Raw genomic sequence first — 56,670 nt, 5'->3', positions numbered from 1 at the left:
TTGCGCCGGTTCTTCTTGGTGATGTAGTTCCGCTCCTTGCACTCCACGCAGGCCAGCGTGATCTTCGGGCGGACGTCTGTGGCAGCCACGTGAGTGCTCCTTGGACGGATGGACGGATGAACGCATAAAAGAGTAGCCGACCGGAGGACCGACCCCACAATCGGCTACTGTGTGTAGCGGTGACCGGACTTGAACCGGTGACACAGCGATTATGAGCCGCTTGCTCTACCGACTGAGCTACACCGCTGCGATACCGGATCCCCTCACCCGGAGGTGAGGATCTCCGACATCAGAGCCCCAATACGGAATCGAACCGTAGACCTTCTCCTTACCATGGAGACGCTCTACCGACTGAGCTATTGGGGCGAGCGATGAAGACATTACACGGTCGGTCGCCGATCGCCCAAATCCGTTTCCCCCTCCCCTCACGGCCTCCACCCCGCCCGTCCCGTACGCCACTCGTGGCCACACCGGTACGACTATTGCGCTCCTCCTCGAAGCGCGCTCGGTGCGCCCCTAGGCTCGAGCCACGCCGCGTGATCTTGCCCTCGTCGCGCCGCCCGAGCCCCACCGCCCCACCCAGGAGCGCGATGCCCGACAGCCAGCCGCAGCCACCCGACGGTGCCACCGCGCTGCTGCTCTGCGGCGCCCGGCTCACGGACGGCCGCACCGTCGACGTACGGCTCAGCGGCGGCCGCATCGAGGCCGTCGGCACCGCGGGCAGCCTCACCCCGCACTCCGCACGAGTGGACCTGACCGGCTACCTGCTGCTCCCCGCCCCCGCCGAGCCGCACGCCCACGGCGACACCGCGCTCACCGCCGACTCCCCCGGGCCCGTCTCGTACGACACCGAGGACGTCCAGCGGCGTACTACCGAGGCCGCGCTCTTGCAGCTCGGACACGGCGCGACTGCGCTGCGCTCGCACGTACGGATCGGGGATGTGCAGGGGCTCGGCCCGCTGGAAGCGGTCCTGCAGGCGCGGCGCTCGCTGCGCGGGCTCGCAGATCTGTCGGCCGTGGCCGTGCCCCGGCTGCTGACGGGCGTCGCTGGGGCGGACGGCCTGGCGATGCTGCGGGACGCGGTGAAGATGGGCGCGGGGGTGGTGGGCGGATGCCCGGACGTCGACCCGGATCCGACCGGGTACGCGGAGGCGGTGCTGGAGGTCGCGGCCGAGCACGGCTGCCCGGTCGATCTGCACACCCACGCTGACGACCCGGCGCGGCTCGCACGGCTGGCGGCGATGGCGGGCGGGCTGCGGTCCGGGGTGGTGGTCGGGCCGTGCGCGGGGCTCGCCCGACTGCCGCGCGAGGTGGCCTCAAGGGCCGCGGACCAGCTGGCGGCGGCCGGCGTGACGGTGGTCTGCGTGCCGCAGGGCGGCTGTGCGGCGGTGGAATTCCGGGGCAACGCGCCGGTGCGTCTGCTGCGCGCGGCCGGGGTGCGGGTCGCGGCGGGCAGCGGGGCCCTGCGGGACGTATCGAATCCGGTGGGGCGCGGCGATCCGCTGGAAGCCGCGTATCTGCTGGCCTCGCAGGGCGGGATGCGGGCGAAGGACGCGTACGGGTCGGTGGCCGGGGCGGCGCGGGAGGCGATGGGGCTGCCCGAGGTACGGGTGGAGGCCGGTTTCCCCGCGGAGCTGCTGGCGGTGCGCGGCGAGCGGATCTCGGGGGTGCTGTCGCTCGCGTACAGCCGGATCGTGATCCATCGCGGGCGGGTGGTGGCGCGGACGAGCGCGGTGCGCGAATACTGCGACTCGGCGGTCGCGGTGGCGCTGGAACTGCCGCGGCAGGGGCGCCCGGATCCAGGGCCTTGAGGTTGGCTTTGAGCCCGGGCCTTGAGGTTGGGCCTTGAGTAGGGAACGCGTCAGTCCCTGAGCGGGCTCTCCGCTTCGGACGTACCGTCGTAGACATGCGCATCGTCATCGCTGGAGGACACGGTCAGATCGCGCGCCGTCTCGAGCGGCTGCTTTCGGCGAGCGGGCACGAGGTCGTAGGCATCATCCGCAAATCCGAACAGGCCGCCGACCTGCTCGAAGCCGGAGCCGAACCGGTCGTACTCGACCTGGAGTCGGCCTCGGTCGAGGAGGTCGCCACGGTGCTGGAGGGCGCCGGTGCGGCGGTCTTCGCAGCGGGCGCGGGCCCCGGCAGTGGCGTCGCCCGCAAGGAGACAGTGGACCGCGGCGCCGCAATGCTCTTCGCGGACGCGGCGGAACGGGCAGGCGTACGGCGGTTCATCGTGGTGTCGTCGATGGGCGCCGACGCACAGCACCCCGGCGACGGGGAGTTCGACGCGTATCTGCGGGCGAAGGGCGCCGCGGACGACTACGTACGGTCCAAGTCGAGCCTCGACTGGACGATTCTGCGGCCGGGTAGGCTGACGGACGACGCGGGCACTGGTCTCGTACAACTGAGCGTTTCGACCGGTCCCGGGACGGTGCCGCGCGACGATGTGGCGGCGGTGATCGCTGAGTTGGTGGAGACGCCCGCCACGGCCGGGCTCACGCTGGAACTGATCAGCGGGTCGGTGCCGGTGACCGTCGCGGTGAGGGACGTCGCCGGAAACTGACCGGTTGCGGGCGGGTGGCTGCCTGTATGTCGAGGCGGAGAGAGGCGGCCGAACGGCCCGGCGGCTGCGGGCGGTGCTCCAGCTCGAGGCGGCGGGCTGCGGTGCGGGGGTCTTCAATCCGCGACGCGGGGGCTTCCCGGCCGGTGACCCGGCGGCCGGACCGCTGGCGCCGGGCCATCGGCGCCGCCCCATACGCAGATGGCCCCTGATCCGCGTTTCCGCAGGTCAGGGGCCATCTGTATCACGTGGCGGCGCCAGGATTCGAACCTGGGTAGGCTAAGCCGACGGATTTACAGTCCGTTCCCATTGGCCACTCGGGCACACCGCCATGGGATGTCACCGCGAGAGTGTCCGCTGTGGGGCGGTGCTCCGTGGCAACGACGTAAACGATACCTGATGCCCAGGGGTGGTCCGCCACCGGATTGATCAGCCCTCGGGGCCAGTGCGGTGGCTAGGCTTGCGGGAGCGGTCGGGGGACTTCCGGCCGCGCCTCCACGCACCCGATACAAGGAGCCACAGGACATGGCCGACTCCAGTTTCGACATCGTCTCGAAGGTCGAGCGGCAGGAGGTCGACAACGCCCTCAACCAGGCCGCGAAGGAGATCTCTCAGCGCTACGACTTCAAGAACGTCGGGGCTTCGATCGCCTGGTCCGGCGAGAAGATCCTTATGCAGGCGAACTCCGAGGAGCGGGTCGCCGCCATCCTCGACGTGTTCCAGTCCAAGCTGGTCAAGCGCGGGATCTCCCTGAAGGCGCTGGACGCGGGCGAGCCGCAACTGTCCGGCAAGGAGTACAAGATCTTCGCCGCGATCGAGGAGGGCATCTCCCAGGAGAACGCCAAGAAGGTCGCGAAGATCATCCGCGACGAGGGCCCGAAGGGCGTAAAGGCGCAGGTCCAGGGCGATGAGCTGCGGGTCAGCTCGAAGAGCCGGGACGATCTGCAGGCCGTGCAGGCGCTGCTGAAGGGGCAGGACTTCGACTTCGCGCTGCAGTTCGTGAACTACCGCTGATCAACTGGTCTGACCTGCACGGACGTTGCAAGGCAGCTGAGCAGGGCGCCATGGGGGCACATCGCCGAGGCGTAGAAGTACCGCAGGTCGTGCGGGCTCGCACCGTACGGCGCCTGCACGCGGGCCGGCTCGCTGCCCTCGGCCTTGCCGGTCTCGCGGTACCGGTTGGGGAAGATCAGCCGCGCTGCGCGGTTTCCGGGGGGCGTTCCGGTTCCCGATCTTCACTGCGGGTGCGGGGAACGGTTCAAGGTGCGCTGCGAGTGCGTCCACTGCCGCTTTGGTGAGCGGCACCGTGCGGGAGGGTGGGTCCTGGGCTCGCCGAGGTAGGGCGGGCCCTCGAAGCGGCCCAGTGGAAGCCCGAGCAGCCAACCGCCTCGCAGACAAGACTGCCCCGTGTTCTCGCCCCAGCCGTGACCACACCTCGGCGGGGGCGAGGTGCGCCTATGACGTGAGCTGCTGCCCCCGGCCCGCTCAGTCCTGGATGATTCGGAATCTCAGATTGGCGCAGGCGTCTGGGCCGTTCCCGTACTTGTCCGGGATCACGGGGTACTGCTCCCATCGTGTCTCGCCTGGGGACAACGTCCACTCGTACGATCCGATCGAGTCCCGGACACTGCTGTCGTGCTCTTCCAACTGGAAGGACTGCACCCTCTGCGTCTCGTTGCGGAGTCTCAGGGCGGCAACCCGGCGCACACCATCACTGAACAACGCCGTCTGATCGCACGCCATGACAAGGGCGGTCACGTTCGGGGCCGGCGGTTCCTCGTCCCCCTTGACTGCGTCAACCGCTGCCGCGCCTAGGGTAAGTGCCAAGGTGAACACCGCGCACCACCCGATGCCTTGGAGGAACGCAGGTAGATCGCAGAACCTGCGCCAGAGCCTTCGAGTGCGCGAAATCCCAGCCACGGCGAGGGATATTACTGATCGGCAGCTCCCACTACGAGCCAGGGCACAGCGAGGGCACACGACCCTAGTAGGGCTTTGTTAGGTACCCGGACTGGTTTTGTTGTGGGTGTCGTGTGATGTCCTGTCAGGTGTGACACCAGAGGAAATGGTTGAGGTCCGTCCCCGGCTGGAGGCGTTCGCTGCGGAGATGCTCGGTTCGCTGAAGCGGCGGGACCAGCGCGCCAAGGGTGAGTTGTATGTGCGGGAGCTGATGCTGGACGGCAAGCGCAAGTCGATGCAGCCGATGGCTGAGCGCCTGGGCCCTGCGCCGGCCTGACCCTCTACGCGGTCCTCCGCGAGTTACAGAGGATCCTGGCCACCTGGAACGGCGCCTGCTCGATATGCGGCCAACCCGCCCCCACACCCCGACCGCACACCAGGACCCAACAAAGCTTTACTAGAAGATCACGGAAAACGGCGACAACTACCGAAGGTAGTTGTCGCCGGTCTCCTTTACGCAGTCAGTGCAGGTCAGGCAATCATGGGGAAGTTCGTAAACTACCGCAGACTTCGGCGGGCGCTCTGGGCGGACCGGGGCCGGAAGCGGCACGGTCGCCCCGCCCCCGCCCCGTGTCGGCGGGCCGTCGACACGACGTCCGATTCCCGCCAGCTTCGAGGGAGCGAAGGTCGCAGACTCGTATGCGTACGGCGCAGGAAGCCCGGCGCAGTAAATACCGCACGGGAAGTACGGCGCGAGACACGCCGCGAGGAAAGGAACGAGCCATGACGATCTACACGACCATCGACAGCCCGCTGGGCGAACTGCTGCTGGTCGGCGAGGAGTCCACCACCGCGAAGGGCGGCACGGCGCTTGCCTCGCTGTCGCTGCCGGGCCAGAAGGGCGCGGCCGTCGTCCGGGACGGCTGGCGGCGCGCCCCGGCAGCCTTCGAGGAGATCGGCAATCAGCTGACCTGGTACTTCGACAGCCGGCTGACGCACTTCGAGATCGAGTACGTCGGCGGCGGGACCGAGTTTCAGCGGCGGGTGTGGCAGGCGCTGGAGGAGATTCCGTACGGGGCGACCGCGGCGTATGGAGAGATTGCCGAGCGGGTCGGCACTTCGGCCGTGGGAGTACGGGCCGTGGGCACTGCGATCGGGCGCAATCCGCTGCTCGTCGTCCGGCCCTGCCACCGGGTGATCGGGGCGGACGGCGCCCTTCGGGGATACGCGGGCGGCCTGGAGCGCAAGGAGCGGCTCCTCGGGCTCGAGGGCGCGCTGGCGTCGTGAGCGGCGAGGCATTGTTCCCGAGGGAGCGGGCGGTGGTCGCCCCGGGGGCGGTGCATGTGCCCGGGTGGCTGCCGGTCGAGCGACAGCGGGAACTGGTCGAAGCCTGCCGCGGCTGGGCGCGGGGTCCCGTGCCGATCCGCCACACCGTACTGCCGGGCGGTGGCGTGATGTCCGTACAGACGGTGTGCGTGGGCTGGCACTGGCAGCCGTACCGGTACAGCCGCACCGCAGACGATGTGAACGGCGCCCGGGTCACCGAATTCCCCGACTGGCTGGTGGAGTTGGGGCGTGCAGCGCTGGTCGTGGCGTATGAGGTGGGCGGCACGGGCGGGACAGAGGGGATAGCGGTCGGGGCCGGGACCGATCAGGGGTACACCCCCGACACCGCGGTGATCAACTTCTACGACGGCGCGGCGCGGATGGGGATGCACCAGGACAAGGAGGAGCGGTCCGGTGCGCCAGTGGTGTCGCTGAGCATCGGCGACACCTGTGTCTTCCGGTTCGGGAACACCGAGACGCGGGGGCGGCCGTACACCGATGTGGAGCTGGCGTCCGGGGACCTGTTCGTCTTCTCAGGCCCCTCGCGCTTCGCCTACCACGGGGTTCCGAAGGTGTACCCGGGCACGGCCGACCCGGCGACGGGGATGAGCAGCGGGCGGCTGAACATCACCCTGCGGGAGACCGGGCTGTCAGGCTGAGAGGGCCGGCTCGCTGAGCGGGGCCGGCGCGGGACAGTCCGGCGGGCTGAGCAGTCCGGCAGGGTTGGGCGCTAGCGCGAACGCGAGTGGCCGAACAGGATCCGGTAGACGATCAGCAACACGAGCGAGCCGCCGATGGCCGCTGCCCAGGTGGCCCCGTCGTAGAACTCGTTGGTGATCGGCCGGTCCAGGTAGCGTGCCGATATCCAGCCGCCGATGAACGCGCCGGCGACACCTATGAGTGTCGTGCCGATCAGGCCGCCCGGGTCGCGGCCCGGGAGCAGAATCTTGGCTATGGCCCCGGCGAGCAGCCCGAGAATGATCCAGCTGATGATGCCCATACCGTGAACCTGCCTTTCGTACGGTGTTGAACTGAAGGACGACGGTGGGACGGGGCGCGGTTGCGGAGATCAGTAGGCTGCGGCGCATGACACAGGAACTGCGGCGGTCCCTGGGACTGTTCGACGCCGTTGTGATCGGGCTCGGGTCGATGGTCGGGGCCGGCATCTTCGTGGCACTGGGCCCGGCGGCCCGGGCCGCCGGATCGGGGCTGCTGCTGGGACTGGCACTGGCCGCGGTGGTCGCGTACTGCAACGCCATGTCGTCGGCGTGGCTCGCCGCCCGCTATCCGGCGTCCGGCGGGACCTATGTGTACGGGCGGGAGCGGCTGGGCGAGTTCTGGGGGTATCTGGCGGGCTGGGCGTTCGTCGTGGGGAAGACCGCGTCATGCGCGGCGATGGCGCTGACGGTGGGGGCGTACGCGTGGCCGGAGCAGGCGCATGCGGTGGCGGTCGCCGCGGTAATGGCGCTGACTGCCGTGAACTACGGGGGCGTTCAGAAGTCGGCGTGGCTGACGCGGGCGATCGTGGCGGTCGTGCTGGCGGTACTCGCTGCGGTCGTGGTGGTCTCCCTCGGGGCGGCCTCGGCGGACTTCGGGCGGCTGGATGTCGGCGCGGACGCCACCGTGGACGGGGTGCTCCAGGCGGCGGGGCTGTTGTTCTTCGCGTTCGCGGGGTACGCGCGGATCGCCACGCTTGGCGAGGAGGTGCGGGATCCGGCACGTACGATCCCGCGCGCCGTCCCGCTGGCGCTGGGCATCGCGCTGGTGGTCTATGCGTGTGTCGCGGTCTCGGTCCTTTCTGTGCTGGGAGCCGGGGAGTTGGGCAAGGCGGCGGCTCCGCTCGCCGATGCCGTACGGGCGGCGGACGCGCAGTGGCTGGCGCCTGTGGTGCGGGTGGGCGCCGCCGTGGCAGCGCTCGGGTCGTTGCTCGCGCTGATTCTCGGGGTCTCCAGGACGACGCTGGCGATGGCCCGGGACGGCCATCTACCGGGTGCACTCGCCGCCGTGCATCCTCGTTTTCAGGTGCCTCACCGCGCGGAGCTGGCTGTGGGGGCGGTCGTCGCAGTGGTGGCCGCGACGGCGGATGTGCGCGGGGCGATCGGCTTCTCGTCGTTCGGAGTGCTGGTGTACTACGCAATTGCCAACGTCTCGGCGTGGACGTTGAGTTCCGATCCGGATCGGGATACGCCCGTTAGGGTGGCGCAGTCTCGAGCGTTGACGGTCCGGGTCACGGCGGGCTGCGGGCTGGTGGGTTGTCTCGTGCTGGCTTTCGCGCTGCCGGCGCTGTCGGTGGCCGCGGGTGCGGCCGTGCTGGCCGTGGGAGTGGTGGTGTACGCGGTACGGCGGCGACGCTAGGGCAACCGCAGATTCGGGATTTGCAGCCTCATATTCGGAACGTCTGGGACGTCCTGGCGTCCGCGTTCGGCTCGTGCAGCAGCACTGTGCCCTTCTCGCTGCGGCAGTCGACGCGCCGCGCAGCCCAAGTCGGAGATGGGCGTCGTTCACGTCGTACTCGATCGGTGCGTACCGTGGCAGCCGCACTACCCGGGGGGGCCTACCGCGAGGCGAAGGGCTGGTCCGTGGGGACGATCTCCTTGCCGAAGGGCAGCAGCGAGACCGGGATCAGCTTGAAGTTGGCGATGGCCAGCGGGATGCCGATGATCGTGACGCACAGGGCGATGCCGGTGACGATGTGGCCGAGCGCCAGCCACCAGCCGGCGAGGATCAGCCACAGTACATTGCCGACGCAGGACGGCGCGCCCGCGTCGCGGCGGTCGACCACTGTGTAACCGAAGGGCCAGAGGGCGTAGACGCCGATGCGGAACGCGGCCAGGCCGAACGGGATGCCGATGATCGTGATGCAGAGCAGCAGTCCCGCGAAGATATAGCCGAGGAACATCCAGAAGCCGCACAGGATGAGCCATATGACATTCAGGACTGTCTTCATGGGCGGCGACCTGCCATCTGCTCGAGTCGGGCGATGCGTTCCGCCATGGGCGGGTGTGTCGAGAACAGCTTGGAGATGCCCTGGCCTGGCCGGAAAGGATTCGCGATCATCATATGGCTCGCGGTCTCCAGGCGCGGCTCGGGCGGCAGTGGCAACTGCTTCGTACCGGCGTCGAGCTTGCGCAGGGCGCTGGCGAGGGCCAGCGGGTCGCCGGTGAGCTGGGCGCCCGATGCGTCGGCGTCGTACTCCCGCGAGCGGCTGACGGCGAGCTGGATCACGGAGGCGGCCAGCGGGCCGAGAATCATGATCAGCAACATGCCGAGGAGACCGGGGCCCTCGTCGTCGTCGGAGCGGCCTATGGGGATCAGCCAGGCGAAGTTCACCAGGAACATCACGACGGAGGCGAGGGCGCCGGCGACCGACGCGATCAGGATGTCGCGGTTGTAGACATGGCTCAGCTCGTGGCCAAGGACGCCGCGAAGCTCACGCTCGTCGAGGATCTGCAGGATCCCTTTGGTGCAGCACACTGCGGCGTTCCGCGGGTTGCGGCCGGTGGCGAAGGCATTGGGGGCCTGGGTCGGCGAGATGTAGAGGCGGGGCATGGGCTGACGGGCGGCGGTGGAGAGCTCACGGACGATGCGGTAGAGCGCGGGGGCCTCGAATTCGCTGACCGGGCGGGCGCGCATGGCCCGCAGCGCCAGCTTGTCGCTGTTCCAGTAGGCGTACGCATTGGTGCCGAGTGCGACGAAGAGCGCAACGAGCAGGCCCGTACGACCGAAGAAGCTGCCGATGACGAGGATGAGTGCGGACAGTCCCCCGAGGAGTACGGCGGTCTTCAGCCTGTTGTGCCGGCGGTGCACGGTACGCCCTCCAAGTGGTGCGGCAGGGGAACCCTTTGCGTGGTTGTCTCCACTCTCCAGTGGACCCTTCTGTACTGGTCAACGCCAGGCGAAGGTCGCTAGTTCCCTTGTGCCGTCGGCCTTGGAGTGGGCCGTTCGGGTGGTGCTCAGAACAAGGTGCCCGCCGCGACGCGTAGCACCAACTGGGGGTAGCCGGAGAGAACAACGCCGACAGCGGCGGTCAGGACGATGACCACGGTGACCGGAGTGGGGGCGGCGCCCTTTCTGACCGGCTGGGCCTCATCGGCGCCCTCCTCGGCGCCCGCCGGGGCGCGGAAGAGGATCGCCGTCCACTGCAGGTAGTAGTACAGGGCGATCACAACATTGACGCCCATGATGACCGCCAGCCAGCCCAGACCCGCGTCGACGGCCGAGGAGAAGACGGTCACCTTGGCGAACAGGCCGATGATGCCGGGCGGCAGACCGGCCAGGCAGAGGAGGAAGAAGCCCATTGTGAGGGCGGTGAGCGGCCGGGTGGCGTAGAGACCGCGGTAGTCGGAGATCCGGTTGAGCGGCTGCGTACGGGCGACGAGCGCCGCCACCGCGAAGGCACCCAGGTTCACGACCGTGTACATGAGGGCGTACGCGACGGTGGCGCCGATCTGGTCGTCGCTGGAGTACGCGGCGGCCGCGATCGGCACCAAGAGGTAGCCGGCCTGCGCCACGGAGGACCACGCAAGGAGGCGTACCGCGCTCCACGCGCGCGTGGACGACTGGCGCAGCGCGGCGACATTGCCCGCGGTCATGGTGAGACCGGCGAGAACGGCGATCGCCGGGCCCCAGACGTTCGCGTATCCGGGGAAGGCGATGACGGTCACCAGGATGAGGCCGGAGAAACCGACCGCCTTTCCGACGACGGAGAGGTACGCGGCGATGGGCAGCGGCGCGCCCACATAGGTGTCGGGGACCCAGAAATGGAAGGGGACCGCAGCCGTCTTGAATGCGAAGCCGACGAGGGTCAGCGCCACGCCGGCCTTGGCAAGGGTGTCCAGCTGGCCAGGCACTTTGTCGAGTTCGGCGGCGATCTGGGTGAGGTGCAGGGTGCCCGTCGTGGCGTACACGAAGCTCACGCCGAGCAGCATCACGGCGGTCGCGGCGACCGAGGAGAGGAAGAACTTCAGGGCTGCTTCGCTGGAGAGCCGGTCGCCACGCCTGAGGCCGACGAGCGCGAACGCGGGCAGCGATGCGACTTCGAGGGCGACGACGAGGGTGGCCAGGTCGCGCGAGGCGGGCAGCAGGGCCGCGCCTGCCGCTGAGGAGAGCAGCAGGAACCAGAATTCTCCCGCCGGGAGCTTCTTACGGGTGTCGTGGAGCGAGAGCAGGGCGGTGAGCAGCGCGCCCCCGAGGACCAGCAGCTGAATCACCAGCGTGAAGTGATCGGCGGTGTAGCTGCAGGCGTCGGCGTCAGTCGTGAGGCAGAACGTCGCGCGGTTGCCCTTGCGCAGCGGCACCAGGGTGATGAGCGCGGCCACGAGGCCGGCGATCGCGACGGCGCCCAGCAACTGCTTGCGCTGCTCGGGCACGAACAGATCGGCGACCAGCACAATCAGGGCGACCACCGCGGTGATGGTGGGCGGCGCGATCGTGAGCCAGTCGACGGACTGCACGAGGCTGGTGACGCTGTCGGCTGCCACGGTCACGACTTGCCTCCTGCGAGGAGCTTCTGCACGGCCGGGTCGGTGAGGCCGAGGAGGACCGCGGGCCACAGTCCGGCGAGGACGGTGAGGGCGACGAGCGGAGTCCAGGCGGCGAATTCGTACGTCTGGACGTCGGCGAGCGGTTTCGCTTCCTGCTCCTCCGGCCGCAGCGCGCCCATGCAGACGCGCCGCACGACGATGAGCAGGTACGCAGCGGTCAGCAGGGTGCCGAAGCCGGCGATCACCATGAAGGTGAGGAAGGCGGGGCGGCTCAGGCCCTCGGCGGGGTCGAACGCGCCGAACAGCGCGAGCATCTCGCCCCAGAACCCGGCGAGGCCGGGGAGGCCGAGGGAGGCTACGGCAGCGAAGGCGAGGAGGCCGCCGAGGTGGGGGGCGCGGCCGTACAGGGCCGCTCCGGTGGCGCCGGCGAGGGTGTCGAGGTCGGCGGTGCCGTAACGGTCCTTGAGCGCACCGACCAGGAAGAAGAGCAGGCCGGTGATGAGGCCGTGGGCGATGTTGGCGAAGAGCGCGCCGTTCACGCCGGTGGGTGTCATCGTCGCGATGCCAAGGAGTACGAAGCCCATGTGGCCGACAGAGGAGTACGCGATCAGACGCTTCAGATCGCCGCCCGCGCCCTGCTTGGCGAGGGCAAGGCAGGCGAGGGATCCGTAGATGATGCCGGCAACGGCGAAGGCGGCGAGGTACGGCGCGAAGGTCTGCATGCCGTCCGGCGTGATGGGCAGCACGATGCGGACGAAGCCGTACGTACCCATCTTCAGCAGTACGCCGGCGAGGAGGACGGAGCCAACGGTCGGGGCAGCGGTGTGCGCGTCCGGGAGCCAGCTGTGCAGCGGCCACATCGGAGTCTTGACGGCCAGCCCGACACCGATCGCCAAAACGGCGATGACCTGCGCGGATGCGGTCAGCCCACGTCCGTTGTCAGTGGCGAGTGCCACCATGTCGAATGTGCCGGTCTTCAGCCCGATCAGCAGCAGGCCGAGCAGCATGACGACCGAGCCGAGCAGTGTGTAGAGGATGAACCTCCAGGCGGCAGGCTGCCGCGCCTCACCGCCCCAGCGGGCGATGAGGAAGTACATCGGGATGAGCACCATCTCGAAAGCCAGGAAGAAGAGCAGCAGGTCAAGGACGGCGAAGGTCGCGAGGGTCCCGGACTCGAGGACGAGCAGGAGTGCGACGAAGGCCTTCGGGGAAGGGCCCGCGGGCATCTTGGAGTAGCTGTACAGCGCGCACAGGAAGGTCAGCAGCGCCGTAAGGACCAGGAGGGGAAGGGAAATGCCGTCGATGCCGAAGTGGATCCGCACATCGAGTGCGGCGATCCAGCTGATGTCCGTCGTGGCCTGCATCTTCGACGGGTGGTCGTGGTCGAAGCCGAGGGCCAGCACGATAGCCGCCGCGAGGATCGCGCCGGTGACGGTCACGCCGTGCCGCAGGACCGCCTGGTCCGGGTTCTTGCCCCGCAGCCCGGGCGGGGCAGGCAGCAGCGCTGCGGCGGCCCCGACGAGCGGGCCGACGACGATGAACCCGAGAAGGAACTGCATCACGGACTCGCTGATATCGATCACGGCTCACGATCCGGCGTTGACGTTGGAAAGGACGACGGCGGCGACCGCCAGGACGACGGAGCCGGCGAGCAGCGCGCCGAGGTAGGTCTGCACATTGCCGGTCTGGGCGCGGCGGACGGCCGCGCCGAGCCAGCGGGCTCCGGTGCCCGATCCGCGCACATACGTCTCGACGACCTCGCGGTCGAGGAAGCGGACCAGCTCGGCCGCGGCCAGGACGGGCCGTACGAACAGGACGAAGTAGACGGCGTCGAGGTGGAACCCTGACGCGGCGTGGCGGTGGAGCGGGCCGAGCAGGAGATGGCCGGGGTCCGTCGGGTCGGGGGCTGCCGCGATGTCACCGTAGGCAAGGGCGTGGGTGGCGATGGCCTCGGCCTCGGAGACCGCGGGTGCGGCTTCGGGGTGAGCGGCGACAGCGCCCAAGGGGGTGCGGGCGGCAAAGGCGTCCGCCCGGAACTGCAGGGCGCGCCAGGCGCCGTAGGTGATCAGTCCGCCGACAAGTGCGACACCGGTGCCGAGGACGGCGGTAGTGACGGTCGGGGTGAGGCTGTGGCCGTCGAACCAGTCGTCGAGGTTTCCGACGGTGAGGCCGAAGGCGAGAGAGGGCAGGGCCAGCACCCAGAGCACGGCGTTCATGGAGATGGGCTGCCGGCCGTGGTCGGGGGCTTCGGGTCCGCGGCCACGGAAGGCGAGCAGCCACAGGCGGATCGCGTACGCGGCGGTGAGGAGGGCGGTCAGCAGACCGGACACCAGCACCGTCCAGCCCGCGGCGCCCGGTGCGATGTCGGATTCGCCAAGGGCCGCGTGCTCGGCGGCCACGAGGACGGCTTCCTTGGAGAAGAAGCCTGCGAAGGGAGGAATCGCGGCGAGCGCGAGCAGAGCGACGGTCATCGTCCAGTACGCGTCGGGGATGCGCTTCGCGAGGCCGCTCATCCGGGACATGGCGGCGAGCGAGTTGGAGCCGGCGGCGTGGATGATCACGCCGGCGGCGAGGAAGAGCAGTGCTTTGAACGCACCGTGCGACAGGAGGTGGAAGACAGCCGCACCACGGTCCCCGACGGCCAGGGCGCCCGACATATAGCCGAGCTGGCCGATGGTCGAGTAGGCGAGGACGCGCTTGATGTCGTCCTGGGCGAGGGCGGCGAGCCCCGAGCCCACCATGGTGACGGCAGCCATCACGGCGAGGACGGTGAGCGCTGCCGCGGAGGCGGCGAAAACGGGAAGGAGCCGGGCCACGAAGTAGATGCCGGCGGCGACCATCGTCGCGGCGTGGATCAGCGCGGAGACGGGGGTGGGGCCCGCCATCGCGTCGGGCAGCCAGGTGTGCAGCGGGAACTGCGCCGATTTGCCCGCCACGCCCGCGAGGAGGAGCAGTGCGATCAGCGTGGGGTGCTCGATCCCACCGGCCGCGACGGAGCCGAGGATCCCGGTGATCCGGAACGTGCCGGCGTCGGCGGCGAGCGCGAACAGACCGATCAGAAAGGGGACATCGCCGAGCTTGGTGACCAGGAATGCCTTGAGGGAGGCGGCGCGCGCCTCGGGCGTCTCCCAGTAGTGGCCGACGAGGAAGTACGAGCAGATGCCCATGATCTCCCAGCCGACCAGCAGCACCATCAGGTCGCCGGAGTAGACGACGAGCAGCATCGCGGAGGTGAAGAGGGAGACGAGAGCCGCGTAGGAGGGGTAGCGCGGGTCGTCGCGCAGATAGCCCGTCGAGTAGATCTGCACGCAGGACGCGACGACGCCGACCAGGACGGCGACGAGGACCGCGAAGCCGTCGAGGTGCAGGGCGAGTTCGATGGGGACCGACCCGGTGGGGGTCAGCTGGGTCGAGGCGTCGATCGCCTTCTCGCTGCCCTGGCGTACCGCGACGAGCACGGCGATGGCGGACGCGGCGAGGGTCGGCAGGACGGCGAGGGGCCGTACGAAACCGGGGGCGGTGCGGCCGAGCAGCAGTCCGGCCGCGGCGCCCAGGAACGGAAGGAGGGGGACGAGGACGGCGAGGGTCGTGGTGGTCACGCGGTGGCCTCAGCCTTCTGCGCCGCAGCGGTCGCGCCCTGGGCGTCGGGAATGCCGTCGGGGCCCTCGGAGGTGTCGCGGAGTCTGTCGACGTCCGAGGATCCGCGGTTGCGGTAGACCATCAGGACGATCGCCAGGCCGATGCCGATCTCCGCGGCGGCGATGGCGATGGTGAAGAGGGTGAGCGCCTGGCCGGCGTGCAGGGTGTCGCGCAGCCAGACGTCGAAGGCTACGAGGTTGAGGTTGACCGCGTTGAGCATCAGCTCGACGGACATCAGGACCAGGATCGCGTTGCGGCGGGCGAGCACTCCGTACAGCCCGACGCAGAAAAGGAGGACGGCGAGCACGGCGGGATAGGCGAGGTGCATCAGCTTTTCCCCTCGGGATCCTTGGCGGCGTTGCCCTGCTTGTCGTCCTTGCGGGACAGGACGATCGCCCCGACCAGGGCGGCGAGCAGCAGTACGGACAGCGCCTCGAAAGGCAGCACCCAGTGCCGGAAGAGGATCTCGCCGGACACCTTGGTGGAGCCCTGGGCGGGTCCGTCGAGGTCGATCCAGGTCGTACGGAACGCGTCGACGACCACCCAGACCAGGGCGGCCGCGGCGGCGACGGCCACGACGAGGGCGACCCAGTGGTTGCCGGAGTCGGCGTCCGGGGAGCGGCCGATGGGGGCCTTGGTGAGCATCAGCCCGAAGAGAAGGAGGACGACCACGGAACCGACGTAGATCAGGACCTGCACCCAGGCGATGAACTCTGCCGTCAGCAGGAGGTATTCGACGGCGAGGCCGCCGAGAGCCATGACCAGCCAGAGGGCGGCGTGCACCAGTTGCTTGGTCTTGACGGTGACGGCGGCCGCGCCGAGGGTGGCGATGCCAACGAGGAGGAAGGCGATCTCGACGCCGGTCGGGGAGAGGAAGCCGTGCGCCTCGGCTGCGGCGAGCATCATGCCGGGCCTCCCTCGCCGGAGCGGGGCGTGGCGTCGCCGCCCGGGTCGTCGGTGCCTGCGGGCGGCGCGGCGGCGTCACCCTGGCCGGGCCGGCCGGCCGGGGCTGCCGGACCGGCGGGGCGCGTGCCGGCGTCGGGCCGGCCGGCCGGGGTTGCCGGGCCCTCGGAGGGCGCGGCGGCGGCGGCGCCCGGATCAGCCGGACCCGCGGACGGCGCAGCAGCGACAGCCGGGCCCGCAGCGGGCTCCGCCGTTGTGCCCGCTTGCGCGGTCGCGAGCTTTTCGGCGGCCTTGCGGGCCGCGGCGAGTTCCTTCGGCTCCTCGGCGCCCGGGTCGAGCGCGGGCGGCGCCGGCACCGTCCACATCCACTCGCGGAGCTTGTCGCGCTCATGGGTGAGCTCGCGGATGTCCGTGTCCGCGTACTCGAACTCCGGCGACCAGAAGAGCGCGTCGAAAGGACAGACCTCGATGCAGATACCGCAGTACATGCAGAGCGCGAAGTCGATGGCGAACCGGTCGAGGACGTTGCGGCTGCGCTCGCGGCCGCCGGGGGCGGCGGCCGGGACCGTCTCCTTGTGGGAGTCGATGTAGATGCACCAGTCGGGGCACTCACGGGCGCAGAGCATGCAGACCGTGCAGTTCTCCTCGAACAGGCCGATCACGCCACGGGTGCGGGGCGGGAGTTCGGGCTGGGCGTCCGGGTACTGCTGAGTGACCGTCTTCTTCGTCATCGTCCGCAGGGTGACGGCGAGGCCCTTCGCGAGCCCGGAGCCGGGGATCGGAGGCATTACTGGATCACCACCTTCACGATGCCGGTGAGCGCGATCTGGGCGAGGGCGAGCGGGACCAGGGCGGTCCAGGAGAACTTTTGCAACTGGTCCTCGCGCATCCGCGGATACGTCACGCGCAGCCAGATGACGATGAAGGCGAGCACGGCCGTCTTGAGCAGGGTCCAGACCCAGCCGAGGCCCTCGGCCCCGAACGGACCGTGCCAGCCCCCCAGGAAGAGGACGGTGGTCAGGCCGCACAGGACGACGATGCCCGCGTACTCGGCGAGCAGGAACAGCGCGAAACGCAGGCCGGTGTACTCGGTGTACGCACCGAAGATGATCTCGGAGTCGGCGACCGGCATGTCGAAGGGCGGGCGCTGGAGTTCAGCGAGGCCCGCCACGAAGAAGACCAGGGCGCCCACGATCTGCCAGGGCAGCCACCACCACTCGAAGGCGTTCAGGATGCCGGGCAGCGAGACCGTGCCGGCCGCCATGGCGACGGAGGCGGCGGCGAGCAGCATCGGCAGTTCGTATGCGAGCAGCTGAGCGGCGGTGCGCAGACCGCCGAGGAGAGAGAACTTATTGGCCGAAGCCCAGCCCGCCATGAGCGAGCCGAGCACCCCGACGCCCATCACGGCGAGCACGAAGAAGATGCCCGCGTCGACTACCTGGCCGACCGCGCTCTCGCTCGGGCCGATCGGGATCGCGACCAGCACGAGGAGGTACGGGAGGAGGGCGACGGCCGGGGCGAGCTGGAAGATACGGCGGTCGGCGCCCGCCGGGACCACGTCCTCCTTTTGCGCGAACTTCACGCCGTCCGCGACAAGTTGGGCCCAGCCGTGGAAGCCGCCCGCGTACATCGGGCCGAGGCGGCCCTGCATATGGGCCATCACCTTGTGCTCGGTCTGCCCGATGACGAGAGGAAGTACAAGGAACACGGCGAAGACGACGACCAGCCGGAGGGCGACGTCGAGAGCGTCGTTCACGCGTCTCCTCCGGCGGATTCGGTCGGCTCGTCGTCGGGTCCTTCGGCGGACCCGGTCTTCGGCCGAGGGGTGGGTGGTCTATCGGTGGGTGTGCCCGTGGGTGTATCGGCGTCGGTGTTCGTCTCGGAGTTCGCGTCGGTGTTCGTCTCGGAGTTCGCGTCGGTGTCCGTCTCGGTATCCGCGTCGGTGTTCGTCTCGGAGTCGTCGAACGCCGGGCGCGCGTGGTGCCACGGAGCGTCGGCGCTGCGGGTTTGCGGCGGCGAAGCCGGGGCTTCCGGGGCCTCCGCGGGAGGCTCAACCGGGGCGTCGGCCTCCTGCCGTCGGCTCGCCGAGCCCGCGCCCGCGCTGCGGGAGCGCCGCTGATCGGCCGCCCCGGATCCCTCCGGAGCCGAGGCTTCCTGGGCAGGGGCCGAAGCGTCCGACGTGGTGGCGGTCTCCTCGCGCTGCGTCGCCGAGCCCTCGGTCGCGCTGCGCGCCCGGCGCGGTCGCGGCTCGGGAGTCTCCGGTGCCCCGGGCGTCGCCGCCCCCGCTACCGCACCAGGTGCCTCCGTCGCCTGCGACGCCGAGCCCTCCGACACACTCCGCGTACGGCGCGGCGGGCGGGCGGGGGCCGCGGGGAGCTGGCCCTTGAGGGGGCCCCATTCGTTCGGGTCGGGGACGCCCGGCGGGAGCATCTGGCGGCGCTTCGGGCCGCCGTGCTCCGACTCCCCCGGCTCCTTCGCGCCCGGCCAGGCCTTGACGACCCGGGCCGCCAGCACGAAGTCCTTGCGCAGCGGGTGGCCCTCGAAGCCGTCCGGCAGGAGCAGCGGGACGAGGTGCGGGTGGTCGGTGAAGGTGATGCCGAACATCTCGTAGGTCTCGCGCTCGTGCCAGCCGGCGCCCGCGTAGATCTCAACGGCGGTGGGAAGTACGGGAGACTCGTGCGGGACTGTCGTACGCACCAGCAGCCGGCGGACCCGCCCCCGCTCCAGGGCGACCACGTGGGCGCAGACGCGGAAGCCCGTGCCCGGTTCGTCGACCGCACTCAGCCAGTCGAAGTAGGTGCAGCCCAACTTGGAGCGGGCGGTCTCGAGCGCGGCGGTCCAGGAGCCGACGGGGACGTCGACCGTGAGCAGGTCGTACGTCCGCTCGGCCGTGGCCTCCTCGCCGAAGATCTCGGCCGCGGCGTCCGGAAGACGGTCGTACGCGCTCATGCGCCACCCTCCCCCGGGGCCGGCGGCAGCACCAGGCCGCTCTGCAGGGCGGCGGCGGAGGGCCGTGCCGATTGCGCGTACCGCTCACCGAGCGACTCCCGCGCGATCTTCTCCTGGAGCTTCAGAATGCCCTGGAGCAGCGCCTCGGGCCGCGGCGGGCAGCCCGGCACATACACATCGACGGGGATGATCTGGTCGACGCCCTTGGTCACGGAGTACGAGTCCCAGTACGGGCCGCCGCAGTTGGAGCAGGCGCCGAAGGAAATGACGTACTTGGGCTCGGGCATCTGCTCGTACAGGCGCTTCACCGCCGGGGCCATCTTGTCCGTCACCGTGCCGGAGACGACCATCAGGTCCGCCTGGCGCGGGCCGGGCGCGAAGGGGATCACACCGAGCCGGATGAAGTCGTGGCGTGCCATCGAGGCCGCGATGAACTCGATCGCGCAGCAGGCGAGCCCGAAGTTGAAGACCCAGAGGCTGTAGCGGCGGCCCCAGTTGAGGACCACCTTCATCGGCTCCGGGGCCAGGCGCGACAGGACGCCCAGGCGCTTCGGCTCCGGCAGGAACTCGGGCTGCGCCCCGGACTGGGCCCCGGACTGGGCCTCGGGCTGGGTCACGTCCATGTCAGGACGCCCTTCTTGTATGCGTAGAGCAGGCCCACGGCCAGGAAGCCGAGGAAGATGAACATCTCCACGAGCGTCGTCGCGCCGTATCCCGCGGCGGCAAAGACCGTCGCCCATGGGAAGAGGAAGATCGAGTCGACGGCGAAGATCACGTACAGGAACGCGTAGACGTAGTAGCGGACCTGGGTGTGCGCCCAGCCCTCCCCGACGGGGTCCACTCCGCATTCGTACGTCAGCAGCTTCTCCGGCGTAGGCACCACGGGCCGCAGCAGCCGGCCTGCCCCGAAGGCGACGGCGACGAACAGCACGCCGATAACCGCGAGCAGTCCGATGACCGAATAGCTCTCGAAATAGTCCGCCGCGAGCACGGCCACGGTCGGTTCCGGCACGTCCGCCCCTCGCTCTCTGACCTCGTCCTCGATACGTTCGACCAGATGTATCGCCGTGATCGCCGTGATCACCCTGATCGCGGTGATCTAGGTGTTCGACCTGTTCGACGATCTGTCTGTACGTACCGGAGTCTAGGCCCTGCTAAAGGGACGGTAAGCAGTCGCGTAATGCAGCAGGTGGGGTTATCCCTACTTCATCCCACCCGTGTACCCCATGGCGTGCGGGGACCGGGCCCGGCAGGCTGGGCCGCATGACCGCGAGCATCACCGTCCACGACAACGACCGCGACAGCCGGCCGCCGCCCCCGCGCTTCGCCTTCGACCGTCACACATGGAAGGAGATTGCGTATCTCCTCGGCAATCTGCCGGTCGCCCTGATCGGCTTTGTCTATGTGGCGTCCACGATTTTCATCGGCGTGGGACTGTCCGTAACGGTGATCGGTCTGCCGTTCCTCGCTGTCGGGCTCGCGGGCGCGCGTCTTCTCGGCCGGGCGGAGCGGTCCCGGGCCCGCGCTCTGCTCGGCGTACGGATCGACGAGCCGAGCCCGCTGCACGGGCCGCACCGCGACGAGGGACTCGTCCCCCGGCTGTGGACGAGCCTGAAGGACCCGGTGGCGTGGCGATCGGTGCTGTACTCCTTCATCCGGCTGCCGTGGGGCGTGCTGACGTTCAGCGTGACGATGGTGAGCCTTTTCGTGCTCTGGCCCGTGCTTCCCCTCATCGCGCGGGGCCTGACCAACGCCGACCGGGCGATGGCCCGCGGGCTGCTTTCGCCCTCCGACGAACTGGAGCGGCGCATCGCCGAGCTGGAGTCGGACCGGGGCGTCGTCGTCGACACGGCTGCCGCCGACCTGCGCCGCATCGAGCGCGACCTGCACGACGGCGCGCAGGCCCGGCTCGTGGCGCTCGCCATGGGGCTCGGCCTCGCCAAGGAGAAGCTGCTCGAAGATCCCGATACGGCGGCGGCGATGGTCGACGAGGCGCACGGCGAGGTGAAGATCGCGCTGCAGGAGCTGCGCGATCTGGCCCGCGGCATCCACCCCGCCGTACTGACCGACCGCGGCCTGGACGCGGCCCTCTCCTCGGTCGCCTCCCGCTGTACGGCGCCGGTGAAGGTGACCGTCGACTTGGCCGAGCGGCCGGCCGAGGCGATCGAGGGCATCGCCTACTTCACCGTCTCTGAGCTGCTGCAGAACGTCAGCAAGCACGCGCAGGCGAAGAGCGTGACTGTGGATGTGTGGCGGGGGAACGACCGGCTGCTGATCCAGGTCACGGACGACGGGCGCGGCGGCGCGCGACTGGACGGCGGCACGGGCATGGCCGGCCTCGCGGAGCGGCTGGGCGCGGTGGACGGGCTGTTCGTCCTGGACTCGCCGGAGGGCGGGCCGACGACGGTCACAGCGGAGCTGCCCTGGCGTGAGCGCGCCAATCGCTGACCCCCTGCGGCGGCGCGCCTCTCCCGCTCGGGGAAGGCGCGCCTCTCTGTTTCGAAGGCCCGCCTGTCCCGTTCGGGGCCCGCCTGTCCCGCTCGAAGGCCCGCCTGTCCCGTTTGCCCGCCTGTCCCGTTCGGGGCCCGCCTGTCCCGTTCGGGGCCCGCCTGTCCGGCTCGAAGGCCCGCCTGTCCCGTTTGCCCGCGTGTCCCGTTCGGGGCCCGCCTGTCCTCTTCGGGGCCCGCCTGTCCGGCTCGAAGGCCCGCCTGTCCCGTTGCCCGCCTGTCCCGTTCGGGGCCCGCCTGTCCTCTTCGGCTCTCCCACGGCGGCGTGCATCCACGAGCCCCGGCGGCGCCCATGGTGGGGAAAACCCCCGGCCCAACACGGTAACGGCCCTCATGGTGCGGGTCCCCGCCCCGCCGCAGTCTTGAGGCACGACAGCCCGCATCGCAGAACGGACGACTTCGATGGCCACGGATTACCGACCGGAGCGAGCACAGCGACCGCAGCGGCAGGGGCATCTGGACCATCAGGAGCGGCAGGAGCCCCGGGGCCATCTCCTCCCCCCGGCTCTGCGCGCGCCGCTCGAGGGCCGCACCTGGCGCGAGTTCGGCTATCTGCTGCTGAGCCTGCCGATCAGCATCGTGTTCTTCACCTTCGCCGTCACGACCATCTCCCTCGGCTCGGGTCTGCTCATCACCTTCCTCGGCATTCCGGTGCTCGCCGCGGGGCTGACCGGCTGCCGTGGCCTCGGCGCGCTGGAGCGGGCACGCGCCCGGGGGCTGCTGCGGCTGTGCGTCGACGACCCCGCTCCCGTACGCGCCCGAAAAAGCGGGCTGATGCCCTGGGTCGGCGCGGTCCTCAAGAGCGGCGCCTCCTGGCGGCATCTGCTCTACGCGATACTGCATTTCCCCTGGGCGATCTTCGCCTTCACCGTTTCGGTCACCTTCTGGGTCACCGGCTGGGGCTTGCTTCTCTACCCGCTGTGGCGGTGGACCTTCCCCCGTTACCTCGGCCGGCCCGGCATCGCGCTCTACGGCGACACCGGCGGCAACGATTTCTACCTCGACACCCCCTTCGAGATCGGCGCGACCGCAGCGGCCGGCCTGGTGCTGGTTCTCGCGACCCCCTGGCTGATCCGTGGCCTGGCCTCCGTCGACCGGCTCATGGTCACCGGGCTCCTCGGACCCTCCACGCTCGCCACCCGCGTCGTCGAGCTGGAGTCGGACCGGGGCGTGGTCGTCGACACGGCGGCCGCCGACCTGCGCCGCATCGAGCGCGACCTGCACGACGGCGCGCAGGCCCGGCTGGTCGCCCTCGCCATCGACCTGGGTCTCGCCAAGGAGAAGCTGCTCGAGGACCCGGACGCGGCCGCCCGAATGGTCGACGAGGCGCACGGCGAGGTGAAGGTGGTGCTGCAGGAGCTGCGGGATCTGGCCCGCGGTATCCACCCCGCCGTACTGACCGACCGCGGCCTGGACGCGGCCCTCTCCGCCATCGCGTCCCGCTGCACGGTCCCGGTGTCGGTCAGGGTGGACCTGCCTTCCAGGCCCGCGCCCGCCATCGAGGGCATCGCGTACTTCACCGTCTCCGAGCTGTTGCAGAACGTCAGCAAGCACGCCCGGGCCGGCCGCGCGTCGGTGGACGTCTGGCGCTCCCAGGACCGGCTGATGCTGCAGGTCACCGACGACGGCCGCGGCGGCGCGGCGTTGCCCGTCAGCGACTGGGCCGCGGACTCGGCGGGCAGTGGTCTCGCGGGCCTGGCCGAACGGCTGGACGCCGTGGACGGAATCCTGGCCGTGGACTCGCCCCCCGGCGGCCCGACGACGGTGACCGCCGAGCTCCCCTGGCGCGGCTAACCCCGTGCCACCGATCACCACACCGATGGCCACCCCCGGGCACCAGGCCCCCGGAAACCCAATCCCGTCGATTCCCCAAGCCTGGGCGCGGTCCGGTCCGAATACTGGGATGCTGGAAGACGCAGGGGTGGCAGCAGAACGGCATGGGGGCTTCAGGGTCGTGAAGGACAGAGTGCGAGTGGTCATCGCCGAGGATTCAGTGCTGCTTCGGGAGGGCCTGACCCGGCTGCTGACGGACCGCGGGCACGACGTCGTGGCCGGTGTGGGGGACGCGGAAGCGCTGATCAAGACGGTCGGGGACCTGGCCGCCCAGGAGGCGCTTCCGGATGTCGTGGTCGCCGACGTGCGGATGCCGCCCACTCATACGGACGAGGGTGTACGAGCGGCGGTGCGGCTGCGCCGGGACCACCCCGGGATCGGCGTGCTGGTCCTTTCGCAGTACGTCGAGGAGCAGTACGCCACCGAGCTGCTCGCGGCCAGCAGCCGCGGCGTGGGGTATCTGCTCAAGGACCGCGTGGCCGAGGTGCGCGAGTTCGTGGACGCCGTGGTCCGCGTGGCGCAGGGCGGCACCGCGCTGGACCCCGAGGTCGTCGCTCAGCTGCTGGGCCGCAGCCGTAAGCAGGATGTGCTGGCCGGTCTCACCCCGCGCGAACGGGAGGTCCTCGGTCTGATGGCCGAAGGACGGACGAATTCAGCGGTCGCCAAACAGCTGGTGGTGAGCGACGGCGCGGTGGAGAAGCATGTCAGCAACATCTTTCTCAAGCTCGGACTGTCCCCCAGTGACGGGGATCACCGGCGTGTCCTGGCGGTGTTGACCTACCTCAACTCGTAAGTGACTGACACTCTGTCAGATGTTGAGTCGACTGACAGTCCTAGAACCAAAGAATGAGTGGGGAGCGTCTTACCAGAAGGACCCAGGGGGCGAACAGAATATGGCAAACCAGGGCATCAGGGTGCCTCAGAAGGATGTCCGGCATATGAGCGGTCCAGGGAAGGCCACCCTTACCGACGTAGGGTGGCTAATGGGACGGCCGGTGGGCCGGCCGGGCCCGAGCAGCAGCCTCGAGGAGGTCCAGTCCAGTGACCAGCCAGGTCAGTAGCCCAGCCGAGCAGGCCGACGAGGCCAATAACGAGGCTGTCGTCGGCGGACAGCGCAGACCCGCCGGCGACAAAGAGATCCACCGACTGGACCGGGTGATCATCCGCTTCGCGGGTGACTCCGGTGACGGTATGCAGCTCACGGGTGACAGGTTCACCTCTGAGACCGCGTCGTTCGGAAACGACCTCTCCACCCTGCCGAACTTCCCCGCCGAGATCCGGGCGCCTGCCGGAACCCTCCCAGGCGTCTCCAGCTTCCAGCTGCACTTCGCCGACCACGACATCCTCACCCCGGGCGACGCGCCGAACGTGCTTGTCGCGATGAACCCGGCCGCCCTCAAGGCGAACATCGCCGATGTGCCGCGCGGGGGCGAGATCATCGTCAACACCGACGAATTCGCCAAGCGCGCGATGGCCAAGGTCGGCTACGACACCTCCCCGCTGGAGGACGGCTCGCTGGACGCCTACCGCGTCCACCCCGTGCCGCTGACGACGCTGACCATCGAGGCGCTCAAGGAGTCCGGGCTCTCCCGCAAGGAGGCCGAGCGCTCCAAGAACATGTTCGCGCTCGGGCTCCTGAGCTGGATGTACCACCGGCCGACCGAGGGCACCGAGACCTTCCTGCGGACGAAGTTCGCCAAGAAGCCGCAGATCGCCGAGGCGAACATCGCGGCGTTCCGGGCCGGCTGGAACTTCGGCGAGACGACCGAGGACTTCGCCGTCTCCTACGAAGTCGCGCCCGCCAGCCAGGCGTTCCCCACCGGTACGTACCGGAACATCTCCGGGAACCTGGCCCTGTCCTACGGCTTGATCGCCGCGAGCAAGCAGGCCGACCTGCCGCTCTACCTGGGCTCTTACCCCATCACCCCGGCCTCCGACATCCTGCACGAGCTCTCCAAGCACAAGAACTTCGGCGTACGGACCTTCCAGGCCGAGGACGAGATCGCCGCTATCGGCGCGGCTCTCGGAGCAGCCTTCGGCGGCTCGCTCGCCGTCACCACGACTTCGGGTCCTGGTGTGTCGCTGAAGTCGGAGACGATCGGGCTCGCGGTCTCCCTGGAGCTGCCGCTGCTCGTGGTCGCCATCCAGCGCGGCGGCCCCTCCACCGGACTGCCGACCAAGACCGAACAGGCTGACCTGCTCCAAGCCATGTACGGCAGGAACGGCGAGGCCCCGGTCCCGATCGTCGCTCCGCGCACGCCCGCCGACTGCTTCGACGCCGCCGTCGACGCGGCCCGCATCGCGCTCGCCTACCGCACCCCCGTCTTCCTCCTGAGCGACGGCTATCTGGCCAACGGCTCCGAGCCGTGGCGCATCCCGGACATCGATGAACTCCCCGACCTGCACGTGCAGTTCGCCACCGGCCCCAACCACGAGCTGGCGGACGGGACGGAGGTGTTCTGGCCGTACAAGCGTGATCCGCAGACCCTGGCGCGTCCCTGGGCGGTTCCGGGGACGCCCGGACTCGAGCACCGGATCGGCGGCATCGAGAAGCAGGACGGCACCGGCAACATCTCCTACGACCCGGCCAACCACGACTTCATGGTCCGTATCCGCCAGGCCAAGATCGACGGCATCGAGGTCCCGGACCTGAGCGTCGACGACCCGAACGGCGCGACGACCCTGGTCCTGGGCTGGGGATCGACGTACGGGCCGATCACCGCCGCCGTACGCCGTCTGCGCAAGGCCGGTATCCCCATCGCGCAGGCCCATCTGCGCAACCTCAACCCGTTCCCGAGGAATCTCGGGGAGGTTCTGGGGCGTTACGAGAAGGTAGTGGTACCCGAGATGAACCTCGGACAGCTCGCCACCCTGATCCGGGCGAGGTATCTGGTTGACGCGCACAGCTACAACCAGGTCAACGGCATGCCGTTCAAGGCCGAGCAGCTCGCCACGGCTCTCAAGGAGGCCATCAATGACTGAGACGGTGTCCGGTCTTCTCTCCCTGGTTCCCAAGGCCGAGGCCAAGCAGTCCATGAAGGACTTCAAGTCCGATCAGGAAGTGCGCTGGTGCCCAGGCTGCGGTGACTACGCGATCCTCGCCGCCGTGCAGGGCTTCATGCCCGAGCTCGGTCTGGCGAAGGAGAACATCGTCTTCGTCTCCGGAATCGGCTGCTCATCCCGCTTCCCGTACTACATGAACACGTACGGGATGCACTCCATCCACGGCCGCGCCCCCGCCATCGCGACCGGCCTCGCCTCCTCCCGCCGCGACCTGTCCGTCTGGGTCGTCACTGGTGACGGCGACGCGCTGTCCATCGGCGGCAACCACCTCATCCACGCGCTGCGCCGCAATGTGAACCTGAAGATCCTGCTCTTCAACAACCGGATCTACGGACTCACCAAGGGCCAGTACAGCCCGACCTCCGAGGTCGGCAAGATCACCAAGTCGACGCCGATGGGCTCGCTGGACGCGCCCTTCAACCCGGTGTCGCTGGCGATCGGCGCGGAGGCGTCCTTCGTGGCTCGCACCATCGACTCCGACCGCAAGCACCTCACCGAGGTGCTGCGCCAGGCCGCCGACCACCAGGGCACGGCGCTGGTGGAGATCTACCAGAACTGCAACATCTTCAACGACGGCGCTTTCGATGCGCTCAAGGACAAGCAGCAGGCCCAGGAGGCGGTCATCCGCCTCGAACATGGTCAGCCGATCCGTTTCGGCACCGACGGCGACAAGGGGGTCGTACGGGATCAGGCGACCGGCGATCTGAAGGTCGTGCAGGTCACGGCCGAGAACGAGAGCCGGATCCTGGTCCACGACGCGCACAGCGCCAGCCCGACCACTGCCTTCGCGCTCTCCCGCCTCGCCGACCCGGACACCCTGCACCACACCCCCATCGGGGTACTGCGCAGTGTGGAGAGGCCGGTCTACGACACGCTGATGGCCGACCAGCTCGACACCGCCATCGAGCAGAACGGCAAGGGCGACCTGGCCGCGCTGCTCGCGGGCAACGACACCTGGACCGTCGTCGGCTGAGCACCACGCACCGGAGCACCACACACCCCTCCGAGGCCCGGATCTCCCGTCAGGGGGTCCGGGCTTCGTCGTGCGCGGCAGCCCGCTCCTTCGCCTCGTCGTACCCGGCACGCGCGGCGAGCACCTCGTCCACCCGCTTCTCCGTCCACCGGGCCAGCCCCCACACCTGCTCGGCGGCCTCCTTGCCGAGCGCGGTCAGCGAGTAGTCGACACGCGGCGGGATCACCGGCTTGGCGTCGCGGTGCACAAAGCCGTCGCGCTCCAGCGTCTGGAGGGTCTGGAGCGTCTGGAGGGTCTGGGCGAGCATCTTCTCGCTGACGCCGCCGACCTCCCGGCGCAGCTCGCTGAAGCGGTACGAGCGATCCAGCAGCGCGGCGAGAACGAGCACACCCCAGCGGCTGGTGACGTGCTCAAGGATCAGACGCGAGGGGCACATCGCCTTGAAACTGCCCATGACCATCGTCGTCACCGGAGCCACCGGAGCCCTTGGCCGTCTCGTCGTCGACCAGCTGCTCCTCGTCGACGTCGACGCCGCGGTAGGACGCGGGCTGCTGGCGGGCACGACGGGTGACCTGGCGCGGCTGTCCGGGCGGCCCACGACGCCGCTCGCCGATTCGGTGGCGGCGGCGCTCGCCACCGCCTGACCCACTGACCGACCGCCTGCCCCTGACCGTCCAAGCTTCGTCATGACCGTATAGCGATACGGGCATGACAGCCCGCCCCTGTGCCGCGTACCTTCTTCGTGGTGATGCGCGCAGGACCGGAGGGGTCAGTGAAGTCGGACGGTGAACAGCGGGCGGGACTGCTGTACGGGATCGGGGCCTACGGAATGTGGGGCATCGTCCCGCTCTTCTGGCCGCTGCTGAAGCCGTCGGGAGCGGCGGAGATCCTGGCCCACCGGATGGTCTGGTCGCTGGCCCTCGTCGCCGTCGCGCTGCTGGCGCTGAAGCGGTGGAACTGGATGCGGGAGCTGATGCGGCAGCCCCGCAAGCTGGGGCTGATCACGGTCGCCGCAGCCGCGATCACCGTCAACTGGGGCCTCTACATCTGGGCCGTGAACTCCGGCCATGTCGTCGAGGCGTCGCTCGGCTACTTCATCAACCCGCTGGTCACCATCGCGATGGGCGTGCTGCTGCTGAAGGAGCGGCTGCGGCGGGCGCAGTGGGCGGCGGTCGGCACCGGCTTCGCCGCGGTGCTGGTGCTGGCGATCGGGTACGGGCAGCCGCCGTGGATCTCGCTGGTGCTGGCCTTCTCGTTCGCGACGTACGGCCTGGTCAAGAAGAAGGTCAACATCGGCGCGCTCGAGTCGCTGGCCGCCGAGACCGCGATCCAGTTCCTCCCGGCGCTCGGCTTTCTGCTCTGGCTCGGCGCGGACGGGTCCGCCACCTTGGGGACGCACGGCGCGGGGCATGCTGCGCTGCTCGTCGCGACGGGAGTGGTGACCGCGGCACCGCTGATCTGCTTCGGCGCGGCGGCGATCCGGGTACCGCTCTCGACGCTGGGGCTGCTGCAGTACCTGGCGCCGGTCTTCCAGTTCCTGCTGGGGATCCTTTACTTCCACGAGGAGATGCCGGCCGAGCGGTGGGCCGGCTTCGGGCTGGTGTGGCTGGCGCTGACCTGTCTGACTTGGGACGCGCTGCGAACGGCACGGCGTACGAGGGCGGCGGCGCTGCGGCTGGCCGCGGCGACGGCTGCTGCTCCGGCTCCGGCTGCTGCTCCTGTTCCCACTCCCGCTCCGACGCCGGCTCCTGCGGAGCCCACTGCCTGACGCATCAGTCCCCGGGGAATTAACACTCGATCGGCCCACCTGCGGGGCTGGGCGCAGGCCCCCACCGCCCGACCGGTGCTACCACCGGAAGTACAGGCCCCGATGTGCGCGGACCCCGGAGCGGAGTGAGTGCGTCATGTGGCAGCCCCTCGCCCAGCCCCTCGTTCCGCCACGCCTCGCCCTTTCCGTCGACTTCGGACAGGGCATCACCGACGCGTGGTCGGCAGTGGCCAGGTTCGTGCCGAAGTTCATCGGCTTCCTGGTCATCCTGCTCATCGGCTGGTTCGTGGCGAAGCTGGTGTCCCGGGTCGCCGACCGGCTGCTGCGCAAGGTCGGCTTCGAGAGGCTCGCGGAACGCAGCGGGGTCGCCGATGCCCTGCAGGGGCCGAAGTACGACGCGACGGGGATCCTCGTCAAGATCCTCTACTACGGGATCCTGCTGATCGCGCTGCAGCTGGGCTTCGGGGTCTTCGGACCGAACCCGGTCAGCGGCATGATCAACAGTGTTGTCGGGTGGCTGCCGAAGGCGATCGTCGCGTGTGTGATCGTCGTCGTGGCCCTGGCCATCGCACGCGCGGTACGCGACATCGTCCAGGGGGCGCTGGGCGAGACCTCGTACGGCAAGATCCTGTCCACGGTGGCCTGGGCGTTCATCGTGGCGCTTGGCGTGATCGCGGCGCTCAGCCAGGCGGAGATCGCGACCTCGGTGACCGGCCCGGTGCTCACGGCGGCGCTCGCCGCGATCGCGGGCATCCTGATCGTGGGCGTCGGCGGCGGCCTGATCAACCCGATGCGCCACCGTTGGGAGCGGTGGCTGTCGGCCGCCGAACAGGAGGCGGCTCGGGCCCGCGGCGCCACCGGCACGTACGAACGTGGCAGGCGGGACACGACGGCCGGCCGGCCGTCCACCGAGCGGCGCACCCGCCCGCCAGGACGCGTGAGTCCGGCGGACGAACCGGAGAACATCGACCCGATGTGAAGTTGTCCTGTCCGACACCGGAGGCCCGGCCCCCCTTCCACTCGTATGCCCGCGAGGACTGCGGGGTCCGCCAGATCCTCGACCGGGTCGCCGACACGTGGCCACTGCTGGTCATCGCGCTGCTCGACAGTCGCGTACCGCGCTTCACCGAGCTGCGCCGCGAGATCGACGGGATCAGCCGGCGCATGCCACGGTGACCCTGCGTCAGCTGGAGCGGGACGGCTCGTGAAGCACACCGTTCATCCGGTCGTCCCGCCCGCCGCCTACGACGCAACCTGACGAGGCACCAGGGCCCGTACGACATCGGCCATGACGGCCTTCCAGTGCGCCCGCTGCCGCTCACGCTCCACCGCGTTCGCCAGGTGCTCCTGATGGAAGCGGAGTACGGTCTTCTCCCCCGACCCCGACCCCGACCCCGACGCGGAGACCGCGACCTGAAGGGTGGTCGTGCCGTACGTCAGCCGGACCCGGTCCCCGGGCCGATAGCTGCGCAGCTCGCCCGCGATGCCGTCCCCGGTTTCGTACGACTCCCCCTTGTCGGTGGGCAGTTGGGTGCCCTTGCCGAGCCAGAGGGCGACACCCTCGGGGCTCGCGATGAAGTCCCACACGGCGGAGACGGGGAGTCGCAGCGTCTTCGACACACCGATCTCCCAGCCGGCGTCCTGGGTCAGTCCCTTGGGCCGTTGTGAGGGCCGTTCTGTGGTCATCGCCTGGTCTCCTTCTGCGCGTTCCCCGTGGCGGACGCGGTGCGCCCGCACCTTGTTGCGATTGCCGCACCGTTCCATCGCGCACCAGCGGCGGCGGCCCGGTCGTGAGGTGTCGACGAAGAGCAGGTAGCAGTCGTGCGAGCCGCATTCGCGGATGCGGTGTGCGTAGGGCCCGGTGAACAGATCCACCGCGTCGCGCGCCACCGCCGACAGCAGCTGTGTACCGGTGACCCCGGGCGCCCAGCCGCGCTCGCCGTCGGCGGTGATCCGGGGAGCGGGCGGGGCCTGCGCCGCGGCCTCGTTGACCACGGCCAAGTCGGCGGGGCGCAGCTCACGGCCGTGCGCCCGGTCGGCGGTCAGCCGCCACAGCGCGTCCCGCAGCGCGCGGGCCGCCGCCAACTCCTCAGCGCCGACAACCGGTTCCAGACCGGCGGGCAGCCGGCTCTCCGCCGCCCAGCGCACCAGGTCGGCTGGCTCGTGCAGCACCTCGTACCGCGCGAAGCCGCCCGGTCCACCGGTGGGCAGCAGCTCAAGGCTCAGCGCTCCGGGGTCGAAACGGTACGGACGGCCTTCCGGGGTGTGCAGAGTCAGACCTATTGCGGGCCCGTTCATGTAACCAATATAACTGGTTACCATGACCTGCACTGGAAGCTCGTCATCGATACGTCCGACCCACACGCGCAAGCCGACTTCTCGGCCGCGGCGCTGGGCCACGAACTCGAGGACAACAGCGCTCTCATCGAGCGCCTGCGCGGATACGGGCAACTGCCGGAAGGATCGACGGTCCAGTCGCACGAGACGGCCAACGTGATCGTCGTGGTCACGCCGGAGTACAACCGCAGTTTCCCCGCCTCGCTGAAGGCCGCCATCGACTGGCACTACACCGAGTGGGCAGCCAAGCCGATCGGCTTCGTCGGCTACAGCGGCGGAAGCGGCGGCATCCTCCCGGTGGAACAACTGCGGCAGGTCTTCGGCGAACTGCAGGCCCACACGGTCCGCGACTACGTCTCCTTCCCCCGCTACTACCAGCTCTTCAGCGCCGACGGCTCGCTCAAGGACCCCGCGGTGCCCAGCGGCGACGCGAAGGTACTGTTGCATGTGTGTGCACACACTGCGCACGCATGCAGTCATCCTGGGGGCTTGGGACGTACGCCAGTCGCTCCGGCTACGCCGTGATGTCCTTCGCCGTGAAGCGGGCCCACGCCGCCGACCCGAACACCGCCACGTACACCCCCTGCAGGCCGAGGTTCTTGACCACCTCGTCCCAGTAGACGGGCTCCCGCATGAGGTCCGCGAAGGACAGCCAGTAGTGCGGGAAGAGGTAGGGGTGGATCCCGTGCAGCTGCGGAATCGTGTCCAGGATCTGCACCGTGATCAGCAGCCCGACCGTCGTCGCCATCGCCCCGATGCCGCTGGCTGTCAGGGTCGAGACGAACAGGCCGAGCGCCGCGATCCCGGTCAGCGAGGCCGCGACGACGACCGCGACCAGTGCGGCCCGCAGCAGCCCGTCCCCGAACGAGATCCGGGTGCCGGAGATCGTGACGACATCGCCGAGCGGAAAGAGCAGCGCCCCGACCGCGAGCGCCGAAGCCGCCACGACCAGGGTCGCGACCAGGCAGAACGCGCAGGTCGCGGCGTACTTGGCGAACAGCAGCCGGGTACGTCCGGCCGGGGCGACCAGCAGATAGCGCAGGGTGCCGGAGTTCGCCTCGCCCGCGATCCCATCGCCCGCGACGACGCCGATGGCCATCGGGAGGAAGACCGGCAGGGTCGCGGCGAGCGCGGCGAAGACCAGGAACAGCCCGTTGTTGGTGATCTGGGTGATGAAGGCCGGGCCCTGCCCGCTGCCGTCACCGACCGGACCGCCGTCGCTCGTCTCGATCTTCACAGCGATGCCGATCAGTACGGGGACCGCTGCCAGGACCCCCAGCAGCGCGAGCGTGCGCCAGCGCCGGAAGGTGGTGGTCAGCTCGGAGCGGAACAGCCCCAGGGTCCACAGCGGGCTGGGCCTGCGAAGCGTCCCGGTCGCGTCAGCCGTCCCGTCTGCCGTCGCGTCAGCCGTCGCGACCGTCCCGGCCCCCTCGACCTCCTCAACCCGCGACATCGAATCCCTCCCCGGTAAGCGCTACGAAAGCGTCCTCCAGCGAGGCGCGCTCGATCCCGAACCCTCGCACCCGTACACCGCCGTTCACCAGCGCGGCATTGAGCTCCGCCAGCTCCACGTCCGCGGCCGGCAGCTCACCGGTCAGCCGGTCCTCGTCGACGGTCAGCTCGGTGACCCCCAGTTCCTTGAGCAGCCGGGCCGCGTCCCCCGGGTCGGGCGTGACGACGGCCAGCCTGCCCCGGGCGCCCGCCGCGAGATCAGCGACCGGCCCCTGGGTAAGCAGCCGCCCCTGAGCCATCACAGCGGCATGCGTGCAGACCTGCTCGATCTCGTCGAGGAGATGGGACGAGAGAAAGACGGTGGTGCCGTCAGCCGCCAACTCCCGTACCAGGGAACGGATTTCCCGCATGCCCTGCGGATCGAGGCCGTTCGTCGGCTCATCGAGTACCAGAAGTCTGCGGGGCTGCAGCAACGCGGCCGCGAGCCCGAGCCGCTGTTTCATCCCGAGGGAGTACGCCTTGGCCTTCTTGCCCGCGGCCGAGGTGAGCCCGACCCGGTCCAGCGCGGCGGCGACGCGGGAGCTGCGGGTACGCGGATCGGCGCTCGGGTCGGCGGAGTCGTAGCGCAGCAGATTGTCCCGCCCGGTCAGGAACCCGTACAGCGCGGGCCCTTCGATCAGCGCGCCCACCTGCGGCAGCACCGTGCGCACGGCACGTGGCATGGGTCTGCCGAGGACAGTGGCGCTGCCCGCGGTGGGGTCGATGAGTCCCATCAGCATCCGGATGGTGGTGGTCTTGCCCGACCCGTTGGGGCCGAGGAATCCGAAGACACTGCCGGCGGGCACGGTGAGATCGAGCCCGTCGACGGCCAACTGCCCGCCCCGGTAACGCTTGGTGAGCCCGCGCGTCTCGATGACAGTCTCGACGCCGGTCTCGTCGGCACTCTCCATGACGGATGTCATTCCGGTCCCCCGTTCACTCGGGTCAGCGCTCCGCCCCACCGTACGGAGCGTACGGCGGGGCGGAGGCAGGTGCCCATTGTGTTACTTGTGTTACTTGGCCTCGTTTGCGGCCTTCACGAGCGCGTCCTTGGTCACGGCGCCGACGTAGACCGTGCCGTTGTCCGTCATGAGGGCATTGACCAGACGGGTCTTGAAGACCGTGCCCGAGCCGAACTTCCCGTTGACCTTGTCGCCCAGCGCGTTCAGGAACTTCTCGGCCTCCGGGGGGGCCGTGCCGTCCTTCGGTGCGGTCAGGCCCGCGCCGCCCGGCGCCTGGATCTTGGCAATGGAGGTCCAGCCCTTGCCGATCATGTTCAGCCCCTGGAAGTCCTCCAGGCCCTTGACCGCGTCATGGTTCTTGGCGTCGTTCCCCTGGCCCTTCTCCTTCTGCAGTTTGTCGGCCTCGGTCACCTTGGCGCCCTTGGGCGGGGTGAAGCCGAAGGTGGACGCGGCCGGCTTGGAGAAGTCGACCTTGGTGAAGCCGGCGTCGATCGCGGCCTTGCCGCCGCTGCTCGGTGTGAGCGTGAACTTCAGCGGCACGCCGTTCTTCGCGTCCACCGCGATCTTGATCGAGCCGACCGTCGAACCGCTCTGCTTCGGCTCGATGACCAGCTGGTACGCATCGCGGCCGGCCACCTGCGCGGTGCCGCCCACGGTCACCGACGTGGTCTTGTCCGCGGCCTTCAGAGCCTGGTCGGCGAGCTCCTTGGGCGTGGTCGGCAGGTCCTTCGGCGCGGCCTCGTGCCCCTTGCCGGAACCGTCGTCCTTTGCGTGGAAGGCCTCGTTCGACGCGCTGTCGTATGCCCAGAACTGGCCACCGTTGTGGATCATGCTGTACTCGGCGGTGTTCTGAAGGATGGACACCTTCTGCTTGTCGGGGCCGTCGGCCGCGACCCGCAGGGTGTGCGAGCCGGAGGCGAGCTCCAGCAGCTTGCTGTCCGGCGACGCTGAGGAGCCCGTATCCCCATTCTTACCCTTGGGGGCGAGGGAGCCGCCGCCCAGGTCGCTGAGGCCGGCCAGGGACGGAATGCCGAGGTCCGTGTTGATCTTCACCGTGCCGGAGAGCTGCTGGGTGTCCGACGCAGCCATCTTCGCGATGAGTTCCTGCGCGGTGATCTTCGGAAGATTGGGGTCACCGGCGGCAGCGAGCGCCGGGACGAGCCCGATGGTCGCCGCCGTCACCCCGGCCACCGCGGCCGGGACGATGTAGCGCGCTGCCTTGCGGCGGCCCGCTGCGAGGTCCTGGGCCTCTTCGGTGGTCTGTGCGCTGTCGTTCGGTGCCATGGTGAGCCCTACCTCCGTGGTTGGTCAGGGGTGGTGGTATTCATCTGACCAAATGGGGCCTGCAGAAGCGTCAGACCGCGGGAGCAACTTGGCGTACTGCTATGGGATGACAGTAGGCCGCGGCGCCTCCCCCAACCAGTAGGGGAAGCGCCATGAGCCCTGCTGCCGGACGGGTTACCTCTGGATGAAGACGTAGTCCGCCCCGTAGGGGACGCCGACGATCGCCCCCTTCTCGCAGCTGCCGGCCGGGGCGATGCCGCCGCCCACGGTGTTCAGCCGGAAGATCTCCTGGGTGCCGGCGAACAGCCCCCGCTTCTTGCCGGACTGGGTGGCCTTCAGGTCCAGTTCGGGGATGTTCTTGTCGCCGTTCGGGGTCTTGCTGATCACCTTGCCGGTGACGGCGCTGTGGTCCTGCGCGACCCACTGCGGCGTACCGGAGCCGGGGGCGATGAAGGAGTGGTCGATGTTCCCGCCGAGGACGGCGCGGACATCGCGCTGCTGGAAGGAGAGCTTGCCGTCGTCGCCCTTCTTGCACTCGTAGATCTGCTCACCCGTGACCACGGAGGCCTGGAAGTTGTCGAGGGCGACGGCGAAGTTGAAGGAGCCGGTCACCTTGTGGAACTGGCCGCGGACGGCGCCGCCGGGGAACTGCGCGGTGTGCAGATTGGCGTAGAAGTCGTTCGGGTCGGTCTTGAACGCGTCGAGCACCGCCTTGTCCTTGACCTTCACCGTGCCGGTGACCGCGCCGGTCCAGCCCTTGGACTGGGTCTTGCCCTTGCTGAGCAGCTCCGTAAAGTCGATCTTGATGCCGCCGTTGGTCCCCTTCGCACCCTGGTGGATGTGGAGCGCGGTCGGCTTGTCGGCGCCGCGGAACTTCACGGCGACGGACACCTTGCCCCCTTGACCTTCACAAACTCCAGCGCGGCGCGTCGCGGTCCCCGACGGCGGGTCCGCCCTGCACCGGCACCTCGTTCGCGCCGTTCAGGCTCGCCACGAAGAGGGAGGCGCCGCGGTCCGAGCCGCCGCTGCCCGAGCCGCTCTGCACCGAGACGCTCGCGCCGCTGTCCCCGTGCCCCTAGCTCTTGCTGTCGGCGAAGGCCGGCAGAACAGCCAGGTTTACGCTGCTGCGGCGGCGACGGCGGTGGTACCGATAAGGGGGGCCTTGTTGCGCTTAAGGAGGGCCTTGTTGCGCTTCATTCTGAAATCTCCCCGCACTGGTGCCTACGCCCGGTGCGTCGGCTTCCGGACATGAGTACGGAGTGGATCCGAGGTTAGACCCAATCCAAGAATGTGCCCTGCGTCACAAGATCCGAGGTGATCCCGGAGCCGACCGCGGCCGTGGTATCAGGCCGGTCAGCCGGCCCTGTGGACCACCGCGTCGCAGAGCTCTTCCAGGGCGGCCTTCGCAAAGCACCCGGGCAGCGGAGCGAGCATCGCCCGCGCCTCCTGCGCATACCGCACGGTGTCCCGCCTGGCCTGCTCCAGCGCCGGGTGCACGCGCAGCAGCCGCAGCGCCTCGGCGTGCCGGGCGTCGTCCGTCAGATCCCCGTCGAGCAGGGCGACGAGCTCCAGGTCCTCGGCCCGCCCCTGCGCCGCCGCCTGCGCGCGCAGATGCAGCACCGGCAGCGTCGGGATGCCCTCGCGCAGATCCGTGCCTGGCGTCTTGCCCGACTCGTGCGTGTCGCTGGCGATGTCAAGTACGTCGTCGGCGAGCTGGAACGCCATGCCGAGCCGCTCCCCGTACTGGGTGAGGATGTCCACGACACCCTCGTCCGCGCCCGACATCATCGCGCCGAACCGGCCCGAGACCGCGATCAGCGACCCCGTCTTGCCCCCGATGACATCGAGGTAGTGCTCGACCGGGTCGCGGCCGTCGCGCGGCCCCGCCGTCTCCAGGATCTGGCCGGTGACCAGCCGCTCGAAGGCCTCCGCCTGGATGCGGACGGCCTCCGGGCCAAGGTCGGCCAGTATGTGCGAGGCCCGCGCGAACAGGAAGTCGCCGGTCAGCACCGCCACCGAGTTGCCCCAGCGGGCGTTGGCGCTGTCCACGCCGCGCCGCACATCGGCCTCGTCCATCACATCGTCGTGGTACAGCGTCGCCAGATGGGTGAGCTCGACGACCACGGCCGAAGGCACCACACCCGGCGCGTACGGATCGCCGAACTGGGACGCGAGCATCACCAGCAGCGGCCGGAAGCGCTTGCCCCCGGCTCGTACAAGGTGCCGTGCGGCCTCCGTGATGAAGGGCACCTCGCTCTTGGTGGCATCGAGCAGTCCCGCCTCGACAGCCGCCAACCCGGTCTGGACATCGGCCTCAAGAGCCTGGTCCCGCACGCTCAGCCCGAACGGCCCGACGACGGTCACGAGGGGATCTCCTGTCTGCTGACGATCACACGGATTGTCGATGTGTCGCTGGGTTCACTCAAGTCAGCGTATCCGGTCGCCTTTCGATCACCATGAGCGCCTTCCCGCCTCCCCCGGTATGTTCGTGATCAGTCCATACGACCATGAGTGGCCCCTTTGACCGGAACATCCGCTGAGGTCATGCCATGCACATCCGCACCGTTTTCCCGTACGAGACCGCCCACGAGGACATCCGTATCGCGATGCCGGACGGTACGAGGCTGTACGCGCGGATCTGGCGGCCACTGACCGACGAACCCGTCCCCGCCCTGCTCGAGTATCTGCCCTGCCGGCTGACCGACTGGACCGCGCCGCGCGACTGGCAGCGCCACCCCTGGTACGCGGGCCACGGCTACGCCTCCGTCCGTGTCGACGTGCGCGGACACGGCAACAGTGAGGGCCTGCCCGGCGACGAGTACGACGCGACCGAGCTGGCCGACGGCGTCGAGGTCGTCAACTGGCTGGCCCGGCAGCCGTGGTGCACCGGCCGGGTCGGCATGTTCGGGATCGCCTGGGGCGGCATCAACGCACTCCAGATCGCAGCTCTCGCACCCGAGCCGCTCAAGGCGATCGTCACCGTCTGCTCGACGGACGACCGCTACGACAATGACGTGCACTACATGGGCGGCTCGGTGCTCGCCGCCGCCATGCACTCGTGGGCCGCCACCATGCTCGCCTTCGTCTCCCGCCCGCCGGACCCGCTCTTCGCCGGCGACGAGTGGCGCGAGATGTGGCTCAAGCGACTGGAGGCCGTCGACCCCTTCATCCACACCTGGCTCGGCCACCAGATCCGCGACGACTACTGGAAGCACGGCAGTGTCTGCGAGGACTACGCCGCGATCGACGCGGCGGTCCTGGCGGTGGGCGGCCGGCACGACCCGTACCGGGACACCGTGCTGCGGCTCGTCGAGCATCTGCCGCCCGATCGCGTACGGGGCCTGATCGGCCCGTGGTCGCACCAGTACCCCGACCGGGGCCTGCCGCCGGGTCCGGCGATCGGCTTCCTCCAGGAGACGCGTCGATGGTGGGACCACTGGCTCAAAGACGCTGACACAGGCGTCATGGCCGAGCCCCTGCTGCGCTCCTGGATCAGCGAGTCGCACCCGCCCGCGACGAGCTACCCCGAGCTGCCGGGCCGCTGGGTCGGCGAACGCGCCTGGCCGTCGCCGCACATCACACCCGTCCCGTACACACTCCAGGGCGAACCGGTGATCGTCGACTCGCCCCAGCACACCGGAGTGGACGCCGGCCGCTTCCTCCCCTTCGGCAACGACGCCGACCTGCCGCCCGACCAGCGCGACGAGGACGCCCGCTCGGCCTGCTTCGAATTCCTGGTCACCGGCGACCCGATCGAGATCCTGGGCCGCCCCCGCCTCACCCTGCGGCTGCGCCTGGACGTGCCCTACGGCCAGGCGATCGCCCGGATCTGCGACGTCGCCCCGGACGGCGCGTCCACCCTGGTCACCCGCGGGGTCCTCAACCTCTCCGCGCGCCACGGCCGCGAACGCGCCAATGCCTGGCCGCCCGGCGCAAGCGAGGACGTCTCCTTCGACCTGAACGGCATCGGCCACACCTTCCCGCCCGGCCACCGCATCCGGCTCGCCGTCTCCTCCGCGTACTGGCCGTGGATCTGGCCGCAGACCGGCTCGGCCGGCTTCACCCTGGACCCGTCGGGCTCCCGCCTCGAACTCCCCGTACGCGAGAGCGGTGAGAGCACGGCGGACACGATCACCTTCGAGGAGCCCGAGCAGTCCGCGCCACTGGGTGTCAGCTCCCCCGCCACGCTCGACGAGCAGCGCCCGGAGCGGCTGGTGGTCCGGGACGTCGCCAAGGGCGAATGGCGGCTGGAGATCGACCCGCGCTACGGCGGCACCCGCGTCTACCCGGACGGCCTGGAATTCACCGAGGAGGCGCTGGAGACGTACACGATCCACCAGGACGACCCGCACTCCGCCCGCGCCCGCTCGGACTGGACGATCCGGCTGCACCGGCCGGAACTGGCCTGGGACGTACGGATCGAGACGCGCTCCGAAACCACCTGCGACGCGGCCGATTTCATCACGTCGAACGAGGTGGTGTGCAAGGACCACAACGAGGTTGTCTTCCACCGCACCTGGGAGAAGCGCATCCCGCGGATGGCCGGCTGACAGCCCGTCCGGGGCGACCCTCCAGGGCCGGTCCGGGCACAGCGCCGCGGCCGGGCGACGTCCACGTAACGTGTGCCCCACACCCGTGGAAAGCGAGGCAAGCACCGATGCCCGAGCAGAGCCCGCTCGATCTGGCCGAGGGCGATCCCTTCGGCCCGCACAACCTCCCGTACGGCGTCTTCACCACCGCCGACGAGCCCGACCGCCGGCGGCTCGGCGTCCGCATCGGCAACCACGTGCTCGACGCCGGAGCGGCGGCCCTCGTCCTCGGCTCCCCCTACGCCGCCCTGCTGGCCCGGCCGAACCTCAACCCGCTGCTTGCGGCGGGCCGCACCGCCTGGCGCGACGTGCGCCGCGCGCTCACCGCCTGGCTCACCGTGCCCGCCCACAGGCCGGACGTGGAGCCGCTGCTGCACCCGCTCGACTCGGTCACGCTGCACCTCCCGTACGACGTCGCCGACTATGTCGACTTCTACGCGAGCGAGCACCACGCCACCAATGTCGGCAAGATCTTCCGGCCGGACGGGGACTCGCTGACCTCCAACTGGAAGCACCTGCCCATCGGTTACCACGGCCGTTCCGGCACCGTCGTCGTCTCCGGCACGGACGTGGTGCGCCCGTCCGGCCAGCGCAAGGCGCCCGCCGACGCCGCCCCCGTCTTCGGCCCGTCGGTCAAGCTCGACATCGAGGCGGAGGTCGCCTTCCTCGTCGGCACTCCCTCCGAGCTGGGCAGGCCGGTGGCCCTCGGGGACTTCCGCGAGCATGTCTTCGGCGTCTCGCTGCTCAACGACTGGTCGGCGCGCGACATCCAGGCCTGGGAGTACGTCCCGCTCGGCCCGTTCCTCGGCAAGTCGTTCGCCACCTCCGTATCCGCCTGGGTGACCCCGCTGGAGGCCCTGGACGCGGCGAGGTCCGCCCCGCCCGCCCGCGACTTCGATCTGCTCCCCTACCTCGACGACTCCGCCGAGGACGAGCCGGGCGGCTTCGACCTGCGTATCACGGTGGCGGTCAACGGCCATGTGATCGCCGAGCCGCCGTTCGCCACCATGTACTGGACGGCCGCCCAGCAGCTGGCCCATATGACGGTCAACGGCGCCTCGCTGCGTACGGGCGATCTCTACGGTTCCGGAACGGTCAGCGGCCCCGAGGTCCACCAGCGCGGCTCACTTCTGGAGCTCACCTGGAACGGCCGGGACCCGCTCGAGCTCCCGGAGGGCAAGCGGACGTTCCTGGAGGACGGCGACGTGGTGACGATGACGGCCTGGGCGCCGGGTCCGGACGGGGTACGCGTCGGCCTCGGCGAAGTGACGGGCCGGATCGCACCGTCGGTGTGACCCGATGGCGGGCTGCGTGGACGGCGCACTCGGCCGGCCCCGGGCACGGCCGGGCCCAGCGGCCCTGAGGCGTGTAGGTCCGCATCGCGGCCGTACGCGCCCTGGTCTCGGTCGAAGCACTCGACGCCGTTGCCCGCGCCACCGCCGACCCGGCCCGCGAGGTCCGCGTCACGGTGGCGCGCAGCCTGGCGGACCCGGGGGTCCTGGAGCCCCTGCTCCAGGACCCGGACCTCCTCGTCCGCGCGGCGGCGCTGGCCGCACTCGGCTCGACCGCCTGCCCCGCCCCGTACGACGCCACCGCCGTCATCGCGCTGGCCGACGCGTCCTGGCAGGTCCGCGCAGGTGCGGCCACCGCCCTGGGCGCGGCCGATCCCGAATTCGCCGTGCCCGCCCTGGCCAAGGCACTCGGCGACGCCAACGCCGATGTCCGCGCACAGGCCGTCCTCGCTCTTCTGCGGCACTCGGATCGCGAGGACGCAGGCGCCGCGCTCACCACCGCGGTGACCGACCCGGACGCGGACGTGCGCGCGTACGCGGCACGGGCGGCGGCGACTACGGCCGGCTGAGTGGCGCAGCCCCGTCGCAGGATCGGCACAACGGTGAAGGGGCGAGAAGCGGTGTCCGCTTCTCGCCCCGTGCTGTCTCACATCAGCAGTCCGTCAGGCCTCAGTAGGAGAACTGCTGGAGCTGCTCGTTGTACGGACCGTAGGTCCAGCCGGTACGGGTGGCCGGATCCAGCTGGATGGAGTTCATCTGGCCGCCGCGCATCAGGCTTCCACCGTGCTGCTGAACCCTGAAACCGGTCAGTGTCCGCACTGGGGCGCCCGTGGCGAGGTCGATGAGCACCAGTTGGCTGGTGGCGTTGTTGTCCAGCACCAAACCCTGCTGCGAGCCGAAGTAGATCGTGCCCTCCGGCGCCGCGAACGACACCACCGCGAACCGGTTCTTGCCGTCCACCGCCAGCGCGCTGGGCGTGCCTCGCCGTACGGCGACGCCCTCACCGTTCTCGCCGGTGGCGATGGACAGCGAACCGAGGACGGCGGTGGGAGTGATCTTGGTGCTGATCGAGGTGGCCGACACGTTGTACAGGGTGCTGGACCCGTCCGACGCGAAGCCGTAGCTGCAGCCGGAGGTCGATCCGGCGCCGGTCACCTCTCGCGTGCTGAGGTTCACCCGGGCCACCTTGACGGCGCCCAGGCAGATGACGAGGGGAGCGCCCTTCGTCAGGTAGGCGTCACCGGTCGATGAGTCGATGTCCAGGAGGGTGTACGTCCCCTTGGCAACGCCCTCCGGATCGGCCGGGATCGGCTCTCCGACGGTGCCGTCCCCCAGTTCGACCGGGAGGACCAGGTCGCTCTTGTCCGCGACCGCGCGGAGCAGCAGGGCGCCGCGGGCCCGGGTGGCGTCCACCCGTCCCGCCACGAACGTGTAGTCCGCGGTGGGCAGGGTCTTCCGGCCGACCAAGGTGTCCGTGGCGGTATCCCAGGTCTCCACCTGCAGGTCACCGCCAGGCTCGGCCTGGTGGACCAGCAGGGCACGGTGCGCGGTCGGGGCCACGCCCAGCACCTCGTAGTCCGATCCCTCGCCGGAGTCCGAGGCCATGACCCCCCCGTAGACACCGGTGGCGGTGGAGTAGTGCCGGACCTCGGTGGACCCGGCGGTGGTGCGCAGGGCCACGACCGAGTCGTCGCCCGTCGCGGCAAAGGTCAGCACCGTGCTGCCGGCCGGGGCCGGTCCGTCGTCCACCTGGAGGGTGGAGACGGGCGACGCCTGGCCGACGACCCGGTGGTGGCTGTCGAGGGCCAGGATCCGTACCCCGTAGGCGGTGGAGGTGGACAGGCCCAGCTCCAAAGCGTTGAGCCGTACGGTGCCCGCGGTGGCGGACAGGGTGCGGTGCGCGGTGGAGGGGGAGTTCACACCGTCGTTGTCGAGCGTGGTCCCGTTGGCGTTGGTGAACGTGTTGCGCGAGTCGTCGAGCGTCGGCGCCGGTGCGGAGAACTCCACCTGGGCGTACTTCGCTCCCTTGATCCCCCGTACGTCGTACCGCAGGCCGAAGCCGGGCTTCGCGCGGGTGACCTCGGCGAAATGTCCCTGGACGTCGTTGGTGCCGGTGATGAGCGGTGCCGCCGGGCGCTGGGCCGCGGTGGAGCCGTCGACCCGGATCGGGGCGAACTCGCCGTACCTGGTGAACTGGGGGTTGCCGCCGAACCCCGACTGGGCGATGCCGATGCCGTAGATCCCGCCACCGCCGGAGAATGCCTCGGCGGGGATGGTGACGGTGCCGGTGGTGTCTGTCAGCTCTTGGTGCCAGGCGGCGCTGAACCGGGGCGCCAGGGCCGGGCTCCAGTGGCCGACGGTGGACACCACGAGCTGCGGGGCGTCGGTGCTGCTGACCCTGGACAGGTCGTACTTCACCGTGACCGGCAGTCCGTTCTTCACCACCGCGGGCGCCTGCGGAGCGGTGGCTTGTACGTAACGGCCGTCGGTGGGGCCGACTGTGAGGGTGCGCCGCACGGTGGCCTGCACCCGGTCGCCGACCAGAACCCGGTAGGTGACCGTGATGTCGCGGTCGCTGTCGGAGACGACCGGCAGGCCCGCCGCCTCCAGCAACTCGGTGGGTGTCACCCGGATCGCGGGGGCGCTGGAGCGCCACTGCTTCGAGCCCACGCCGAGCGTGTACCGGGGGTTTTCTCCCTTGGGGAGGCCGGTGACATCGCCGGCGAAGGTCACCGGGCCCACCAGGCCCATGCCGTTGCCGCCGGAGGCCATGTCGCCGAGGTCGATACGGTTCTGGTCGGTCGCCTCCACGAACCGGCCGCCGAGTCCGCCGACGGTGACGCGGTGCGCGACCGACAGCCGTACCGCGGTGGGCTTGCCGCTCTTGCGGCCGAGGACCTCCTCGGTGGCGGCGGTGACGTCGATCTGCTTGCCGACGTTCAGCTCCCGGTCGATCTGCGCCGGGGTGGAGACCTCACGGCCGGTCCGCTTCAGGACGTCCCGGACCTGCTGGGGGGTCAGCTCGTGCCCGGCCAGCTCAGCGGCGTGCAGCACCACCGCGGCGGCCGCCGCGATCATGGGCGCGGACGCCGACGTACCGCCGTTGAGAACCGGAGTCACGCCCTGCGCGGCCGCCCCCGCGGTGTGCTCGAAGGCGACGATGTTGTCGCTGGGCGCCGACAGGTCGATGCGGGTGCCGAACCCGGAGGAGAAGGTGCCGAAGCCGCTGATCCGGGTCTCGGCGGTGGTGGCGTCCCCGGTACGGGAGGCCAGCGTGTCGTCCAGGGTGGTGCCGCCGGCGGCTATCGCGCCGCTGTCGGGGACCTTCGACGGCGTCGTGGAGTACGCGACGTCGCCGATGCTCGTGGCGGCCTTGTTGTTCGGCGCGCTGTCGGTTGGCGTGCTGCCGCCGTCCGGGCCGACCGCGGCCGGGGTGTACAGCCGGGTGCCGTCGTTGGAGGAGATGGAGACCACGACGCCGTCGCGCTGGACTATGGAGGCCACGACGGACCGCAGGTACGGGTCGTCCTCCAGGTAGCGCCCGGGGAAGCCCTGGGCGTCGGTGCCGAAGCCGAGGCTGGCGGTGATGACGTCCGGCTTGGGCGACTGGTGCGCGGCCGCCAGCAGCGCGGTGGCTATCTGGTCGATCGTGGGCTGTTGCGGAACGACCAGCCGGTAGTCGGCTCCCGGAGCGATACCGAGCAGGTCGGTGTAGCCGCTTCCGACCCGGTCCGCCCGCTGCCGGTCGTGCGCCAGCGGCGACATCACGCTGAAGTCCAGCAGCACCTCGCCCAGGAGCGGGTCCTGGTTCTGGGTGGACGCGGAACCGCTCACACTCCCGTCGGGGGCCGCCACATAGGTGGGGATCAGCGGCATCGAGGGCAGGTCGAGGTAGCGCTGACCGTCTTTCAGCACGGTGGTGGGTCCGTAGTTCCGCACATAGCTGTCACCGGCGTCGGCCATCGACTGGTCGGTCAGGTCGCCGATGGACACGTTGGTGATGGTCTGGCCGGTGCCTGGCTGCTGCCCGTACCGGCCCTGCAGAATGTCGAAGGCGCCCGCCGCGTTGACCCCGCCGGCATTCAGGAAGGCCTGTGCGGAGTCGCTGAGGGCGTAATTCGCCGGTACCGCGTCGGAGGCTGCCAGGCCGGAATCGGCCGGGGCCTCACGGGCGTCGGGTGCCGCGGCGGGCGGGGCGGCCTTCGCGGACTTGATGACGGCCGAGGACAGCTTCTGCCCCCCGGTGCTCATGGTGTTCACGTACCGGTTCGGCTCGGCGTTCAGCACCCCGGCCGTGCCCTGGAGGCTGCGGGCGACGGCGGCGGAGTCCCGCTTCTTCGTCCGGACCACGTAGGTACGTGACAGGTCGGCGGCTTCGGTACCCAGCCGCTCGCGGGCCGTCGCGGTCATCGAGTCGGTGGCCGACTTCGACAGCGAGGGGAACAGCGGCTGCAGTGACGTGGCGCCCGCCGCGCCCAGTTTCTTGTCGAGCGCGGCGCTGTCGGTCTGCGGAGCACGGGCCTCGACCCGGCTGTTGGCCAGTGCACCACCGGTCACGGAGGTCTCGGAGTCGAGCGTGACCAGCACCTGGCCCGGCACGACACCCTCGCGCTGCTCGGGCAGTGACGTGTCCGGCGACTCGCTGCCCAGCGGCGTACTGGCGGCGAACTGCCCGGCACCGGGCGCGGAGCCGGCGGCCCCGGACGCGGGGGAACCTGACGGGGCGGCGGAGGCCGGTACCGCCACGACTGCGGCCGTGAAGGCCACGAGCGTGGCGGAAACGGCCCCCAACCGTCTGCCGGGAGGATGGGCACGCGACATGGAACACCTTTCCAGGGGAGCAATGGGTGCGGGAACACACTTCAGACGCACTGCCGCTCGCATCACCGCAGGGCAGCGCCCTCTTTGGGCGAAGATGTCAACTGCGGCGGATGAGGCGCAAGGTGGGAAAGGTGGCCGACTTCCGCCAGGTGGCGGGAAACAGCCACAGAACTGTCGGAGAGGGCATGGAATTTAACGTACTGGGACTTACGGAGGAAACAGAGCGGGTCTACGCGGCTCTGGTCGGTATGCCGCGGTGCACCGCCGCGGAACTCGCCGACGTGTGCGGCATATCAGCGCCCACAGTGGGGAGGCTGCTGTCCCGACTGGTCAAGGACGGCTTGGCGTCGCGTGCCGCCGGGCGTCCGCCGCGGTTCTCGGCCGCCGCCCCCGATGTAGCGGTCAGCGGGCTGATACAGGAACGGGAGCAGCAGCTCAACGAAGCGCGGGCGCTGATGCAGCAGTTGACCGAGACGCACCGGGAGGCGACCCGGATCAGCCATCCGGACATGGCCGTTGAGCTGTTGATGGACCGTGACGACATCAGCGCGGCGGTACTCCGGCTGACCTCCGGGGCCCGCCGCGAGGTGTGCGCATTCGACCGTCCCCCCTATGTCGACCGGCCGGGCAGCAATCTCGACGGCCAGCTCGAACGGCAACGGACCGGTGTGGTCCACCGGGTGATCTACGACCGCGAGGCGGTGTCCTGGCCCGGCAGGCTTCAGGGCGACATCGTGCCGAGCGTCCGGGCCGGCGAGCAGGCCCGGGTGCGGCCCGAGTTGCCGCTGAAGCTGGTGATCAGCGACAGCCGGGCCGCCATCATTCCGTTCAGCCTGGCGCCCGGCGGGCAGGCGGCCTACCTGATCCACGGTTCTCCCATGCTGGTGGCGCTGCAGTCGCTCTTCGAAGCCCAGTGGGAGCGTGCCGTCCCGCTGCTGGGGGCCGCCCGGCAGCCGGCCGGCAGACCGGCGGCGGACGCCCAGCAGCCGGGGCAGCCCGACGGCGAAACCCGGGCCCTGCTGGCCCTGCTGGCCTCGGGGCTCACGGACGCGGCCATAGCCCGGACACAGGGCTGGAGCGCGCGGACCACCCAGCGGCGCATCCAGCGGCTGATGAACGAACTCGGCGCGTCCACCCGCTTCCAGGCCAGCCTCGCGGCGGCCCGGCGGGGCTGGCTGTGAGCCCTGCACGCGCTGACCGGCACCCCGTCACCCGGCAGCCCGGAGAGGACGAGTCGGGACGCGGCCTTCTCCCTGTCGACCCGTTCGCCGACCGCTGGGGCTGTGACCGCGAGGTTCACGGGTTGCGCGGCCTTGGGCCGCGCGTGTCCTCAAGCGCCGGACGGGCTGGGTTTTCCATCCTGTCCGGCGTTTGAGAACGAACCGTTCGTCGGACGGACCGGCCAGCGTTTCCGGCCACGGCACTGGGGCGTCACCCCCGGGCGGCGCCCCTGCAAAACCGTATGGGCCGTGTTTGATCTCGCACCCCTGACCGACCCGGACCTGCGCTCCCCCGGGCATGGAAAAGCGCTCGCCGCGATGTCGTCCAACTCGTGGACACCACGGCGAGCGCTCAAGCGGTCAGCGGACGAAGACTCCCGCCTGGCTCGCCAGGTCCAGGAAGTACTGCGGCGCCACACCCAGCACCAGCGTCACCGCGACACCCACGCCGATCGTCGTCATCGTCAACGGCGACGGCACGGCGACCGTGGGGCCCTCCGCCTTCGGCTCGCTGAAGAACATCAGCACGATGACCCGGATGTAGAAGAACGCGGCGATCGCCGACGAGATCACACCGACCACGACCAGCGCGCCCGCGCCGCCCTCCGCCGCCGCCTTGAAGACCGCGAACTTCCCGGAGAAGCCCGACGTCAGCGGAATGCCCGCAAAGGCCAGCAGGAACACCGCGAAGACCGCCGCCACCAGCGGCGAACGCCGCCCGAGCCCCGCCCACTTGGACAGATGCGTCGCCTCGCCACCCGCGTCCCGCACCAGCGTGACCACCGCGAACGCGCCGATCGTCACAAAGGAGTACGCGGCAAGGTAGAAGAGGACGGACGAGATGCCGTCGGGCGTCGTCGCGATGACACCGGCCAGGATGAATCCGGCGTGCGCGATCGAGGAGTACGCAAGGAGCCGCTTGATGTCGGTCTGCGTGATCGCGACGATCGCGCCGCCCAGCATGGTGACGATCGCGACCGCCCACATGACCGGCCGCCAGTCCCAGCGCAGCCCCGGCAGCACGACGTACAGCAGGCGCAGCAGCGCGCCGAACGCGGCCACCTTCGTCGCCGCCGCCATGAAGCCAGTGACCGGAGTCGGCGCCCCCTGGTAGACGTCCGGCGTCCACATGTGGAACGGCACCGCGCCGACCTTGAACAGCAGTCCCATAAGGATCATCGCGCCACCGATCAGCAGCAACGCGTCGTTCCCCATGGTGTCGGCGAGCGCCGGGTCGATGGTGCGCACGCTGCCGTCGACGACGTCCGCGATCCTCGCGTACGACACCGAGCCCGCGTACCCGTACAGCAGGGCGATCCCGAACAGCAGGAACGCCGACGAGAAGGCTCCCAGCAGGAAGTACTTCACGGCCGCCTCCTGCGACATCAGCCGCTTGCGGCGGGCGACGGCGCACAGGAGGTAGAGCGGGAGCGAGAAGACTTCCAGCGCGATGAACAGCGTCAGCAGATCGTTGGCGGCCGGGAAGATCAGCATGCCGGTGACCGCGAAGAGCACCAGCGGGAAGACCTCGGTGGTGGTGAACCCGGCCTTGACCGCGGCCTTTTCGCTGTCGCTGCCGGGTACGGACGCGGCCTGCGCGGCGAACGAGTCGACGTGTTTGCCGTGCACCTGAGGGTCGAGGCGGCGCTCGGCGAAGGTGAAGACCGCGACCAGCGAGGCCAGCAGGATGGTGCCCTGCAGGAAGAGCGCCGGGCCGTCGACCGCGATCGCGCCCATCGCCGCGATCTTCGCCTTGGTGGTGCCGTATCCGCCGGCCGCGAGAGCGACGACCGCCGCGAAGGCGGCCACGAGGGCGACGACGGTCAGGAACACCTGGACGTGGTAACGGACCTTGCGCGGAACGAATGCTTCCACGAGCACACCCACGATGGCGGCGCCGACGACGATCAGCGCCGGTGCCAGCTGGGCGTACTCGACAGTCGGAGCCGGGATCTTGTCGATCGGCTCGACTGCCGTTGTCCACAGGCTGTGGACAGCTGTAGCGCTCACTTGGCCGCCTCCACCTCGGGCTGGGGGTCCTTCTTCTGTACGTCGGACATCGTGTGCTCCACCGCCGGGTTGACGATGTCTGTCAGCGGCTTCGGGAAGACGCCGAGGAAGAGCAGCAGCGCGATCAGCGGGGCGACCACGGCCAGCTCACGGACCTTGAGGTCCGGCATCTTCGACACCTCGGCCTTCACCGGGCCCGTCATCGTCCGCTGGTAAAGGACGAGGGTGTAGAGCGCGGCGAGCACAATGCCGAAGGTGGCGATGATCCCGGCCACCGGATAGCGCGCGTATGTGCCGACCAGAACCAGGAATTCGCTCACGAAGGGCGCGAGACCCGGCAGCGAGAGCGTGGCCAGACCGCCGATCAGGAAGGTGCCGGCGAGTACCGGGGCGACCTTCTGTACCCCGCCGTAGTCCGCGATGAGCCGCGAGCCGCGCCGGGAGATCAGGAACCCGGCCACCAGCATCAGCGCGGCCGTCGAGATCCCGTGGTTGATCATGTAGAGCGTCGCGCCCGACTGCCCCTGGGACGTCATCGCGAAGATGCCCAGGATGATGAAGCCGAAGTGCGAGATCGAGGCGTACGCGACAAGGCGCTTGATATCGCGCTGGCCGACCGCGAGCAGCGCCCCGTAGACGATGCTGATCAGTGCGAGCACCAGGATCACGGGCGTGGCCCACTTGGAGGCCTCCGGGAAGAGCTGGAGGCAGAAGCGCAGCATCGCGAACGTGCCGACCTTGTCGACGACCGCGGTGATCAGCACGGCGACCGGCGCGGTCGCCTCACCCATGGCGTTGGGCAGCCAGGTGTGCAGCGGCCACAGCGGCGCCTTCACCGCAAAGGCGAAGAAGAAGCCGAGGAACAGCAGCCGCTCGGTGTTGGTCGCCATGTCGAGCGTCCCGGACGCGCGTGCCGCGGCGATCTCGTTGAGCGAGAAGCTGCCCGCGACGACATAGAGCCCGATGACCGCGGCCAGCATGATCAGGCCGCCGACCAGGTTGTAGAGCAGGAACTTCACGGCCGCGTACGAGCGTTGGGCCGCGGCGTTCTCGTCGCTGCCCGCGTGGGCACGGTCCCCGAAGCCGCCGATGAGGAAGTACATCGGGATGAGCATGGCTTCGAACAGGATGTAGAAGAGGAAGACGTCGGTGGCCTCGAAGGAGAGGATCACCATCGCCTCGACGGCCAGGATCAGGGCGAAGAAGCCCTGAGTCGGCCGCCACCGATAGTTCTTCGTTTCCTTAGGGGTGTCCCCGCCGGAGGCAGGGGAAGGGTCGGCGTCGTGCCAGCCCGCCAGGATCACGAACGGGATCAGCAGCGCGGTCAGCGCCAGCAGCGCCACCCCGATGCCGTCCACGCCCAGTTCGTACCGGACGCCGAAGTCCTTGATCCACGCGTGCGACTCGGTCAGCTGATAGCGGTCGCCGCCGGGCTCGAACCGTACGAGCACAACCGCGGCCAGCACCAGCGTGCCGAGCGAGACCAGCAGCGCCAGCCACTTGGCGGCGGTGCGCCGCGCGGCCGGGACGGCGGCGGTGGCGATCGCGCCGACCGCCGGGAGCGCCGCCGTCACTGTAAGGAGAGGGAACGACATAACAGTTACACCGCCCTCATCAGCAGGGTCGCGGCGATCAGCACCGCCGTACCTCCGAACATCGAGACCGCATAGGTGCGGGCGTAGCCGTTCTGCAGCTTGCGCAGCCGGCCGGAGAGCCCGCCGAACGAGGCGGCCGTGCCGTTGACCACGCCGTCGACCAGGGTGTGGTCGACGTAGACCAGGGAGCGGGTGAGGTGCTCGCCGCCGCGGACCAGGACCACATGGTTGAAGTCGTCCTGGAGGAGATCGCGGCGGGCGGCCCGGGTGAGCAGACTCCCTCGCGGGGCGACCGCGGGAACCGGGCGCCGTCCGTACTGGGCGTAGGCGATGCCCACGCCGATGAGGAGAGCAACGACCGTTGCCGAGGTCACCGCCGTCGCGCTGATGGGCGGGTGCCCGTGCTCGAAGTCCGTGACGGGCTTCAGCCAGTTCACGAACGCGTCATTCAGGCTGAACAGGCCTCCGGCGAAGACGGACCCGAAGGCAAGGATCACCATGGGGATGGTCATCGACCTCGGCGACTCGTGCGGATGCGGCTCGTTGCCCTCCGCGTCGGGCTGCCAGCGCTTCTCGCCGAAGAACGTCAGCAGCATCACGCGCGTCATGTAGAACGCGGTGATCGCGGCGCCCAGCAGTGCCGTACCGCCGAGGATCCAGCCCTCCGTCCCGCCCTTGGCGAAGGCCGCCTCGATGATCTTGTCCTTGGAGAAGAAGCCGGACAGACCGGGGAAGCCGATGATCGCCAGATAGCCGAGACCGAAGGTGACGAAGGTGATCGGCATGTACTTCCGCAGGCCGCCGTACCTGCGCATGTCGACCTCGTCGTTCATGCCGTGCATCACGGAGCCCGCGCCGAGGAACAGCCCGGCCTTGAAGAAGCCGTGTGTCACCAGGTGCATGATCGCGAAGGCGTATCCGATCGGGCCGAGGCCGGCCGCGAGGATCATGTAGCCGATCTGCGACATCGTCGAACCGGCCAGCGCCTTCTTGATGTCGTCCTTCGCGCAACCGACGATGGCACCGAAGATCAGCGTCACCGCGCCGACGACCGTGACCGCCAATTGCGCGTCCGGGGCCGCGTTGAAGATCTCCCCGGAGCGGGTGATGAGGTAGACGCCCGCGGTCACCATGGTCGCCGCGTGGATCAGGGCCGAGACCGGAGTCGGGCCCTCCATCGCGTCCCCGAGCCAGGACTGCAGCGGCACCTGTGCGGACTTGCCGCACGCCGCGAGCAGCAGCAACAGCCCGATGGCTGTCAGCTTGCCCTCGCTCGCCTCACCGGTCGCCTCCAGCACAGGCCCGAAGGCGAATGTCCCGAAGGTGGTGAACATCAGCATGATCGCGATCGACAGACCCATGTCGCCGACGCGGTTGACCAGGAAGGCTTTCTTCGCCGCCGTCGCCGCGCTGGGCTTGTGCTGCCAGAAGCCGATCAGCAGGTACGAGGCGAGGCCGACGCCCTCCCAGCCGACGTACAGCAGGAGGTAGTTGTCCGCGAGGACCAGCAGCAGCATCGCGGCGAGGAAGAGGTTCAGATAGCCGAAGAATCGGCGGCGGCGCTCGTCGTGCTCCATGTACCCGATCGAGTACACATGGATAAGCGAGCCGACGCCCGTGATCAGCAGGACGAACGTCATCGAGAGCTGGTCGAGCTGGAAGGCCACGTCAGCCTGGAAGCCCTCGACGGGAATCCAGCTGTACAGCCTCTGGTACATGGCGCGTTCCTCCGCGCCCTTGCCCAGCATGTCCACGAACAGCACCGCGCCGACCACGAAGGACGCGGCCGCGAACAGCGTGCCGATCCAGTGGCCGCTGCGGTCGAGCCGCCGCCCCCCGCACAGCAGGACCGCCGCTCCGAGCAAAGGCGCCGCGACGAGCAGCGCAATCAGGTTCTCTGTGTTAGTCACGGTCCAGCGACCCCTTACAGCTTCATCAGGCTGGCGTCGTCGACCGAGGCCGAGTGGCGGGAACGGAACAGCGACACGATGATCGCGAGCCCGACCACGACTTCAGCGGCGGCGACGACCATCGTGAAGAACGCGATGATCTGGCCGTCGAGATTGCCGTGCATCCGGGAGAAGGCGACGAACGCGAGGTTGCAGGCGTTGAGCATCAGCTCGATGCACATGAAGAGCACGATGGCGTTCCGCCTGATCAGCACCCCGGCCGCGCCGATGGTGAACAACAGCGCCGCGAGATACAGATAGTTGACGGGATTCACTTCGTGACCTCCTCGTCGTGCGAGTCGTGCGAGTCGTGCGAGTCGTGTCGGGCATGCGACTCGTGCGACTCGGTCTCACGGCCGAGCCGCACCTCCGCGCGCTGCTCCAGCACCCGCAGGTCGTTCAGCGCCTCGCTCGACACATCGCGGATCTGGCCGCGCGCCCGCAGCGTCTTGTTGACGGTGAGCTCGGACGGCGTGCCGTCCGGCAGCAGACCAGAGATGTTTACGGCGTTGTGCCGGGCGTAGACACCGGGCGCGGGCAGCGGCGGAAGTTGCTTGCCTTCCCGTACGCGCTGCTCGGCCAGCTCGCGCTGGGTCTTGGCCCGCTCGGTGCGCTCCCGGTGGGTGAGCACCATCGCGCCGACGGCCGCCGTGATCAGCAGCGCGCTGGTGATCTCGAAGGCGAAGACGTACTTGCTGAAGAGGAGTTGGGCCAGGCCCTCGACATTGCCACCGTGCGCGGTGTTGGCCGCGCCCAGGCCGTTGAACGTCTTCAGCGAGGCATGGCCGATGCCGGCGATCAGCAGCATGCCGAAGCCCAGACCGCAGGCCGCGGCCAGCCAGCGCTGCCCCTTCAGCGTCTCCTTGAGCGAGTCGGCGGCGGTGACGCCGACCAGCATGACGACGAAGAGGAACAGCATCATGATCGCACCGGTGTAGACGATGATCTGGACGACACCGAGGAAATACGCGCCGTTGGCGAGGTAGAAGACCGCCAGGATGATCATGGTCCCGGCGAGGCAGAGCGCACTGTGCACGGCCCGCCGCATCAGGATCGTGCCGAGCGCCCCGGCTACGGCGATGGTGCCGAGCACCCAGAACTGGATGGCCTCGCCCACGGAAGTGGTGGAGGCTGCGAGGGTGTTCATACGTCCACCTCCTCGCCCTTCTCGCCCTTGGAGACGGCGACCTGCTGGACCGTTCCGGGAGCGGCCTCGCTGACCAGCCCCCGGTAGTAGTCCTGCTCGTCCATGCCCGGGAAGATCGAGTGCGGGGAGTCGACCATGCCCTCCTCGAGACCGGCGAGCAGCTGCTCCTTCGTATAGATGAGGCTCTCGCGGGAGCTGTCGGCCAGCTCGAAGTCGTTCGTCATGGTCAGCGCCCGCGTCGGACAGGCCTCGATGCACAGCCCGCACAGAATGCAGCGGGCGTAGTTGATCTGGTAGACCCGGCCGTACCGCTCCCCCGGGGAGTAGCGCTCCTCCTCGGTGTTGTCCGCGCCCTCCACATAGATCGCGTCCGCCGGACAGGCCCACGCGCACAGCTCGCACCCGATGCACTTCTCGAGCCCGTCCGGATGACGGTTGAGCTGGTGCCGGCCGTGGAAGCGCGGCGCCGTGACCTTCTGCTGCTCCGGGTACTGCTCGGTCAGCCGCTTCTTGAACATGGCCTTGAAGGTCACGCCGAAGCCGGCGACCGGATTTTGGAACTTGCCCTCGGATTCCTCAGACACCGTCAGCCTCCTTTCCGTCACTGGGACCGTCACTCGCTCCGGGGGTTCGGGTCTCGCCCCCGGAAATGTCGCTGGGTGCACCACTGACAATCAACTCGCGCTCACGGCGCGGCCGCCTGCGCGGCACGGGGGGCAACTCCTGCCCCGGCAGCGGCGGTACGGGGAATCCGCCCGCCATCGGGTCGAACGCCGCGGGCTTCGCCTCAGCGGCCTGGGCCTCCGCCTCCTTCTCCTTCTTGCCACGGAAGATGTCGGCGACGAAGGAGAGCAGCAGTACCGCGATGACAGCGCCACCGACGTACAGCACGATCTGCTGGAAGTCGTAGTTCGCGTTCCGCAGCGCCCGCACGGTCGCCACCAGCATCAGCCACACCACCGATACCGGGATCAGCACCTTCCAGCCGAGCTTCATCAGCTGGTCGTAGCGGACGCGGGGCAGCGTGCCGCGCAGCCAGATGAAGAAGAACAGCAGCAGCTGGACCTTGATGACGAACCAGAGCATCGGCCACCAGCCGTGGTTCGCGCCCTCCCAGAAGGTCGAGATGGGGTACGGGGCCCGCCAGCCGCCCAGGAAGAGGGTGGCCGAGACGGCGGAGACGGTGACCATGTTGACGTACTCGGCCAGCATGAACATCGCGAACTTGATCGAGCTGTACTCGGTGTTGAAGCCGCCGACCAGGTCGCCCTCGGACTCCGGCATGTCGAACGGAGCACGGTTGGTCTCGCCGACCATCGTGACGACGTAGATGATGAAGGAGACCGGCAGCAGAATGATGAACCAGCGGTCCGCCTGCGCCTCGACGATCGCCGAGGTCGACATCGACCCGGAGTAGAGGAAGACGGAGGCGAAGGCCGCGCCCATCGCGATCTCGTAGGAGATCATCTGCGCGCAGGACCTCAAACCGCCCAGCAGCGGATACGTCGATCCCGACGACCAGCCGGCCAGCACGATGCCGTAGATCCCGACCGAGGCGACCGCGAGGATGTAGAGCATCGCGATCGGCAGGTCGGTGAGCTGCATCGAGGTGCGGTGGCCGAAGATCGAGACCTCGTTGCCGGCCGGCCCGAAGGGGATCACGGCGATCGCCATGAAGGCCGGGATCGCGGCGATGATCGGCGCGAGGACATAGACGGCCTTGTCCGCGCGCTTGACGATCAAGTCTTCCTTCAGCATCAGCTTGATGCCGTCGGCGAGCGACTGGAGCATGCCCCAGGGGCCGTGCCGGTTGGGGCCGATGCGCAGCTGCATCCAGGCGACGACCTTGCGCTCCCACACAATGGAGAAGAGCACGGTGATCATCAGGAAGGCGAAGCAGAACACGGCCTTGATGGCGACGAGCCACCAGGGGTCGCGCCCGAACATCGAAAGATCCTCAGCCGCGAGCACGCTTCGCTGGGCCTCCGCGATATTTGCGAGGGTCGGGTTCACGCTCGCACCTCCGGTACGTCAGGGGTGGCGGCCTTTGCCGCCGCCGGGCCGATGCGGACCAGCTGCCCGGGGACGGCACCGGTGTCCGAAGTGACGCCGCCGCCGACCGAGTTCAGGGGGATCCACACCACGCGGTCGGGCATCGCGCTCACCTGGAGCGGGAACCTGACCGAGCCGGCGGGTCCGGTGACGGCCAGGACGTCGCCGTCCTTCACACCCGTCTCGGCCGCCGTCGCCGCGGAGAGCCGGGCGACCGCCGCGTGGCGGGTGCCCGCCAGCGCCTCGTCGCCCTGCTGGAGCAGGCCCTGGTCGAGCAGCAGCCGGTGGCCTGCGAGGACCGCCTCGCCCTCGCCCGGGCGGGGCAGGGACTGGGCGGACTCATTGGGCTCGGTGGCCCGCGGTCCCTGCCACGTGCCCAGCCGGTCCAGCTCGCCCCGTACGGACTTGAGGTCCGGCAGCCCGAAGCTGACGTCGAGCGCGTCCGCCAGCATGTGCAGCACCCGCGCATCGGTCGGCGCCAGGCGGCGCGTCATGTGCTCGGGCTTCAGCGCGGCCTCGAACAGCCTCGCCCTGCCCTCCCAGTTGAGGAACGTGCCCGGCTTCTCGGCGACGGCCGCGACCGGGAAGACCACGTCCGCCCGCTCGGTGACCTCGCTCGGCCGCAGCTCCAGGGAGACCAGGAAGCCGACCGCGTCGAGTGCCGCGCGTGCGCGCGACGGCTCGGGCAGGTCCGCGAGCTCGACGCCCGCCACCAGCAGCGCGCCCAGTTCGCCGGTGGCCGCGGCCTCGACGATCTGGCCGGTGTCGCGGCCGTAACGGTGCGGGAGTTCCCGTACGCGCCAGGCCGCCGCGGTCTCCTCGCGGGCCCGCGGGTCGGTGGCCGGGCGGCCGCCGGGCAGCAGCGAGGGGATCGCGCCCGCCTCGAGCGCGCCGCGCTCGCCCGCCCCGTCGCGGGTCTCGGTACGGCGTCGGGTGCCAAGGGGCGGTCGTCGGACGTGATGATGTTGCGGAGGGTGGTGACGGTGAGCTGCTCGATCGCCTGGATGTAACTGGCGAC

General features: G+C 69.7%; 47 protein-coding genes, 3 tRNA genes and 5 pseudogenes (1 of these 55 only partly in view). 21 read left to right on the top strand and 34 right to left on the bottom strand.

Annotated features, from left to right (window positions below):
* The 3 genes from rpmG to ACWDO5_RS12235 all read right to left on the bottom strand — a co-directional run.
* A protein-coding gene (gene rpmG / locus ACWDO5_RS12245; protein WP_003956487.1) for a 50S ribosomal protein L33 crosses the window boundary here: on the bottom strand, positions 1-89 show its 5' portion. The gene continues 76 nt to the left of window position 1, outside the view; the window shows 89 of its 165 coding nt (coding positions 1-89); it begins with the start codon at positions 87-89; the stop codon falls past the left edge of the window.
* 85 nt (positions 90-174) lie between these two features.
* Positions 175-247: transfer RNA gene (locus ACWDO5_RS12240), tRNA-Met, on the bottom strand.
* Positions 248-293: 46 nt separating this feature from the next.
* Positions 294-366 (bottom strand) — tRNA-Thr (locus ACWDO5_RS12235).
* A gap of 224 nt (positions 367-590) precedes the next feature.
* On the opposite strand from ACWDO5_RS12235, the gene ACWDO5_RS12230 reads away from it, so the two are divergent.
* Both ACWDO5_RS12230 and ACWDO5_RS12225 read left to right on the top strand, forming a co-directional pair.
* Entirely contained in the window at positions 591-1,811 is a 1,221-nt protein-coding gene (locus tag ACWDO5_RS12230; RefSeq protein ID WP_450530220.1) for an amidohydrolase family protein, read from the top strand.
* 95 nt (positions 1,812-1,906) lie between these two features.
* Positions 1,907-2,563, top strand: coding sequence for an SDR family oxidoreductase (locus tag ACWDO5_RS12225; protein ID WP_450530219.1), 657 nt, complete (start codon positions 1,907-1,909; stop codon positions 2,561-2,563).
* Positions 2,564-2,809: 246 nt separating this feature from the next.
* Here ACWDO5_RS12225 and ACWDO5_RS12220 read toward each other — a convergent pair.
* A tRNA-Tyr gene (locus ACWDO5_RS12220) sits at positions 2,810-2,891 on the bottom strand.
* A 194-nt stretch (positions 2,892-3,085) separates the two neighbouring features.
* Between ACWDO5_RS12220 and ACWDO5_RS12215 the strand changes: the two genes are divergently transcribed.
* The 4 genes and pseudogenes from ACWDO5_RS12215 (at position 3,086) to ACWDO5_RS12200 (ending at position 6,444) form a co-directional block, all read left to right on the top strand.
* Positions 3,086-3,574, top strand: a complete 489-nt coding sequence (locus tag ACWDO5_RS12215) for a YajQ family cyclic di-GMP-binding protein (RefSeq protein ID WP_450530218.1) — start codon at positions 3,086-3,088, stop codon at positions 3,572-3,574.
* Positions 3,575-4,625: 1,051 nt separating this feature from the next.
* Positions 4,626-4,778, top strand: a pseudogene (locus tag ACWDO5_RS12210) (transposase); the annotation flags it as partial.
* A gap of 464 nt (positions 4,779-5,242) precedes the next feature.
* A complete protein-coding gene (locus ACWDO5_RS12205; RefSeq protein ID WP_450530217.1) occupies positions 5,243-5,746 on the top strand; it encodes a methylated-DNA--[protein]-cysteine S-methyltransferase in 504 nt (167 codons plus the stop codon).
* Positions 5,743-6,444: an alpha-ketoglutarate-dependent dioxygenase AlkB family protein gene (locus tag ACWDO5_RS12200; RefSeq protein WP_450530216.1), complete on the top strand. Its 702-nt coding sequence runs from the start codon at positions 5,743-5,745 to the stop codon at positions 6,442-6,444. Before ACWDO5_RS12205 ends, ACWDO5_RS12200 begins: the two co-directional genes overlap by 4 nt.
* A 71-nt stretch (positions 6,445-6,515) precedes the next feature.
* On the opposite strand, the gene ACWDO5_RS12195 is transcribed toward ACWDO5_RS12200, so the two are convergent.
* The gene (locus ACWDO5_RS12195) at positions 6,516-6,785 is read right to left on the bottom strand and encodes a GlsB/YeaQ/YmgE family stress response membrane protein (protein ID WP_398991124.1); all 270 of its coding nucleotides are present in this window, start codon (positions 6,783-6,785) and stop codon (positions 6,516-6,518) included.
* An 86-nt stretch (positions 6,786-6,871) separates the two neighbouring features.
* On the opposite strand from ACWDO5_RS12195, the gene ACWDO5_RS12190 reads away from it, so the two are divergent.
* Complete coding sequence (locus tag ACWDO5_RS12190) at positions 6,872-8,140, top strand: APC family permease (protein WP_450530215.1); 1,269 nt, start codon at positions 6,872-6,874, stop codon at positions 8,138-8,140.
* Between the two features lie 199 nt (positions 8,141-8,339).
* Here the strand turns inward: ACWDO5_RS12190 and ACWDO5_RS12185 are convergent, their stop codons facing one another.
* The 12 genes from ACWDO5_RS12185 to ACWDO5_RS12130 form a co-directional block, all read right to left on the bottom strand.
* The gene (locus ACWDO5_RS12185) at positions 8,340-8,732 is read right to left on the bottom strand and encodes a YccF domain-containing protein (protein ID WP_450530214.1); all 393 of its coding nucleotides are present in this window, start codon (positions 8,730-8,732) and stop codon (positions 8,340-8,342) included.
* The gene (gene htpX / locus ACWDO5_RS12180) at positions 8,729-9,592 is read right to left on the bottom strand and encodes a zinc metalloprotease HtpX (RefSeq protein WP_450530213.1); all 864 of its coding nucleotides are present in this window, start codon (positions 9,590-9,592) and stop codon (positions 8,729-8,731) included. Before htpX ends, ACWDO5_RS12185 begins: the two co-directional genes overlap by 4 nt.
* 146 nt (positions 9,593-9,738) lie before the next feature.
* Positions 9,739-11,271: an NADH-quinone oxidoreductase subunit N gene (locus tag ACWDO5_RS12175; RefSeq protein WP_450530212.1), complete on the bottom strand. Its 1,533-nt coding sequence runs from the start codon at positions 11,269-11,271 to the stop codon at positions 9,739-9,741.
* Positions 11,268-12,827, bottom strand: coding sequence for a complex I subunit 4 family protein (locus ACWDO5_RS12170; protein ID WP_450530238.1), 1,560 nt, complete (start codon positions 12,825-12,827; stop codon positions 11,268-11,270). Before ACWDO5_RS12170 ends, ACWDO5_RS12175 begins: the two co-directional genes overlap by 4 nt.
* A gap of 27 nt (positions 12,828-12,854) precedes the next feature.
* Positions 12,855-14,867, bottom strand: a complete 2,013-nt coding sequence (locus ACWDO5_RS12165) for an NADH-quinone oxidoreductase subunit 5 family protein (protein WP_450530211.1) — start codon at positions 14,865-14,867, stop codon at positions 12,855-12,857.
* Positions 14,864-15,235, bottom strand: coding sequence for an NADH-quinone oxidoreductase subunit NuoK (gene nuoK, locus ACWDO5_RS12160; RefSeq protein WP_450530210.1), 372 nt, complete (start codon positions 15,233-15,235; stop codon positions 14,864-14,866). Before nuoK (ACWDO5_RS12160) ends, ACWDO5_RS12165 begins: the two co-directional genes overlap by 4 nt.
* On the bottom strand, positions 15,235-15,813 hold the full coding sequence (locus ACWDO5_RS12155) for an NADH-quinone oxidoreductase subunit J family protein (RefSeq protein WP_450530209.1): 579 nt from the start codon (positions 15,811-15,813) through the stop codon (positions 15,235-15,237). The genes nuoK (ACWDO5_RS12160) and ACWDO5_RS12155 overlap by 1 nt, the downstream gene beginning before the upstream one ends.
* Positions 15,810-16,598, bottom strand: a complete 789-nt coding sequence (locus ACWDO5_RS12150) for a 4Fe-4S binding protein (RefSeq protein WP_450530208.1) — start codon at positions 16,596-16,598, stop codon at positions 15,810-15,812. Before ACWDO5_RS12150 ends, ACWDO5_RS12155 begins: the two co-directional genes overlap by 4 nt.
* The gene (locus ACWDO5_RS12145) at positions 16,598-17,566 is read right to left on the bottom strand and encodes a complex I subunit 1/NuoH family protein (RefSeq protein WP_450530207.1); all 969 of its coding nucleotides are present in this window, start codon (positions 17,564-17,566) and stop codon (positions 16,598-16,600) included. The genes ACWDO5_RS12150 and ACWDO5_RS12145 overlap by 1 nt, the downstream gene beginning before the upstream one ends.
* Positions 17,563-18,759: an NADH-quinone oxidoreductase subunit C gene (locus ACWDO5_RS12140; RefSeq protein ID WP_450530206.1), complete on the bottom strand. Its 1,197-nt coding sequence runs from the start codon at positions 18,757-18,759 to the stop codon at positions 17,563-17,565. The genes ACWDO5_RS12145 and ACWDO5_RS12140 overlap by 4 nt, the downstream gene beginning before the upstream one ends.
* Entirely contained in the window at positions 18,756-19,382 is a 627-nt protein-coding gene (locus ACWDO5_RS12135) for an NADH-quinone oxidoreductase subunit B (protein ID WP_450530205.1), read from the bottom strand. The genes ACWDO5_RS12140 and ACWDO5_RS12135 overlap by 4 nt, the downstream gene beginning before the upstream one ends.
* On the bottom strand, positions 19,373-19,771 hold the full coding sequence (locus tag ACWDO5_RS12130) for an NADH-quinone oxidoreductase subunit A (protein ID WP_450530237.1): 399 nt from the start codon (positions 19,769-19,771) through the stop codon (positions 19,373-19,375). The genes ACWDO5_RS12135 and ACWDO5_RS12130 overlap by 10 nt, the downstream gene beginning before the upstream one ends.
* A 251-nt stretch (positions 19,772-20,022) precedes the next feature.
* On the opposite strand from ACWDO5_RS12130, the gene ACWDO5_RS12125 reads away from it, so the two are divergent.
* The 5 genes from ACWDO5_RS12125 (at position 20,023) to ACWDO5_RS12105 (ending at position 27,135) form a co-directional block, all read left to right on the top strand.
* Positions 20,023-21,207 carry a sensor histidine kinase gene (locus ACWDO5_RS12125; RefSeq protein ID WP_450530204.1) on the top strand — a complete coding sequence of 395 codons (1,185 nt, stop codon included), beginning with the start codon at positions 20,023-20,025 and terminating at the stop codon, positions 21,205-21,207.
* A gap of 461 nt (positions 21,208-21,668) precedes the next feature.
* Entirely contained in the window at positions 21,669-23,060 is a 1,392-nt protein-coding gene (locus ACWDO5_RS12120; RefSeq protein WP_450530203.1) for a sensor histidine kinase, read from the top strand.
* 172 nt (positions 23,061-23,232) lie between these two features.
* Complete coding sequence (locus ACWDO5_RS12115; RefSeq protein ID WP_450530236.1) at positions 23,233-23,892, top strand: response regulator; 660 nt, start codon at positions 23,233-23,235, stop codon at positions 23,890-23,892.
* Between the two features lie 248 nt (positions 23,893-24,140).
* Positions 24,141-26,081: a 2-oxoacid:acceptor oxidoreductase subunit alpha gene (locus ACWDO5_RS12110; protein ID WP_450530202.1), complete on the top strand. Its 1,941-nt coding sequence runs from the start codon at positions 24,141-24,143 to the stop codon at positions 26,079-26,081.
* Positions 26,074-27,135, top strand: a complete 1,062-nt coding sequence (locus ACWDO5_RS12105; RefSeq protein WP_450530201.1) for a 2-oxoacid:ferredoxin oxidoreductase subunit beta — start codon at positions 26,074-26,076, stop codon at positions 27,133-27,135. Before ACWDO5_RS12110 ends, ACWDO5_RS12105 begins: the two co-directional genes overlap by 8 nt.
* 49 nt (positions 27,136-27,184) lie before the next feature.
* On the opposite strand, the gene ACWDO5_RS12100 is transcribed toward ACWDO5_RS12105, so the two are convergent.
* A complete protein-coding gene (locus ACWDO5_RS12100; protein ID WP_450530235.1) occupies positions 27,185-27,595 on the bottom strand; it encodes a winged helix-turn-helix transcriptional regulator in 411 nt (136 codons plus the stop codon).
* A gap of 52 nt (positions 27,596-27,647) precedes the next feature.
* Here ACWDO5_RS12100 and ACWDO5_RS12095 point away from each other — a divergent pair.
* The 4 genes and pseudogenes from ACWDO5_RS12095 to ACWDO5_RS12080 all read left to right on the top strand — a co-directional run.
* Positions 27,648-27,779, top strand: a pseudogene (locus ACWDO5_RS12095) (KR domain-containing protein); the annotation flags it as partial.
* A 128-nt stretch (positions 27,780-27,907) separates the two neighbouring features.
* Positions 27,908-28,903: an EamA family transporter RarD gene (rarD, locus tag ACWDO5_RS12090; RefSeq protein WP_450530234.1), complete on the top strand. Its 996-nt coding sequence runs from the start codon at positions 27,908-27,910 to the stop codon at positions 28,901-28,903.
* 136 nt (positions 28,904-29,039) lie between these two features.
* The gene (locus ACWDO5_RS12085) at positions 29,040-29,882 is read left to right on the top strand and encodes a membrane protein (RefSeq protein ID WP_450530200.1); all 843 of its coding nucleotides are present in this window, start codon (positions 29,040-29,042) and stop codon (positions 29,880-29,882) included.
* Between the two features lie 2 nt (positions 29,883-29,884).
* A pseudogene (locus tag ACWDO5_RS12080) lies at positions 29,885-30,140 on the top strand (winged helix-turn-helix transcriptional regulator); the annotation flags it as partial.
* Positions 30,141-30,145: 5 nt separating this feature from the next.
* On the opposite strand, the gene ACWDO5_RS12075 reads toward ACWDO5_RS12080, so the two are convergent.
* Together ACWDO5_RS12075 and ACWDO5_RS12070 are read right to left on the bottom strand one after the other, a co-directional pair.
* Positions 30,146-30,589 (bottom strand): SRPBCC domain-containing protein, encoded by a 444-nt coding sequence (locus tag ACWDO5_RS12075; protein WP_450530233.1) that lies wholly within the window; start codon positions 30,587-30,589, stop codon positions 30,146-30,148.
* 30 nt (positions 30,590-30,619) lie between these two features.
* Positions 30,620-31,201, bottom strand: a pseudogene (locus ACWDO5_RS12070) (CGNR zinc finger domain-containing protein); the annotation flags it as partial.
* Here ACWDO5_RS12070 and ACWDO5_RS12065 point away from each other — a divergent pair.
* A complete protein-coding gene (locus tag ACWDO5_RS12065) occupies positions 31,169-31,765 on the top strand; it encodes an NADPH-dependent FMN reductase (protein ID WP_450530199.1) in 597 nt (198 codons plus the stop codon). The pseudogene ACWDO5_RS12070 and the gene ACWDO5_RS12065 sit on opposite strands and share 33 nt — an antisense overlap.
* On the opposite strand, the gene ACWDO5_RS12060 is transcribed toward ACWDO5_RS12065, so the two are convergent.
* From ACWDO5_RS12060 to ACWDO5_RS12040, 5 genes are all read right to left on the bottom strand, one after another.
* The gene (locus ACWDO5_RS12060; RefSeq protein WP_450530198.1) at positions 31,755-32,693 is read right to left on the bottom strand and encodes an ABC transporter permease; all 939 of its coding nucleotides are present in this window, start codon (positions 32,691-32,693) and stop codon (positions 31,755-31,757) included. The two genes, ACWDO5_RS12065 and ACWDO5_RS12060, sit on opposite strands and share 11 nt — an antisense overlap.
* Complete coding sequence (locus ACWDO5_RS12055; RefSeq protein WP_450530197.1) at positions 32,680-33,642, bottom strand: ABC transporter ATP-binding protein; 963 nt, start codon at positions 33,640-33,642, stop codon at positions 32,680-32,682. Before ACWDO5_RS12055 ends, ACWDO5_RS12060 begins: the two co-directional genes overlap by 14 nt.
* Positions 33,643-33,744: 102 nt before the next feature.
* Positions 33,745-34,977 (bottom strand): LolA family protein, encoded by a 1,233-nt coding sequence (locus ACWDO5_RS12050; protein WP_450530196.1) that lies wholly within the window; start codon positions 34,975-34,977, stop codon positions 33,745-33,747.
* Positions 34,978-35,151: 174 nt separating this feature from the next.
* Positions 35,152-35,868, bottom strand: a complete 717-nt coding sequence (locus ACWDO5_RS12045; RefSeq protein WP_450530195.1) for a CHRD domain-containing protein — start codon at positions 35,866-35,868, stop codon at positions 35,152-35,154.
* A 462-nt stretch (positions 35,869-36,330) separates the two neighbouring features.
* The gene (locus ACWDO5_RS12040) at positions 36,331-37,341 is read right to left on the bottom strand and encodes a polyprenyl synthetase family protein (protein ID WP_450530194.1); all 1,011 of its coding nucleotides are present in this window, start codon (positions 37,339-37,341) and stop codon (positions 36,331-36,333) included.
* A gap of 185 nt (positions 37,342-37,526) precedes the next feature.
* Between ACWDO5_RS12040 and ACWDO5_RS12035 the strand changes: the two genes are divergently transcribed.
* The 3 genes and pseudogenes from ACWDO5_RS12035 to ACWDO5_RS12025 all read left to right on the top strand — a co-directional run.
* Positions 37,527-39,527, top strand: coding sequence for a CocE/NonD family hydrolase (locus ACWDO5_RS12035; RefSeq protein WP_450530193.1), 2,001 nt, complete (start codon positions 37,527-37,529; stop codon positions 39,525-39,527).
* Positions 39,528-39,634: 107 nt separating this feature from the next.
* Positions 39,635-40,861 (top strand): fumarylacetoacetase, encoded by a 1,227-nt coding sequence (fahA, locus tag ACWDO5_RS12030; RefSeq protein WP_450530192.1) that lies wholly within the window; start codon positions 39,635-39,637, stop codon positions 40,859-40,861.
* Between the two features lie 77 nt (positions 40,862-40,938).
* Positions 40,939-41,427, top strand: a pseudogene (locus tag ACWDO5_RS12025) (HEAT repeat domain-containing protein); the annotation flags it as partial.
* Between the two features lie 100 nt (positions 41,428-41,527).
* Here ACWDO5_RS12025 and ACWDO5_RS12020 read toward each other — a convergent pair.
* Positions 41,528-45,679, bottom strand: coding sequence for a S8 family serine peptidase (locus ACWDO5_RS12020; RefSeq protein WP_450530191.1), 4,152 nt, complete (start codon positions 45,677-45,679; stop codon positions 41,528-41,530).
* A gap of 131 nt (positions 45,680-45,810) precedes the next feature.
* On the opposite strand from ACWDO5_RS12020, the gene ACWDO5_RS12015 reads away from it, so the two are divergent.
* Positions 45,811-46,860, top strand: coding sequence for a helix-turn-helix domain-containing protein (locus tag ACWDO5_RS12015; RefSeq protein ID WP_450530190.1), 1,050 nt, complete (start codon positions 45,811-45,813; stop codon positions 46,858-46,860).
* A 399-nt stretch (positions 46,861-47,259) separates the two neighbouring features.
* Here ACWDO5_RS12015 and nuoN read toward each other — a convergent pair whose 3' ends face one another.
* From nuoN to ACWDO5_RS11975, 8 genes are all read right to left on the bottom strand, one after another.
* A complete protein-coding gene (nuoN, locus tag ACWDO5_RS12010) occupies positions 47,260-48,909 on the bottom strand; it encodes an NADH-quinone oxidoreductase subunit NuoN (RefSeq protein WP_450530189.1) in 1,650 nt (549 codons plus the stop codon).
* The gene (locus ACWDO5_RS12005; RefSeq protein WP_450530188.1) at positions 48,906-50,504 is read right to left on the bottom strand and encodes an NADH-quinone oxidoreductase subunit M; all 1,599 of its coding nucleotides are present in this window, start codon (positions 50,502-50,504) and stop codon (positions 48,906-48,908) included. Before ACWDO5_RS12005 ends, nuoN begins: the two co-directional genes overlap by 4 nt.
* 5 nt (positions 50,505-50,509) lie before the next feature.
* Entirely contained in the window at positions 50,510-52,414 is a 1,905-nt protein-coding gene (gene nuoL / locus ACWDO5_RS12000; RefSeq protein ID WP_450530187.1) for an NADH-quinone oxidoreductase subunit L, read from the bottom strand.
* Between the two features lie 14 nt (positions 52,415-52,428).
* Positions 52,429-52,728: an NADH-quinone oxidoreductase subunit NuoK gene (gene nuoK / locus ACWDO5_RS11995; RefSeq protein WP_307661754.1), complete on the bottom strand. Its 300-nt coding sequence runs from the start codon at positions 52,726-52,728 to the stop codon at positions 52,429-52,431.
* On the bottom strand, positions 52,725-53,600 hold the full coding sequence (locus tag ACWDO5_RS11990) for an NADH-quinone oxidoreductase subunit J (protein ID WP_450530186.1): 876 nt from the start codon (positions 53,598-53,600) through the stop codon (positions 52,725-52,727). Before ACWDO5_RS11990 ends, nuoK (ACWDO5_RS11995) begins: the two co-directional genes overlap by 4 nt.
* Positions 53,597-54,190, bottom strand: a complete 594-nt coding sequence (gene nuoI, locus ACWDO5_RS11985; protein ID WP_450530232.1) for an NADH-quinone oxidoreductase subunit NuoI — start codon at positions 54,188-54,190, stop codon at positions 53,597-53,599. Before nuoI ends, ACWDO5_RS11990 begins: the two co-directional genes overlap by 4 nt.
* On the bottom strand, positions 54,177-55,547 hold the full coding sequence (gene nuoH / locus ACWDO5_RS11980) for an NADH-quinone oxidoreductase subunit NuoH (protein WP_450530231.1): 1,371 nt from the start codon (positions 55,545-55,547) through the stop codon (positions 54,177-54,179). The genes nuoI and nuoH overlap by 14 nt, the downstream gene beginning before the upstream one ends.
* Before the next feature lie 62 nt (positions 55,548-55,609).
* Positions 55,610-56,670: molybdopterin-dependent oxidoreductase (locus ACWDO5_RS11975; RefSeq protein ID WP_450530185.1), on the bottom strand; the 1,061-nt coding region annotated here is incomplete at its 5' end.

This window comes from Streptomyces sp. NPDC000880, assembly GCF_053599675.1.
The sequence above is the reverse complement of the archived record's forward strand: the minus strand, read 5'-3'. Positions and strand labels throughout refer to the sequence as shown.

Bases quoted from the DNA above. Each gene is read 5' to 3' on its own strand.
- ACWDO5_RS12230 (WP_450530220.1), top strand. From the start codon at position 591: ATGCCCGACAGCCAGCCGCAGCCACCCGACGGTGCCACCGCGCTGCTG.
- ACWDO5_RS12225 (WP_450530219.1), top strand. From the start codon at position 1,907: ATGCGCATCGTCATCGCTGGAGGACACGGTCAGATCGCGCGCCGTCTC.
- ACWDO5_RS12215 (WP_450530218.1), top strand. From the start codon at position 3,086: ATGGCCGACTCCAGTTTCGACATCGTCTCGAAGGTCGAGCGGCAGGAG.
- ACWDO5_RS12205 (WP_450530217.1), top strand. From the start codon at position 5,243: ATGACGATCTACACGACCATCGACAGCCCGCTGGGCGAACTGCTGCTG.
- ACWDO5_RS12195 (WP_398991124.1), bottom strand. From the start codon at position 6,785: ATGGGCATCATCAGCTGGATCATTCTCGGGCTGCTCGCCGGGGCCATA.
- ACWDO5_RS12190 (WP_450530215.1), top strand. From the start codon at position 6,872: ATGACACAGGAACTGCGGCGGTCCCTGGGACTGTTCGACGCCGTTGTG.
- ACWDO5_RS12185 (WP_450530214.1), bottom strand. From the start codon at position 8,732: ATGAAGACAGTCCTGAATGTCATATGGCTCATCCTGTGCGGCTTCTGG.
- ACWDO5_RS12170 (WP_450530238.1), bottom strand. From the start codon at position 12,827: ATGCAGTTCCTTCTCGGGTTCATCGTCGTCGGCCCGCTCGTCGGGGCC.
- nuoK (WP_450530210.1), bottom strand. From the start codon at position 15,235: ATGCACCTCGCCTATCCCGCCGTGCTCGCCGTCCTCCTTTTCTGCGTC.
- ACWDO5_RS12155 (WP_450530209.1), bottom strand. From the start codon at position 15,813: ATGATGCTCGCCGCAGCCGAGGCGCACGGCTTCCTCTCCCCGACCGGC.
- ACWDO5_RS12150 (WP_450530208.1), bottom strand. From the start codon at position 16,598: ATGCCTCCGATCCCCGGCTCCGGGCTCGCGAAGGGCCTCGCCGTCACC.
- ACWDO5_RS12140 (WP_450530206.1), bottom strand. From the start codon at position 18,759: ATGAGCGCGTACGACCGTCTTCCGGACGCCGCGGCCGAGATCTTCGGC.
- ACWDO5_RS12135 (WP_450530205.1), bottom strand. From the start codon at position 19,382: ATGGACGTGACCCAGCCCGAGGCCCAGTCCGGGGCCCAGTCCGGGGCG.
- ACWDO5_RS12125 (WP_450530204.1), top strand. From the start codon at position 20,023: ATGACCGCGAGCATCACCGTCCACGACAACGACCGCGACAGCCGGCCG.
- ACWDO5_RS12120 (WP_450530203.1), top strand. From the start codon at position 21,669: ATGGCCACGGATTACCGACCGGAGCGAGCACAGCGACCGCAGCGGCAG.
- ACWDO5_RS12105 (WP_450530201.1), top strand. From the start codon at position 26,074: ATGACTGAGACGGTGTCCGGTCTTCTCTCCCTGGTTCCCAAGGCCGAG.
- ACWDO5_RS12100 (WP_450530235.1), bottom strand. From the start codon at position 27,595: ATGGTCATGGGCAGTTTCAAGGCGATGTGCCCCTCGCGTCTGATCCTT.
- ACWDO5_RS12085 (WP_450530200.1), top strand. From the start codon at position 29,040: ATGTGGCAGCCCCTCGCCCAGCCCCTCGTTCCGCCACGCCTCGCCCTT.
- ACWDO5_RS12075 (WP_450530233.1), bottom strand. From the start codon at position 30,589: ATGACCACAGAACGGCCCTCACAACGGCCCAAGGGACTGACCCAGGAC.
- ACWDO5_RS12060 (WP_450530198.1), bottom strand. From the start codon at position 32,693: ATGTCGCGGGTTGAGGAGGTCGAGGGGGCCGGGACGGTCGCGACGGCT.
- ACWDO5_RS12055 (WP_450530197.1), bottom strand. From the start codon at position 33,642: ATGGAGAGTGCCGACGAGACCGGCGTCGAGACTGTCATCGAGACGCGC.
- ACWDO5_RS12050 (WP_450530196.1), bottom strand. From the start codon at position 34,977: ATGGCACCGAACGACAGCGCACAGACCACCGAAGAGGCCCAGGACCTC.
- ACWDO5_RS12035 (WP_450530193.1), top strand. From the start codon at position 37,527: ATGCACATCCGCACCGTTTTCCCGTACGAGACCGCCCACGAGGACATC.
- fahA (WP_450530192.1), top strand. From the start codon at position 39,635: ATGCCCGAGCAGAGCCCGCTCGATCTGGCCGAGGGCGATCCCTTCGGC.
- ACWDO5_RS12020 (WP_450530191.1), bottom strand. From the start codon at position 45,679: ATGTCGCGTGCCCATCCTCCCGGCAGACGGTTGGGGGCCGTTTCCGCC.
- ACWDO5_RS12005 (WP_450530188.1), bottom strand. From the start codon at position 50,504: ATGTCGTTCCCTCTCCTTACAGTGACGGCGGCGCTCCCGGCGGTCGGC.
- ACWDO5_RS11990 (WP_450530186.1), bottom strand. From the start codon at position 53,600: ATGAACACCCTCGCAGCCTCCACCACTTCCGTGGGCGAGGCCATCCAG.
- nuoH (WP_450530231.1), bottom strand. From the start codon at position 55,547: ATGTTCGGGCGCGACCCCTGGTGGCTCGTCGCCATCAAGGCCGTGTTC.